This is a genomic window from Antarcticimicrobium sediminis (genome assembly GCF_004348975.1).
GTDB classification, from domain to species: Bacteria; Pseudomonadota; Alphaproteobacteria; order Rhodobacterales; family Rhodobacteraceae; genus Antarcticimicrobium; species Antarcticimicrobium sediminis.
In genome coordinates this window covers 1-57671 of record NZ_SMFP01000010.1, presented here as the reverse complement: position 1 = coordinate 57671, position 57671 = coordinate 1, and the positions used below count along the sequence as shown (strand labels likewise).

49 protein-coding genes, 1 tRNA gene and 1 pseudogene (1 of these 51 running past the window's edge) are annotated in these 57671 nt (G+C 63.2%); 20 read left to right on the top strand and 31 right to left on the bottom strand.

Annotation, left to right across the window (positions count from 1 at the left end; genetic code table 11):
- The 3 genes from E1B25_RS14980 to E1B25_RS14970 form a co-directional block, all read right to left on the bottom strand.
- Window positions 1–1225, bottom strand: partial view of a lytic murein transglycosylase gene (locus E1B25_RS14980; protein WP_132830329.1) — the 5' portion only. Its footprint begins 8 nt before the window's first position; 1225 of the gene's 1233 nt are visible here — the first part of the coding sequence; the start codon lies at window positions 1223–1225; the stop codon falls past the left edge of the window.
- A 198-nt stretch (window positions 1226–1423) separates the two neighbouring features.
- On the bottom strand, window positions 1424–2077 hold the full coding sequence (locus E1B25_RS14975) for a GntR family transcriptional regulator (RefSeq protein WP_425358938.1): 654 nt from the start codon (window positions 2075–2077) through the stop codon (window positions 1424–1426).
- Window positions 2078–2125: 48 nt separating this feature from the next.
- On the bottom strand, window positions 2126–2812 hold the full coding sequence (locus tag E1B25_RS14970) for a M48 family metallopeptidase (protein ID WP_132830327.1): 687 nt from the start codon (window positions 2810–2812) through the stop codon (window positions 2126–2128).
- A gap of 109 nt (window positions 2813–2921) precedes the next feature.
- Between E1B25_RS14970 and E1B25_RS14965 the strand changes: the two genes are divergently transcribed.
- Window positions 2922–3251: a TIGR02300 family protein gene (locus tag E1B25_RS14965; protein ID WP_132830326.1), complete on the top strand. Its 330-nt coding sequence runs from the start codon at window positions 2922–2924 to the stop codon at window positions 3249–3251.
- 146 nt (window positions 3252–3397) lie between these two features.
- A tRNA-Ala gene (locus E1B25_RS14960) sits at window positions 3398–3473 on the top strand.
- A gap of 305 nt (window positions 3474–3778) precedes the next feature.
- Here the strand turns inward: E1B25_RS14960 and E1B25_RS14955 are convergent.
- On the bottom strand, window positions 3779–5992 hold the full coding sequence (locus tag E1B25_RS14955; RefSeq protein ID WP_132830325.1) for an NADP-dependent isocitrate dehydrogenase: 2214 nt from the start codon (window positions 5990–5992) through the stop codon (window positions 3779–3781).
- 348 nt (window positions 5993–6340) lie between these two features.
- Between E1B25_RS14955 and E1B25_RS14950 the strand changes: the two genes are divergently transcribed.
- The gene (locus tag E1B25_RS14950; RefSeq protein ID WP_206338557.1) at window positions 6341–8704 is read left to right on the top strand and encodes a Tex family protein; all 2364 of its coding nucleotides are present in this window, start codon (window positions 6341–6343) and stop codon (window positions 8702–8704) included.
- Window positions 8705–8886: 182 nt separating this feature from the next.
- Here E1B25_RS14950 and cueR read toward each other — a convergent pair whose 3' ends face one another.
- Together cueR and E1B25_RS14940 are read right to left on the bottom strand one after the other, a co-directional pair.
- Window positions 8887–9273: a Cu(I)-responsive transcriptional regulator gene (cueR, locus tag E1B25_RS14945; RefSeq protein ID WP_132830324.1), complete on the bottom strand. Its 387-nt coding sequence runs from the start codon at window positions 9271–9273 to the stop codon at window positions 8887–8889.
- Window positions 9274–9287: 14 nt separating this feature from the next.
- Window positions 9288–11798, bottom strand: coding sequence for a heavy metal translocating P-type ATPase (locus E1B25_RS14940; RefSeq protein WP_132830323.1), 2511 nt, complete (start codon window positions 11796–11798; stop codon window positions 9288–9290).
- 164 nt (window positions 11799–11962) lie between these two features.
- Between E1B25_RS14940 and E1B25_RS14935 the strand changes: the two genes are divergently transcribed.
- From E1B25_RS14935 to E1B25_RS14905, 7 genes are all read left to right on the top strand, one after another.
- A complete protein-coding gene (locus tag E1B25_RS14935; protein ID WP_132830322.1) occupies window positions 11963–12151 on the top strand; it encodes a cation transporter in 189 nt (62 codons plus the stop codon).
- Between the two features lie 379 nt (window positions 12152–12530).
- A complete protein-coding gene (locus tag E1B25_RS14930; protein ID WP_132830321.1) occupies window positions 12531–13601 on the top strand; it encodes an extracellular solute-binding protein in 1071 nt (356 codons plus the stop codon).
- A 72-nt stretch (window positions 13602–13673) separates the two neighbouring features.
- Entirely contained in the window at window positions 13674–14774 is a 1101-nt protein-coding gene (locus E1B25_RS14925) for an ABC transporter ATP-binding protein (protein ID WP_132830320.1), read from the top strand.
- A complete protein-coding gene (locus E1B25_RS14920; protein WP_132830319.1) occupies window positions 14775–15632 on the top strand; it encodes an ABC transporter permease in 858 nt (285 codons plus the stop codon).
- Between the two features lie 13 nt (window positions 15633–15645).
- Window positions 15646–16497, top strand: a complete 852-nt coding sequence (locus E1B25_RS14915; protein WP_132830318.1) for an ABC transporter permease — start codon at window positions 15646–15648, stop codon at window positions 16495–16497.
- 233 nt (window positions 16498–16730) lie between these two features.
- The gene (locus tag E1B25_RS14910) at window positions 16731–17618 is read left to right on the top strand and encodes a fumarylacetoacetate hydrolase family protein (RefSeq protein WP_132830317.1); all 888 of its coding nucleotides are present in this window, start codon (window positions 16731–16733) and stop codon (window positions 17616–17618) included.
- A 10-nt stretch (window positions 17619–17628) separates the two neighbouring features.
- Window positions 17629–18258, top strand: a complete 630-nt coding sequence (locus E1B25_RS14905; RefSeq protein ID WP_132830316.1) for a flavin reductase family protein — start codon at window positions 17629–17631, stop codon at window positions 18256–18258.
- 106 nt (window positions 18259–18364) lie between these two features.
- Here E1B25_RS14905 and dctP read toward each other — a convergent pair whose 3' ends face one another.
- From dctP to E1B25_RS22570, 23 genes are all read right to left on the bottom strand, one after another.
- Window positions 18365–19456 (bottom strand): TRAP transporter substrate-binding protein DctP, encoded by a 1092-nt coding sequence (gene dctP, locus E1B25_RS14900; protein ID WP_132830315.1) that lies wholly within the window; start codon window positions 19454–19456, stop codon window positions 18365–18367.
- Between the two features lie 17 nt (window positions 19457–19473).
- The gene (locus E1B25_RS14895; RefSeq protein ID WP_132830445.1) at window positions 19474–20769 is read right to left on the bottom strand and encodes a TRAP transporter large permease; all 1296 of its coding nucleotides are present in this window, start codon (window positions 20767–20769) and stop codon (window positions 19474–19476) included.
- A gap of 16 nt (window positions 20770–20785) precedes the next feature.
- Complete coding sequence (locus tag E1B25_RS14890) at window positions 20786–21286, bottom strand: TRAP transporter small permease subunit (protein ID WP_132830314.1); 501 nt, start codon at window positions 21284–21286, stop codon at window positions 20786–20788.
- 352 nt (window positions 21287–21638) lie between these two features.
- A complete protein-coding gene (locus E1B25_RS14885; protein ID WP_132830313.1) occupies window positions 21639–22616 on the bottom strand; it encodes an ABC transporter ATP-binding protein in 978 nt (325 codons plus the stop codon).
- A gap of 91 nt (window positions 22617–22707) precedes the next feature.
- Window positions 22708–23757, bottom strand: coding sequence for an ABC transporter ATP-binding protein (locus tag E1B25_RS14880; RefSeq protein WP_132830312.1), 1050 nt, complete (start codon window positions 23755–23757; stop codon window positions 22708–22710).
- Window positions 23744–24646 carry an ABC transporter permease gene (locus E1B25_RS14875; protein WP_280960251.1) on the bottom strand — a complete coding sequence of 301 codons (903 nt, stop codon included), beginning with the start codon at window positions 24644–24646 and terminating at the stop codon, window positions 23744–23746. Before E1B25_RS14875 ends, E1B25_RS14880 begins: the two co-directional genes overlap by 14 nt.
- A gap of 3 nt (window positions 24647–24649) precedes the next feature.
- On the bottom strand, window positions 24650–25603 hold the full coding sequence (locus tag E1B25_RS14870) for an ABC transporter permease (RefSeq protein WP_132830311.1): 954 nt from the start codon (window positions 25601–25603) through the stop codon (window positions 24650–24652).
- Between the two features lie 58 nt (window positions 25604–25661).
- A complete protein-coding gene (locus tag E1B25_RS14865; RefSeq protein WP_132830310.1) occupies window positions 25662–27263 on the bottom strand; it encodes an ABC transporter substrate-binding protein in 1602 nt (533 codons plus the stop codon).
- 279 nt (window positions 27264–27542) lie between these two features.
- Window positions 27543–28205, bottom strand: coding sequence for an aspartate/glutamate racemase family protein (locus E1B25_RS14860; protein ID WP_132830309.1), 663 nt, complete (start codon window positions 28203–28205; stop codon window positions 27543–27545).
- A 110-nt stretch (window positions 28206–28315) separates the two neighbouring features.
- A complete protein-coding gene (locus E1B25_RS14855) occupies window positions 28316–29041 on the bottom strand; it encodes a hydratase (protein ID WP_132830308.1) in 726 nt (241 codons plus the stop codon).
- Window positions 29042–29438: 397 nt separating this feature from the next.
- Entirely contained in the window at window positions 29439–30122 is a 684-nt protein-coding gene (locus E1B25_RS14850) for a GntR family transcriptional regulator (protein ID WP_132830307.1), read from the bottom strand.
- 66 nt (window positions 30123–30188) lie between these two features.
- Entirely contained in the window at window positions 30189–31628 is a 1440-nt protein-coding gene (locus E1B25_RS14845; protein WP_132830306.1) for an amidase family protein, read from the bottom strand.
- 16 nt (window positions 31629–31644) lie between these two features.
- On the bottom strand, window positions 31645–33192 hold the full coding sequence (locus E1B25_RS14840; RefSeq protein ID WP_165937629.1) for a gamma-glutamyltransferase: 1548 nt from the start codon (window positions 33190–33192) through the stop codon (window positions 31645–31647).
- A 79-nt stretch (window positions 33193–33271) separates the two neighbouring features.
- The gene (locus E1B25_RS14835) at window positions 33272–34669 is read right to left on the bottom strand and encodes an amidase family protein (protein ID WP_132830304.1); all 1398 of its coding nucleotides are present in this window, start codon (window positions 34667–34669) and stop codon (window positions 33272–33274) included.
- A 24-nt stretch (window positions 34670–34693) separates the two neighbouring features.
- Window positions 34694–36220, bottom strand: coding sequence for a M81 family metallopeptidase (locus E1B25_RS14830; RefSeq protein WP_132830303.1), 1527 nt, complete (start codon window positions 36218–36220; stop codon window positions 34694–34696).
- 17 nt (window positions 36221–36237) lie between these two features.
- The gene (locus tag E1B25_RS14825) at window positions 36238–37878 is read right to left on the bottom strand and encodes a dipeptide ABC transporter ATP-binding protein (RefSeq protein WP_132830302.1); all 1641 of its coding nucleotides are present in this window, start codon (window positions 37876–37878) and stop codon (window positions 36238–36240) included.
- Between the two features lie 38 nt (window positions 37879–37916).
- A complete protein-coding gene (locus E1B25_RS14820; RefSeq protein WP_132830301.1) occupies window positions 37917–38831 on the bottom strand; it encodes an ABC transporter permease in 915 nt (304 codons plus the stop codon).
- A gap of 115 nt (window positions 38832–38946) precedes the next feature.
- The gene (locus E1B25_RS14815; RefSeq protein ID WP_132830300.1) at window positions 38947–39888 is read right to left on the bottom strand and encodes an ABC transporter permease; all 942 of its coding nucleotides are present in this window, start codon (window positions 39886–39888) and stop codon (window positions 38947–38949) included.
- 7 nt (window positions 39889–39895) lie between these two features.
- Entirely contained in the window at window positions 39896–41482 is a 1587-nt protein-coding gene (locus tag E1B25_RS14810) for an ABC transporter substrate-binding protein (RefSeq protein ID WP_165937628.1), read from the bottom strand.
- Between the two features lie 361 nt (window positions 41483–41843).
- Window positions 41844–43181 carry an aspartate aminotransferase family protein gene (locus E1B25_RS14805; RefSeq protein WP_245510727.1) on the bottom strand — a complete coding sequence of 446 codons (1338 nt, stop codon included), beginning with the start codon at window positions 43179–43181 and terminating at the stop codon, window positions 41844–41846.
- A 24-nt stretch (window positions 43182–43205) separates the two neighbouring features.
- Window positions 43206–44264 (bottom strand): phosphotransferase, encoded by a 1059-nt coding sequence (locus E1B25_RS14800; protein ID WP_206338555.1) that lies wholly within the window; start codon window positions 44262–44264, stop codon window positions 43206–43208.
- Between the two features lie 384 nt (window positions 44265–44648).
- A complete protein-coding gene (locus E1B25_RS14795; RefSeq protein WP_132830298.1) occupies window positions 44649–46022 on the bottom strand; it encodes a tetratricopeptide repeat protein in 1374 nt (457 codons plus the stop codon).
- Between the two features lie 39 nt (window positions 46023–46061).
- Window positions 46062–46394, bottom strand: coding sequence for a GMC oxidoreductase (locus E1B25_RS22570; protein WP_245510732.1), 333 nt, complete (start codon window positions 46392–46394; stop codon window positions 46062–46064).
- Here E1B25_RS22570 and E1B25_RS22565 point away from each other — a divergent pair.
- Window positions 46371–46730 carry a type 2 periplasmic-binding domain-containing protein gene (locus E1B25_RS22565; RefSeq protein WP_245510726.1) on the top strand — a complete coding sequence of 120 codons (360 nt, stop codon included), beginning with the start codon at window positions 46371–46373 and terminating at the stop codon, window positions 46728–46730. The genes E1B25_RS22570 and E1B25_RS22565 overlap by 24 nt on opposite strands.
- A 457-nt stretch (window positions 46731–47187) precedes the next feature.
- Here E1B25_RS22565 and E1B25_RS14785 read toward each other — a convergent pair.
- Window positions 47188–47565 (bottom strand): annotated as a pseudogene (locus tag E1B25_RS14785) (DDE-type integrase/transposase/recombinase); the annotation flags it as partial.
- 444 nt (window positions 47566–48009) lie between these two features.
- A complete protein-coding gene (locus tag E1B25_RS14780; RefSeq protein ID WP_132830296.1) occupies window positions 48010–48705 on the bottom strand; it encodes a GntR family transcriptional regulator in 696 nt (231 codons plus the stop codon).
- 156 nt (window positions 48706–48861) lie between these two features.
- Here E1B25_RS14780 and E1B25_RS14775 point away from each other — a divergent pair, with 156 nt between their 5' ends.
- The 9 genes from E1B25_RS14775 (at window position 48862) to E1B25_RS14730 (ending at window position 57135) form a co-directional block, all read left to right on the top strand.
- On the top strand, window positions 48862–50010 hold the full coding sequence (locus tag E1B25_RS14775; protein ID WP_132830295.1) for a cupin domain-containing protein: 1149 nt from the start codon (window positions 48862–48864) through the stop codon (window positions 50008–50010).
- Window positions 50007–50933 carry a fumarylacetoacetate hydrolase family protein gene (locus E1B25_RS14770; RefSeq protein ID WP_132830294.1) on the top strand — a complete coding sequence of 309 codons (927 nt, stop codon included), beginning with the start codon at window positions 50007–50009 and terminating at the stop codon, window positions 50931–50933. Before E1B25_RS14775 ends, E1B25_RS14770 begins: the two co-directional genes overlap by 4 nt.
- Before the next feature lies 1 nt (window position 50934).
- Window positions 50935–51804 (top strand): alpha/beta hydrolase, encoded by an 870-nt coding sequence (locus tag E1B25_RS14765; RefSeq protein WP_132830293.1) that lies wholly within the window; start codon window positions 50935–50937, stop codon window positions 51802–51804.
- Window positions 51801–52769, top strand: a complete 969-nt coding sequence (locus tag E1B25_RS14760) for a carbon-nitrogen hydrolase family protein (protein WP_132830292.1) — start codon at window positions 51801–51803, stop codon at window positions 52767–52769. The genes E1B25_RS14765 and E1B25_RS14760 overlap by 4 nt, the downstream gene beginning before the upstream one ends.
- A complete protein-coding gene (locus tag E1B25_RS14755) occupies window positions 52759–53385 on the top strand; it encodes a flavin reductase family protein (RefSeq protein ID WP_132830291.1) in 627 nt (208 codons plus the stop codon). The genes E1B25_RS14760 and E1B25_RS14755 overlap by 11 nt, the downstream gene beginning before the upstream one ends.
- A 25-nt stretch (window positions 53386–53410) precedes the next feature.
- On the top strand, window positions 53411–54391 hold the full coding sequence (locus E1B25_RS14750) for a TRAP transporter substrate-binding protein (protein ID WP_132830290.1): 981 nt from the start codon (window positions 53411–53413) through the stop codon (window positions 54389–54391).
- Window positions 54392–54462: 71 nt separating this feature from the next.
- Window positions 54463–55002: a TRAP transporter small permease gene (locus E1B25_RS14745; protein ID WP_132830289.1), complete on the top strand. Its 540-nt coding sequence runs from the start codon at window positions 54463–54465 to the stop codon at window positions 55000–55002.
- Window positions 55002–56288 carry a TRAP transporter large permease gene (locus tag E1B25_RS14740; RefSeq protein WP_132830288.1) on the top strand — a complete coding sequence of 429 codons (1287 nt, stop codon included), beginning with the start codon at window positions 55002–55004 and terminating at the stop codon, window positions 56286–56288. Before E1B25_RS14745 ends, E1B25_RS14740 begins: the two co-directional genes overlap by 1 nt.
- 427 nt (window positions 56289–56715) lie before the next feature.
- On the top strand, window positions 56716–57135 hold the full coding sequence (locus tag E1B25_RS14730; protein WP_206338554.1) for an MOSC domain-containing protein: 420 nt from the start codon (window positions 56716–56718) through the stop codon (window positions 57133–57135).
- The last annotated feature ends 536 nt before the right edge of the window (window positions 57136–57671 follow it).

The window sequence follows — 57671 nt, the reverse complement described above, 5'->3', positions numbered from 1 at the left end:
CAAGATGGCGCAGCAGCGCCTTTGATGGCTGTCCGGTGACCGCCAGCCCCTTGGCGCGCTGATAGACGGTGATCGCGCTAGTGGTATTGTCGCCGATCACCCCGTCCGCCCCCTTGGTATCATAGCCCGCGCGGGTCAGCCGCGCCTGCAACGCCTTGCGGTCGGCCAGCGTCATCCCCTGCGCATCGGGCGGGAAGCTGCCGCGCAGCGGCGCCCCGCCAGCGATCCGGTCAGAAAGATGGCCGATGCCGATGCCGTATTTCTCGGAGTTGTTATAGCGCAGGATCACCGAAAAGTTGCGGAACACCAGAAACGCCGGTGCCCCCACCCCGGCCGGGGCCAGCACCGAGGCGGGCCCGTGATCGGGCAGCGCGCCGCCCGATGCCGACCGCACGCCCAGCGCCGCCCACTGCCCGGCGCTGCGACTGGTGCCGCGCCCGGTCTGGCCAATATCAAAGCCCGCAGGCAGCGCCACCTCCAGCCCCCAGGGCTGCCCCTTGCGCCAGCCTGAGCGCGACAGGTAAGCCGCCGCCGAGGCCAGCGCGTCGGCGGGATCGTCGGACCAGATGTCGCGCCGCCCGTCGCCGGTGAAATCCACCGCATAGGCTTGATATGAGGTCGGGATGAACTGGGTATGGCCCATGGCACCGGCCCAGCTGCCGGTCATGCGGTCCGGGGTGATATCGCCCCGTTGAAGGATGCGCAGGGCGGCGATCAGCTGCTTTTCAAAGAACGCGCCCCGGCGGCCATCATAGGCCAGCGTCGCCAGCGCCGAAATTACCGGCACGTCGCCGCGCCGCGCGCCATAGCGGCTTTCCAACCCCCAGATCGCCAGCACGACGCGCGATTCGACGCCATATTGCGCCTCGATCCGGGACAGCAGCGCGCCGTGGCGGCGCAGCATGGCGCGCCCGGTCTCGACCCGCTCGTCCGAGGCGGCGATGGCGATGTAATCCTCAAGGCTGCGGGTAAATTCGGTCTGGTTGCGGTCGCGCTCGATCACGTCGGGCAGATAGCCCGCGCCGCGAAACGCCCGGCTCAGCCCCTGCGGATCAAGGCCCTGCGCCGCCGCCCGACCGCGAAAGCCTTCGACCCAGGCGTCAAAGCCCGGATTGGGCACTGCCCGCATCCGCGCCGGGGCCGCCGGTTGCGAGCCGCCCCCGGTGCAGGCGGTCAAGATCGTTGCCGCCAGCCCGAAGCCTGCCACACGTCGCGAAATATGCATCTGCTCTGCCTCCTCGTCTCGTTTTGCCGCAAGCTAGCGCAAAACGCTGGCCCGCCCAACCGGGCGCGCGCCCCTGCGGTTCTTCTTTGTTGAATTACTCAAAATTTCGCCGATGCCCCCTACCCCGCCGCCAGCCCTGTCGAAAGCTCTGCCGCAAGCCCGGCAAGACCCGCGGTACGCAGGCGATAGGACGCGGTGCTAGCGCGTCAGCAGCTTCAGCCCCTGGGTCACGTCCGAGCGCACCGCCAGACGCAGCCCCGGCTCGTCTCCGGCCTTGAGCGCGGCGAGGATCAGCCGGTGATACTGCGGCGCCTCGGTCCGGCGCAGCCGCCCGTAGAGCGCGCGCATGGTCGGCCCAAGCTGCAACCAGACGGTTTCGGCCATGGCCAGCATCGCAGGGGCCTGTGCGCGCAGGTACAGCGCGCGGTGAAATTCCAGATTGGTGCGGATATAGCCGACCGCATCGCGTTTCTGCACCTGCTCGGCGATCACCATGTTGATACTGTGCATCCGTTCGATCAGCGCCATATGGGCGCGTGGCAAGGCACGGCTGGCCAGTTCGACCTCGAGCAGCGCGCGCAACGCCGCCAGTTCCTCGATCCGGTCCTGACTGAGATCGGGGGTCGAGGCGCGGCCCGAGTTCGACAGTTGCAGCGCCCCCTCGGCCACCAGCCGCCGCATCGCCTCGCGAGCGGGGGTCATCGACACCCCGAACTCGCGCCCGATACCCCGCAGGGTCAACGATGCGCCGGGGCCGATCTCGCCATGCATGATGCGCGTGCGCAGGGTGCGGTAAACACGATCATGGGCGGCAGAGGCCGCATCGACGGGGGGGCGTTGCTGGATCATCATCCCCTCATGTGATCACAAAACACCGGACGGTCAAGCCGTCAGCGCAGCTCAGCCGGAAAAGCGAAACCGATGCAGACCTGCCCCCTGCTCCCGCAGCCAGTGGCGCGGGGCCTCATAGGGCCCATGCAGCCGCTCGACCACGGTCCAGAACGCGGCGGAATGGTTCATCTCGGCCAGATGCGCCACCTCATGCGCGGCGACATAGCGCAGCACCTCTGGCGGCGCCAAGACCAGCCGCCACGAGAACATCAGCGCGCCTTGGGACGAACACGACCCCCAGCGCGAGCGGGTGTCGCGCAGAGTGATGCGGGTATAGTCGCGCCCAAGCGCGCGGGCATAGCTGTCGGCGGCCCCGACCAGCCGGTCGCGCGCCAGTTCGCGCAGCCAGGATTGCAACCGCCGCGCCGCCTGCCCTTCCGGCACCGCGATGGCATCCGCAGCAAGGCGCACCCCCCGGCCCGGCCCGGCAATGATGCGACGAGTCACCCCCTCGACCGGCAACTCTGCGCCGGGGGCCACCATGACATCACCTTGTCGCGCTGCCAGATGGCTGCGAATCCAACTTTCTTTGGTCTGCGCAAAGTCCAGCGCCTCGGCCTCGGGCACGCCGCGCGGCAGGGTCAGCGTGACCCGCCCATCAAGCTGGGAAATCCGCAAACTGATGCGCCGCGCCTGCGTCGAACGGCGCAGGGTCAGGGGCACCACGGGCGGGCCGGGCAGGAAATGGTCGGCCATGGGCGCTGTGATCCGTTCGCAAAGGCTTTGACAGTCTCTATCTCATATGGCACGTGCACTGAATCGTCGACACGACTCATCAGATTTCAGAATATCGAGGGGATTTCACATGCCCAAGGCAGAATGGGGTGTAAAGCGCGTTTGCCCGACCACCGGCAAACGGTTTTACGACCTGAACAAAGATCCGATCATCAGCCCCTACACGGGCGAGGTCGTACAAGTTGACACCGGCAAGAGCCGGATGATCGCCGCCGACGCCGAGGACGCAGTAACGGCCAAGGCAAAAAGCAAGGCCACCGATGACGAAGACGTGGTGCTGGACGATGACGACACGACGGATGTCGATCTGGGCGATGACGTGCTGGAAGACGAAGACGATGACGACACCGTCTCGCTTGACGAAATCGCCGACGTCCCTGCGGACGACGACGACAGCTGATTACGACACCTGAATGCGGGCGGGCGGGCATGCGATGCTCGCCCCCCGCGACGCCTGACGGAAAATCCTGCGCAGCCGTAGGTTTTTTCGCTTGAACATCGCAGCGGCGTTCCGTAAATGACGCGCACACCGCCGGAAACGGCGACGGGGCCTTAGCTCAGCTGGGAGAGCGCTTGCATGGCATGCAAGAGGTCAGGGGTTCGATCCCCCTAGGCTCCACCAAATCCTATCCAATCCAGCAATTCCAATTCGCCCCCCGATCCAGCAAACGGCTGAATCGAAACGCGTTTGCGCGTCTGGGTTTGCCTGCCCCCCACTTTGATTGCCCTCCTTGCGGGAAGACCCTGTTGCGGCCCGTTGCCGTTCAACCGGGTCCTCGCCCCAATTGACGTCGCCTCGCCCTACAGACGCGTGTTGTCCGGGGCGACAGCAGGGCGAGGCAGGTCAACAAACGGAAAACGCCCGGAGAGTTTCCTCTCCGGGCGCATCCTGTCGCGATTTAGGGGCCGTCTTGGCCGATGATGGCCTTAACCGATGATGGCGTTCAGCGCGGCGCTGGGGCGCATCACCTCAGCGGTCCGGGCCCGGTCGGCGTGGTAGTAGCCGCCCAGATCCACCGGTTTCCCCTGCACTGCGGCCAGTTGGTCGAGGATTTCGGTCTCCTTGGCGGCCAGCGCCTCGGCGATCGGTTTGAAGTGTGCGGCCAGATCGGCGTCGTCTTGCTGCGCTGCCAGTGCCTCGGCCCAGTAGCGGGCGAACCAGTAGTGGCTGGCGCGGTTGTCCGGCTCTCCGACCTTGCGCGAGGGCGAGCGGCCCTGATCCAGAATACCCTGAGTCGCAACCTCGGCGGCGGCGCCCAGCACGGCGGCCTTGGCGTTGCCTCGAACATCGGCAAGGAAGTTCAGCGATTCGCTCAGCGCGCAGAATTCACCGGTGGAATCCCAACGCAGGTGGTTTTCTTCCAGCAGCTGCTGCACGTGTTTCGGAGCCGAGCCGCCGGCGCCGGTTTCAAACATGCCGCCGCCGTTCATCAGTTTGACGATCGACAGCATCTTGGCCGAGGTGCCCAGTTCCAGAATCGGGAACAGGTCGGTCAGGTAATCGCGCAGCACGTTGCCGGTGATGGCGATGCTGTCCTTGCCCGCCGTGATGGTCTCCAGCGAGGCACGGGTGGCTTCGCGCGGGGCCATGATCGCGAACTTGTCGGCGACACCGGCCGCGTCCAGCGCCGCTTTCACGTATTTGATCACCTCGGCGTCATGGCCGCGGTTCTCGTCCAGCCAGAAGATCGCCTGAACGCCGGTCAGACGCTGGCGGTCGATGGCGAGCTGGATCCAGTTCTCGATCGGGGCCTTTTTCGCGGTGCTGGCGCGCCAGATGTCGCCGGCCTCGACGTCAAGCGCATGCAGCACATCGCCATTGGCCAGAACGATGCGGATGGTGCCATCGGCGGGCACTTCAAAGGTGGTGGGGTGCGAGCCGTATTCCTCGGCCTTCTGGGCCATCAGGCCGACGTTCTGCACGGTGCCGACTGTGGTCGGGTTCAGTGCGCCATTGGCTTTGAAAAAGTTGATCGCCTCGTCATAGATCGGCGCATAGCAATCGTCGGGGATGACGCAGTTGCTGTCGCCCTCTTTGCCATCCGGGCCCCAGCCCTTGCCGCCCGCGCGGATCAGCGCCGGCATCGAGGCGTCGATGATCACGTCCGAGGGCACATGCAGGTTGGTGATGCCTTTGTCCGAGTTCACCATGAACATGGCGGGACGTTCGGCAGTGCAGGCCTCGATCGCGGCCATGATCTCGGCGTTGCCCTTGACCCGCTCCAGCACGTCGCCAAGACCCGAGTTCGGGTTGACGCCCAGCGCCGCCATCTCGTCGCCGAATTTCTCGAACACCGGGGCCAGCCAGGCTTTGACCGCATGGCCGAAGATGATCGGGTCAGAGACCTTCATCATCGTCGCCTTGAGGTGGATCGAGAACAGAATGCCGTCCTTCTTGGTGGCTTCGATCTGGTCCGTCAGGAAGGCGTCCAGCGCCTTGGCCGACATGAAGGTGGCGTCAACGACCTCGCCCTCGATCAGGGGCCAGTTGTCCTTGAGCACGGTGGTGGTGCCATCCTTGCCGACGAATTCGATCTTGGCCGGACCGGCCTGATCGGCGGTCAGGGTTGCAGCCACCTCGTTGGAGTAGAAGTCATTGCCCGACATCGAGGAGACATGCGTCTTGCTGTCGGATGCCCACGCGCCCATGCGGTGCGGGTTGTTCTGGGCATAGGATTTGACCGCCTTGGCGGCGCGGCGATCAGAGTTGCCTTCGCGCAGGACCGGGTTCACGGCCGAGCCCTTGATCGCGTCGAACCGGGCACGGACAGCTTTTTCCGCGTCGGTAGTCGGCGTTTCGGGATAGTCGGGGATGTCATAGCCTTGCGCCTGCAGTTCTTTGACTGCGGCGGTGAGCTGCGGCACCGAGGCCGAGATGTTGGGCAGCTTGATCACGTTGGCGTCGGGCGATTTCACCAGTTCGCCCAGTTCGGCCAGATCGTTGGACTGGCGCTGTGCCTCGGTCAGCTTCTCGGGGAAGGTGGCGAGGATGCGCGCGGCAAGCGAGATGTCCTTGGTGCCAACGTTGATTCCCGCCGCCCCGGCAAAGGTCCGGATGATCGGCAGCAGCGAGGCGCTGGCCAGTTCGGGCGCTTCGTCTACGATGGTATACAGAATGTCGGGCTTGGAACTGTCTGCCATGTGTGTGGTACCTTTTTTTGCCAGTCAGGTGGCGTGGGAACTGAAATGTATGGGCGCGCGGGCGCGCGCGCCGGGGCGGAAATGCTGCGGGCGATGCGCGGCGCGACGTGCTGCGGCGGCCCGGCTTTGCCGCCCCCTCTAGCCCACCGCGCGCGGGTAATCAATCGACTGCGCCTGCGCAATTTGCCCCAGTTGGCGCAAACATGTGTCCCGCGCCCCCCCCAAGCCCCGGCGCGCGGTGGCGACAGGCCGCCGATCCCGGGCCAGATCGGCCCTTGGCGGGGACCTCGGAACCGGGCAAAAGGATCGTCCCAAACGGATCGCCCGAACAGAAAACAGGAGTCGCCCTTGGACATTGCCCCGCAGACCGCCGCCCGCATCGCCCGCACCATCGCAACCGAGATCGCCGCCCGCCCGGAACAGGTGGGGGCAGCGGTCAAGCTGCTGGACGAAGGCTCGACCGTGCCGTTTGTCGCGCGCTATCGCAAAGAGGCGACCGGAGGGCTGGACGACACCCAGTTGCGCACGCTGTCGGACCGGCTGGCCTATCTGCGTGAACTGGAAGCGCGGCGCGAAACGATTCTGGGGTCGATCAAGGATCAGGGCAAGCTGACCGCGGATCTGGCGAAATCCATTACCGGCGCCGAGACCAAGGCGCAGCTTGAAGACATCTATCTGCCCTACAAGCCCAAGCGGCGCACCAAGGCGATGATCGCGCGCGAAAACGGGCTGGAGCCGCTGGCCGATGCGATCCGGGCCGACCGCGCATCCGAGCCCGAGACGCTCGCGGCAGGCTATATCAGCGAGGCGGTACCGACAGTCAAAGATGCACTGAACGGGGCGCGCGACATCATCGCCGAAGGGCTGGCCGAGAACGCGGCGCTGCTGGGCGATCTGCGCGCCTTCATGCAGGCCGAGGCGCGGCTGACCTCGAAACTGGTCGCCGGGCAGGAGCAGGCGGGGGCCAAGTTCTCGGACTATTTCGATCATGTGGAGCCGTGGTCCAAGGTGCCGTCACACCGGGCGCTGGCAATGCTGCGGGCGCAGAAAGAAGGCGTCGTGACGCTGGACATCGCGCCCGATCCCGAAACCGGCGCGGCGCGGGCCGAGGCGATTGTCGCATCTTACCTCGGGACCCGGACCGAACAACCGGGCGATCAATGGCTGCGCAAGATCGCCGGCTGGACATGGCGGGTGAAGCTGAGCCTGACGATGATGGTCGACCTGATGGGCGATCTGCGGGCGCGGGCACAGGAAGAGGCCATCGCGGTGTTTGCCCGCAACCTCAAGGATCTGCTGTTCGCCGCCCCCGCCGGGGCGCGGACCACGCTGGGTCTTGATCCCGGCATCCGCACCGGCGTCAAGGCGGCGGTGGTCGATGCCACCGGCAAGCTGATCGCGACCGATACGCTGTATCCGTTCCAGCCCAAGAACGATCTGCGCGGCGCGCAGGTGAGCATCCTCAAGATGATCACCCAGCATGGGGTCGATCTGATCGCGATCGGCAACGGCACCGCCAGCCGCGAGACCGAGCGCATGGTAGCCGAGGTGATCCAGAACCTGCCCGCCTCGGTCAAAGCCCCGACCAAGGTGGTGGTGAGCGAGGCCGGCGCCTCGGTCTATTCGGCCTCGGAACTGGCGGCGCGGGAATTTCCCGATCTCGACGTCAGCCTGCGCGGTGCGGTGTCGATTGCGCGGCGGCTGCAGGATCCGCTGGCCGAACTGGTCAAGATCGAGCCGAAAAGCATCGGCGTCGGCCAGTATCAGCACGATGTCGATCAGCACAAGCTGGGCAAATCGCTGGAGGCGGTGATCGAGGATGTGGTGAACGCGGTGGGGGTCGACCTGAACACCGCCTCGGCGCCGCTGCTGTCGCATGTCTCTGGTCTTGGGCCGGGGCTGGCCGACTCCGTGGTCACCCACCGCGATCTCAACGGTGCGTTCAAATCCCGCAAGGAGCTGCTCAAGGTCGCCCGTCTGGGGCCGCGCGCGTTCGAGCAATGCGCCGGGTTCCTGCGCATCCGCGACGGGAAGGAGCCGCTTGATGCCTCCTCGGTCCACCCGGAGGCCTATGCGGTGGCGCGCCGCATCGTCTCGGCCTGTGGCCGCGACATCCGCCAGATCATGGGCCATGAGGGCGCGCTGAAGGGCATCCGCGCCGAGCAGTTCGTCGATGACACCTTTGGCCTGCCCACGGTGCGCGATATCCTGACCGAGCTGGAGAAACCGGGCCGCGACCCGCGCCCCAGCTTCAAGACCGCCAATTTCGCTGACGGGGTCGAGGCAATCACCGATCTGAAACCGGGCATGGTGCTGGAAGGCACGGTAACCAACGTGGCCGCCTTTGGGGCCTTCGTCGATATCGGCGTGCATCAGGACGGGCTGGTGCATGTCAGCCAGCTTGCCGACCGTTTCGTCAAGGACCCGCACGAGGTGGTCAAGGCCGGTCAGGTGGTCAAGGTCACGGTGGTCGAGGTCGACGTGCCGCGCAAGCGGATCGCCCTGACCATGCGCAAGGATGGCGGCGCCAGCGCCAAGGCCGAGCGCACAGAGCGTGGGTCGGATACCGCCAATCGTGGCGGAGGCGCAAAGGGCAAGCCGCGCGGGCCGATGTCGGCCGGCCCCAAGGGGGGCGCCAAGGGTGGGGCCCAAAGCGGCGGACAGACCGGTGCGCTGGGGGCGGCCTTGCAGGACGCGATGCGGCGAAAGTAAGGGATAGGCGGAGCCCCCCGGACCAACCGTTGCTCCTATGCGAGAAGGGTTTCGCCTGCCTGGGCTGGCGCGAATGCGCCCGCCGAGGGGCAGGCAGGCGCAGCCCGTCCTGCGGCCGGGCGGAACCTGTGGGCGGCGCTTTGGTCTATTCCAATACCCTATCCCGCCTCGCCGCTCTCCGCTTAGAGCGCGCCCAGATCGTCCAAAATCGGGCAATCGGGCCGATCGTCTCCGGCGCAGCAGGACACCAGATGCGCCAGCGTGGCGCGCATCGACTGCAGCTGTGCGATCTTCTCATCAATCCGGCGCAGATGGTCCTGCGCGATCTGCTTGACCTGCCCACTTTCACGGCTGTCATCGGCGTAAAGCGCCAACAGAGAGCGGCAATCCTCGATCGCAAAGCCAAGCGCCCGCGCCCGGCCCAGAAACGACAACCGGTGCAGGTCGCTCTCGCTGAAGCTGCGATAACCGTTCGGGCTGCGGTCAGGCTGGATCAACCCGATCTCTTCGTAATAACGGATGGTCTTGGCCGGCAGGCCGGACCGGCGGGACACGTCACCGATATTCATCGCGGGGCTCCTTTCTATTCAGCCGGGACCGCCGCAGGCGCGGCCCCCACGCCGGATTTGGCGGTACCCTCGACCATTGCCGGGCGAACCCGGCGCAATCGCAACGCGTTGCTCAGGACAAAGACCGAGGACAGCGCCATCGCCCCCGCCGCCAGAACCGGCGACAGCAGTAGCCCGAAGGCGGGGTACAGCACCCCCGCCGCCACCGGAATCAACGCGGTGTTATAGCCAAAGGCCCAGAACAGGTTCTGGCGGATATTGCGCATCGTCGCGCGCGAGATTTCAACCGCGTTCACCACGCCGCGCAGATCGCCCGACATCAGCACCACATCGGCCGATTCGATGGCTACGTCGGTTCCGGTGCCGATGGCGATGCCGACATCCGCATCGGCCAGCGCCGGGGCGTCGTTGATGCCGTCACCGACAAAGGCCAACCGTGCGCCGCCCGCGCGCAGATCCTGCAGCGCCGCGACCTTGCCCTCGGGCAACACGCCCGCGATCACGGTGTCGATGCCGGTCTCGCGCGCGATGGCCTGTGCCGTGGCCTGCTTGTCGCCGGTGATCATCGCCACCTTGAGCCCCATCCTGTGCAGGGCCGCGACCGCTGCCGCACTGCTTGATTTGACCGGATCGGCCACCGCGATCACCGCCGCGATTCTCCCATCGACGGCAGCGAACAGCGCGCTGCGCCCGCGCGCCGCCAGCCGCGCCTCGTGATCCGCAAGCGGGCCGGTCTCGACCCCCTCGCGCACCATCAACCGGTCGGCCCCCACCAGCACCTCGTGCCCGGCGACCCGCGCGCGCACACCATAGCCGGTGATCGAGGTGAACTGATCCGCCTCAAGCGTCGGCACCCCCTCGGCACGGGCGGCGCGCAGGATCGCCTCGGCAATCGGATGTTCCGAGCGCGCCTCGACCGCCGCGACCAATGCCAGCAGATCGGCGCGCTCAAACCCTTCGGCCAGCACCAGATCGGTCAGCTCTGGCCGCCCCTCGGTCACGGTGCCGGTCTTGTCCAGCGCCACGATGGTCACGCCAGACAGCTGTTGCAGCGCATCGCCCTTGCGAAACAGCACCCCCATCTCGGCGGCGCGTCCGGTGCCCACCATGATCGAGGTCGGCGTTGCCAGCCCCATGGCGCAGGGGCAGGCGATGATCAGCACCGACACCCCCGCCACCAGCGCCAGTGTCAGCGCCGGGTCAGGACCGAAGACCAGCCAGATCAACACGGTGAGCAGGGCCGCCGACATGACGGCAGGCACGAACCACAGCGTGATCTTGTCGACCAGCCCCTGAATCGGCAGCTTGGCCCCCTGCGCCTGTTCGACCATACGGATGATCTGCGCCAGCGTAGTATCGGCCCCAACCCGGGTGGCGCGAAACTGAAAACTGCCGCTGCCGTTCACGGTGCCGCCGGTCACGCTGTCGCCCGCCGCTTTGGCCACCGGCTGCGGCTCGCCCGTGATCATGCTTTCATCCAGATAGGATGTGCCCTCGCTCACTTCGCCATCCACCGCGATGCGCTCGCCGGGGCGCACCAGCAGGATGTCACCGGGACGGATCGCCTCGACCGCGACATCGACCGCGCCGCCCTCGCGCAGCACCCGCGCGGTGCGCACTTGCAGACCCAGAAGCGCCTGTATCGCCGCGCCCGTGCGGCCCTTGGCCCGCGCCTCAAGAAAGCGGCCCAATAGGATCAGCACGACGATCACCGCCGCCGCCTCGAAATAGACCGCGCGCACCGCCTCGGGCAAAACGCCGGGCAGGAATGTGGCCGTGACGGAATAGAGATAGGCCGCCCCGGTGCCGACCGCGACAAGGCTATTCATGTCGGGCGCCCCGCGTAGCAGCGCCGGGATACCCTTGGCGTAAAACAGCCGCCCCGGCCCGACCAGCACGAGGGTGGTCAGGATGAATTGCACGATCCAGCTTACCTGCTGTCCGATTGTGCCAGCGATCAGGTGATGGAACGCCGGGATCATATGCCCGCCCATTTCCATCACGAACACCGGCAGGGCGAGAGCGGCGGCGATCAACGCCTTTTTCGCACTCTCGCGCGCCTCTGCATTTTTGCGCGCGCTGCGATCCTCGGCGGCGTCCTGCTGTGCGATGGTGGCGGGATAGCCCATATCGGTCGCAGCCGCGATCAGCTCGGCCGGCCCGATCGCCCCTTCCAGATAGGTCACGGTGGCGGTCTCGGAGGCGAGGTTCACATTGACCTCCAGCACCCCCGGCAGCCCTGCCAGCGCCCGATCCACCCGCCCGACGCAGGAGGCGCAGGACATCGACGCGACGTTCAGCGTCACCGTCGCGCGCCGCGCCGGATAGCCAAGCGTATCGAGCGCCACCGCCACCTCGCCCACGCGGGCAGGGGTATCGACGTTCATCTGCGCGGTTTCGGCGGCGAGATTCACCGCCACATCAGAAACCCCCGGCAACGCGGCCAGCGCCCGGTCAACCCGGCCCGAGCACGAGGCGCAGGACATGCCCTGAAGCGACAGGGTGATATGGTGTGTGCTGGTCATTGGAGCCTCCGTTCGGTCGATCTGCGCCTGACATAGCCCTTCCAGTAACTGGAGGGTCAAGGGTAAACACTAAAGTTTCCCCGCGTGCGATCCTGCGCTTGACCTTCCCCCGCTGGATCCCGGCAAGGTGTGCCGCAGAAGAGTCGAAGCAGGAAACGAATGACATGACCTTTACCATCCCGGATATGAGCTGCGGCCATTGCACCGCGGCCATCGAAGCCGCGATCAAGGCGGCAGATCCCGCCGCAACGATCACCTGTGACCTTGCGGCCCACACTGTAACTGTGCGCAGCGCCTTGTCGGACGCAGCCATCGCCGCCACGCTGGCCGGGGCGGGATATCCGGCGACCTGACCCAACCATGGTGCAAAGGGGCGGGCCAGTCTGTGGACCCCGCCCCCGACGCTCGCCCTCTGACTGCCGCCCTCTGACTGCCGCCCACGACCGCCGAACCAGACCCGAAACTGAAAAGATTTATTCAGCGCGAATCGTATCTGTCACTATCTTGACATAGAAGCGATATATCGGGACACTCAGCTTGCTATGCCCCGATTTTCCGCGCCAATCCCGACCACTGACCGCGCACCGGGGCCCCGCACCGTTCCAGCCCACTGGCACGGGCCTGAACCGCTCGCCGCGCAATGTGAACTTTTTATTATCCCATTGACACAAAAGGATTTTTCCACAATCCTTCCGGCACAGTTCATCCGAAACGTTTTACTGGGAAAAACCGATGAAACATGTTGCCTCGGCGGTTTGCTCCGCCCTAACGATTGCCTTTGTCTGCGGCACCACACCGGCCTCCGCTGACACCCTGCGCCTGCTGACCTGGGGCGGCTACGCCCCCGAAAACGTGGTGGCCAAATTCGAGGCCGAAACCGGCCACACCGTCGAAGTCACCAAATCCAACAACGAAGAAATGATCGCCAAGCTGCGCGCCACCGGCGGCGGCGGCTTTGATCTGGCCCAGCCCAGCCAGGACCGCATCGCTGGCCCGCAGGCCGAGTTCGGCATCTACAAGCCGATCGACCTGAGCAAGATCGACAGCGCGCAGTTCATCACCTCGATGCTGGAGGCCACCAAGGCCAACACCACCGTCGGCGGCGAAATCTATGGCGTGCCGCATGTCTGGGGCACCTCGGGCCTTGTGGTCGACACCAAGAAGGCGCCTTCGGTCAAGGATTACACCGACCTGTGCAACGCCGAGGTGGCGGGCAAGGTCTCCTATCGTCTGAAACGTCCGACGCTGATCGGCTTTGCCTTTGCAATGGGGCTGGACCCGTTCGCCGCATATGGCGACGAGGCCGCCTATAAGGCGGTCATGGACAAGGTCGAGGCCAAGCTGGTCGACTGCAAACCCAACGTCAAAACCTATTGGGGTGGCGGTGACGAGCTGATGGGCCTGCTGCGCTCGGGCGAGATCGTGGCCTCGATGGCCTGGGACACCGGCGGCTGGAAGCTGAACGCCGACATGCCCGACATCACCTTTGTCGCACCGGCTTCGGGCGCGTTGGGTTGGGTCGACACCTTTGTGCTGCCTGCCAAGGGCCGCGCCGATGACGCCGCCTATGCCTGGATCAACTTCGTGATGCAGCCCGAGATCGCCGCCATGATCACCGAGGCCGCTGGCAACTTTACCGCTTCCAAGGGGGCCGACGCCTTTGCCGACGAGGCGCTGAAGGTGCGCTATCAGGCCAGCTTCCCGGCCGAAGCGCTGGACAACATCAAGTGGTATCCGCCGGTTCCGGCCGGGCTGGAGGCCATCGAGGGTGGCGTTCTGGACCGTGTCAAAGCCGCCAAGTAAATCACAGCACACCCAAATCAGCGGCACCCGGGCAAGACCCCGGGTGCCGTATATTCAATTCCGGAAGACCCCATGACTCCAGATCTCGAATGCCTGAACCTGGTCAAGAAATTCGGCGCCACGACCGCGGTGGACAATGTTTCGTTCGATGTGCCGCCGGGCTCGTTCTTTTCCATCCTCGGGCCCTCGGGCTGTGGCAAGACCACGATCATGCGCATGATCGCGGGCTTTCTTGATCCCAGTTCCGGCGACATAAAGATCCGGGATCGCTCGGTCCTGAACACGCCGCCGAACAAGCGCCCGGTGAACATGGTATTCCAACATCTGGCGCTGTTCCCGATGATGACCATCGCCGAGAATATCGGCTATGGGCTGCGTCGCAACGGGCTGCCCAAACCCGAGATCGCCCGCAAGGTCGACGAAGCGCTGGAGCGCATCGGCCTGCCGGGCATCGGAAATCGCAAGGTTGATGAGCTGTCGGGCGGGCAGAAACAGCGCGTGGCGATCGCCCGCTGCATGGTGCTGGAACCCGACGTGCTGCTGCTGGACGAACCCTTGGGCGCGCTGGACCTCAAGCTGCGCGAGCGGATGAAGGTCGAGCTCAAGGCGCTGCAAGCGGCATTTGACACCACATTCGTCTATATCACCCACGACCAGTCCGAGGCGCTGGTCATGTCAGATCAGATCGCGGTGATGAACCATGGACGGTTCGAGCAGATCGGCACCGGGCGCGAGCTGTACTATCGCCCCGACAGCGCCTTTGTCGCGGGCTTTGTCGGCGACAGCAACCGCTGGGCCGGAGAGATCACGCGGGTCGATGGCGACGGCCTTGAAATCCGCACCGACAGCGGGCTGCTGCTGCGCGGCGCTAGCCATGGACGGGTGCTGAGTGTCGGTGAGAAGGCCCAGATCTTTGTCCGCCCCGAAGCGATCCGGATCGCTCATGACGCCGGAGAACTGGACCATTTCGACAACCGGATGACCGGGCGTGTCACCTCGCTTTTGTTCAATGGCGCGGCCAGCCGGATCATCGTGCAAGACCCCGAAGGGCGCGAAGAGATCGAGGTGAACCTGCCGCAATCGGGCGAATTCGCCGGGCTCGCCCGGGGTGCCGAGGTGCAGATCGGCTGGTCCGGTGCGCAGGGCAATTGTTTCGCCGCCGGAGGGCACTGAATGCGCACGCAAGCGAAACTGGGGCTGTTCCTGCTGCTGTCGCCGCTGCTGCTGTGGCTGACGCTGCTGATCTTGATCCCGCATGTGGACATGCTGCTGGTGTCGCTGCGCGAACGTATCGGCGTCGGGCAATATCAGACCAGCCTTGCCAACTATTTTACCTTTTTCAGCGAACCGCTGTATCTGCGCACCTTTGTGCGCACGGCGGTGATGTCGATCATGGCCACCGCGATCACCCTGCTGATCGCCTTTCCGGTCTCCTACTACATCGCCAAGATGGCGCGCGGGCGGGTACGCTCGGCGTTGTTCCTGCTGTGTCTGGTGCCGTTCTGGGTGTCGGAACTTGTGCGCACCTTCGGCTGGATGATCCTGCTGCGCGAAACCGGCGTCATCTCCAAGCTGCTGCAATACCTGAACCTGACCGATGGCCCGGTCGAGCTGCTGTACAACGACGCCGCGATCATGGTCGGGCTGGTCTATACCTCGATGCTGTTCATGGTGGTGCCGCTGGTCACGACGTTGGAAAGCCTGCCGGACGAGGTGATCGAGGCGGGCTATGATCTGGGCGGCAACGGGCTGAGCGTGCTGCGCGAGATCGTGATCCCGCACGCCATGCCGGGCATCGTGTCGGGCTGCATCGTGGTGTTCATGCTGAGCCTTGGAAATTATCTGACGCCGACCATGCTGGGCGGCAAGGACAGCCTGTGGTTCACAGAGCTGATCTATTCCCAGTTCATCGTCCGCTTCAACTGGGAGTTGGGCGCGGCGTTTGGCTTTATGCTGCTGATCCTGTCCTCGACCATCGTCTGGGGCATGCTCAAGCTGACCGGCCAGTCGCTAGAAAAGACAATGGGCTGAGGAACCTGTACAAATGATCCCCTCGATTCCCCAATCCCGCTTTCTCACGGCCAGTTACACGGCCTATATCGCGCTGTTCTTCATCTTTCTTGCGCTGCCGCTGGTGGTGGTCGCGGTGTTCGCCTTCAACGACAGCCAGTTCCCGTCGCTGCCGTGGGAGGGGTTCACCTGGAACTGGTTCTTTGGCGCAGAGCGGCCGATGATCGGCGTGTTTAACGAACGCCCCATCCTGCGCTCGATCGGCACCTCGGCGTTCGTTGCCGTTTTCGTGTCGATCCTGTCGGTCGGCGTCGGGCTGTCCAACGCCTTCCTGTTCAACCGCTACCGCTTCCCCGGGCAGGGGGTGCTTTATGTTCTCATGTTGCTGCCGCTGGTGATCCCGGGGATCGTTCTGGGCATTTCGATCCTTGTCGCTTCCAGCCGCGCGGCCGAAGGGCTGTGGGATCTGGCGCAATGGGATGTGGACGCGCTGCGCCCCGGTCTGACACTGGTGATCCTTGGGCAATTCTCGTTTGTCGCCACCATCTCGACGCTGGTGATCGCGGCGCGGTTGCAGAAGTTCGACCAGACGCTGGAAGAAGCCGCGCTGAACCTCGGAGCGAACCGGCTGACCGCCGTGCGCACGGTCACCCTGCCCTATCTGATGCCGGCGATGATCGGGGCCTTTGTGGTGGCCTTCCTGATGAGTTTTGAGAATTTCAACACCACGCTGATGCTGGTGGGCTCGGACGCGCCGCTGACGATTGCCATGTTCGACCGGCTGAAAGAGGGGTCCACCCCCTTGCTCAACGCGGTGTCGCTGTTGCTGATGCTGGTGTCCAGTGGGCTGGCGCTGATCATGATCTTTGCCCAGCGCCGCACCTGACGCGAAGCCCCCTGCCCCGGTGCATTCGGGGCGGGGACACATCCGGGCTGCAGGTCAGGACGTGGCGATCTCCGCGTCGTGCAAAACCTGTTCTAGAAATCGCCCGGTTTCGCGGTAATGCGCCGCCAGCAGATCCGCCGCCCGATCCGCGTCCCGCTGCGCGGCATCCATGATCGCCTTGTGCTGGGCTCTGACATCGCGCCGCCGCCGATGACGCGGGTCGCCTTGGTGTCGTGCTGGACGATATCGTGGTGGATGTTGCGGCGCTTGGCGCGGCTATTGGCCAGCCCCTGCCCGCCACAATGCTGGCGTTGATCGATCTTGGCCGCCCCGGCCTCGAGGCGCTGCAGGCGATGCTGTATGATCAAAGCAACCTCTGGCCGATGGGCACGGCGCGGCCGCTGGCCAATGTCACCCTGCTGGCGCCGATCCCGCGCCCGCGCAAGAACATCTTTGGCATCGGGTTGAACTATGCCGAGCATGTGGAGGAATCGAGCCGCGCGCTGGATACCGCCAAGGAAATGCCGAGCGAGCCGGTGATTTTCTCCAAGCCGCCAACCGCCGTGACCGGCCCCGGCGCACCGGTGCAGCACGACATCACCATGACCCGGCAACTCGATTGGGAGGTGGAACTGGCGGTGATCATCGGCAACCGCGCCACCAAGGTCAGCGAAGGCGCGGCGATGGATCATGTCTGGGGCTATTCGGTGATGATCGACATCTCGGCCCGCGACAACCGCCGGGCGGGCCAGTGGATCTATTCCAAGGGGATGGACAGCTATGCGCCGTTCGGCCCGATGATCGTGACGGCGGATGAGATCGACAACCCGCACGGGCTTGACCTGTGGCTGACCGTCAACGGGGTGGAAAAGCAACGTTCGAACACCCGGCATATGTATTTCAAGATCCCCGCCCTGATCGCGGACCTGAGCCACGGCATCACGCTTGAGCCCGGCGATATCATCGCGACCGGCACGCCCGAAGGAGTCGGCGCGGGGCGTGATCCGCAGGAATGGCTGTGGCCCGGCGATGTGATCGAGGCGGGCATTGAGGGGATCGGCACCTTGCGCAACCCGGTGATCGCCGCCGGCCCCGCCGAGACCGGCGGCTTACGCGGCTGAGCGGCGCGCCATGTTTTACGACTGCGCCGCGCACCCCGAGGCTTTCGTCTACAAGCTGCTGACAGCGACGGTCACGCCGCGCCCGATCGCATGGGTCACCACGCGGTCGGTGGCAGGCGTGGACAATGCCGCGCCCTACAGCTTTTTCAACGTCATGGGGCATGAGCCGCCCACCGTGGCGCTGGGCCTGTTGCGCGATCCCGTGAAGGGGCTGAAGGACACCGCCGAGAATATCTCGGCCAGTGGCGAATTCGTGGTCAATCTGGTGGCGCGCGACATGGCCGAGCAGATGAACACGACCGCGATAGATGCCCCGCGCGACGTCAGCGAGGTGACGCTTGCCGGGCTGGACACCATGCCGTCGTCCCTTGTCGCGCCACCGCGACTGGCGCAAGCGCCGGTGTCGTTTGAATGCCGATTGCTCAGCGCCGTGATGACCGGGCCAAAACAGATGGTCGTGATCGGTCGGGTGGTCGCGATCCATATCGCCGACCGCTTTCTGCTGGATGCCGAGCGGGGCCATGTGGACACCCCGGCGCTGGATCTGATTGCGCGGATGCATGGCAGCGGCTGGTACAAGGCGGGCGGTGAGATGTTCCAGATGACCCGCCTGACCTATCCGCCAGAGCAGGGCAGCTAACGCGGGGCAGCGATAGGGCCAAGGCCGCATCAGACATCACCCATCAGATAAAGAAAAGGCCCGCTGAACCAGCGGGCCTTTCCGTGTTTGGATCAAAAAGTCTGGATCAGTTCGCGCAGGCGCGGATCTTTTCGATATCCGGGCCGTTCGGCGTCCGGCCCAGGTTGAACGGGGCCGAGGCGTCACGCCATTTGGCGTAATCCGCCAGATACTCGAGCTGGCTCAGATAGACCTTTGCGGAATCGGGGTTTTCGCAAGCGGTCTCCTCGATCACGACGTTGGCCATTTCCTGCACCTTGGCGAGGGTCGCGTCATCATAGCGCGTGATCTCGATCCCGGCGTCAATGAACTGCTGGTAAGCTTCGGTGGCCCGTTTTTCGGTAAAGGACAGCGACCAGATCAGGTTGGCTTGTGCCGCGACCTTCAGATCGTCCTGCGTTTCCGGCGACAGGGCATCCCAGGACGCCTTGTTGATCATCACGCCAAAGATCGACGCGGACTGGTGCCAGCCCGGTGTCGCCCAATACTTGGTGACCTGCTGGAAGCCGCCGGAGAAGTCGACGTTGGGGGTCGAGAATTCGGCCCCGTCGATCACACCACGTTCCAGCGACTGATAGATTTCGCCACCGGCCATGGACACTTGGCTGCCGCCCAGTTTTTCCAACAGACGGCCTTGCTCCAGACCGGAAAGGCGCAAGCGTTTGCCTTTGAGGTCGTCCAGCGTGACGATCTTTTCGTTGGTGCGGAAGCCGGATTCGTTGTTGGTCACGCCATAGGGCAGGTAAACCATGCCGAACTTGCCATAGATCTCGTTATAAAGATCCGCACCACCCCACTGTTCGATCCAGTTGACGTAGTCGACCGCGTTGAACAGGCTCGCCGTGGTTGCCAGCGGCGAGAATGCGGAGTTGCGGCCAGCCCAGTAACCCGGCCAGTCTGCCCCGGCCTGAATGGTGCCGGATTCAACCGCCCCAAAGACTTCACCAGCGGGAACAAGCGCGCCGCCTTCAAAGAATTCGATGGTCAGATCATCCCCGGTCAGCTTGTTGGCCAGCTCGACGAAATGCTTGTCCATCTCGATCAGCTCGAGCGAGGTCGGCCAAGTGGTGGTCATGGTCCAGCTGTCCTGGGCCGCAGACTGCGTTGCAATCCCGGCAGCCAGTGCGAGGCCCGCCATTACATTTGTCTTAATCGTCATTACACATCCTCCTCAGGTTACTTGGAATAAAGCGTTTCGGGCAGCCAGGTGACCAGCTGCGGGAACAGGGCGATCGCCACGCACATCATCAGGATCAGCCCGATGAAGGGCAGAACACCGATGATGATCTGAGACGTTTTCACCGATCTGGGCGCGATGGCGCGCAGATAGAACAGCGCATATCCGAACGGTGGCGTCAGGAACGAGGTCTGCAGCACGACCGACATCAAGACGACGAACCACAGCAAGCTGACGTCCATCTCTTGCACGATGGGCAGGAAGATCGGGAACGACAACAGGACGATCCCGGTCCAGTCCAGAAAGGCGCCCAGAATGAAGACGATGAACATCATCATCGCGATCAGCAGCCAAGGCGCCATATCGAGGTTCCGGATGATCTCTTGCGTGGCGCGCAACCCGCCGGTGATATTGAACACCCCGGTAAAGGCGGTCGCACCGACCACGATGAACAGGATCATCGCCGAGGTCCGCCCGGTTTCCAGCATCGCACCGTAGAAGTTGGACCAGCTGAACTTGCGCCGCATGATCACGATGACCAGCGCCAGCGCCGCCCCGATGGCCGAGGCTTCGGTCGCGGTCGCGATCCCGGCCAGCAGCGAACCGAGAATGCCGAGGATCAGCACCAGCGGCGGCACTGCTTCGATAGCCAGCATCCGCATCAGCGCCGGTTTGCTGATTTTCTCGTCCGGCTCTACCGCCGGGGCCATGTCAGGGCGCACCACCGCGACAATGAACACCCAGACCGCATAGAGCAGGCCCAGCACCACCCCGGGAACCATGGCACCGGCAAACAGCTCGCCCACGGACAGGGGGGAATAGCTGGCCATCAGGATCAGCATGATCGACGGCGGAATGAGAATGCCAAGGCAGCCTGAGGCCGCGATCACCCCGGTCGTCAGGGTCGGGCTATAGCCGTATTGCAGCATCGGGCGCAGCGCCATCACCCCCATCACGGTGATCGAGGCCCCGATGATCCCGGTGGTGGCGGCCAGCAGGATCGAAATGAACACCACGGCCAGCGCCAGCCCACCGCGCACGTTCGACAACAGCAGCCGCAACGACTCGAACATCTTGTCGGTCACGCCAGAGTCGGACAGGAATCGCGCCATTAGAATAAAGAGCGGAATAGCGATCAGCGTAAAGTTATTCAGCACATCGCCGAAAATCCGGTTGATCACGATCCCCAGCACCATCGGCTTGCCAGCGATCAGCGCCCCCAGAACGGCGGTGCCGCCAAGCACAAAGGACAGCGGATGCCCCATGAACAGACCCAGCAGCAGCAGGCCGAACATGCACAATGCGATGATTTCAGGCGTCACTGGGCGTCTCCTGACGGTTAAGAACGAGTTTGAGGAATTCCGAGATCCCTTGCAAAAGCAGCAGGGCCGCCGCCAAGGCCATGGCCATCTTCAACGGATAGACCGGCAGCTGCACCGAGCCATAGGTGGTCTCGCCCTGCGCATAGGATCGCATCCCGAATTCATAGGACCGGGTCATGAAAACCCAAGCGAAGGGGAAGAAGAAGATCACATATCCGGCTGCTTCCACCCAGCGCCGTGGCGTCGCCGCGAGCATCTCTGTGATCAGATCGACCCGCACATGCGCCTGATGACGAAGCGCATATCCCCCGAGCATGACGAAATAAAAGCCATAAAGCTGTCTGGTAACGTCGAAGGCCCAGCGGGTCGGATCGTTCAGCGCATAGCGCATGAAAACGTCATAGATGATGATCGCCCCGAATATGATCGCCACAATCGAGACGATCCTACCGACGACCTCATTTATTCGGTCGATGAATTGAAACAACATCGCAACCCTCCCTCTTCGCCGCGACAATATCGCCGATTCTGGCAGAAACAAGTAGCTTGGTTCACCAAACCACGGGCTTTACGTAGTACTACGGACTTGATTTCCCTGAATTTCCCCTTGCGTTTCCCGTTCTGGTGAGGCGCGCCGAAACAGGCAATGCGAAAGCCTCGGATCGGTCAGTCTCTTTTACCAGATGGACCGTTTCAGCCTGTCCAACGGATTCTGTTGGCCTATTGATTCGCGCGTCGTAGAGAAGGGCGCGGTGCCATTCGGGCACCGCTTCGACCTCGACCAGCGACAACGCCAGCCGGATCAGCGGCAGGTCGGCGCCGCGCGGCCCGATCGGCACAGGTTACTCCGCTGCGATGGGCTCGGCGGCGCGCAGGCAGGCGACGCGGCGGCGATCGGAGGGGTGAAAGACCGGCGGCAGCGCGGCGCGGCATTCGGCCATGGCGACCGGGCAGCGCGGCGCAAAGGGGCAGCTTTCGGGCCGCACCTCCAGCGCTGGCGGCGCCCCCGGGATGGCGTTCAGCCTCTCGCCCCGGGCGACATCATGCAGGTTCGCCGCCAGCAGCCCCCGGGTATAGGGATGGCGGGCATCGCGGATGATCTCGCGCGTGGTGCCCTCCTCGATGATCTGACCGGCGTACATCACCGCGATCCGCTCGGAAATTTCCACCGCGACGCCGATGTCGTGGGTGACAAAAATCACCCCCATGCCGAACTCTTTCTGCAACTCGCGCAGCAGCAGCAGGATCTGGATCTGCACCGTTGCGTCCAGCGCGGTGGTCGGCTCATCCGCCAGCAGCAGGCGCGGACGACAGGCCAGCGCCAGCGCGATCATCACCCGCTGCCGCATGCCGCCGGACAGCTCGTGCGGATAGGTATGCAGACGCCGGTTGGCGGAGGGGATGCGCACCCGGTCCAGCATGTCGAGCGCCGTGGACATCGCCTCGGCCTTGTTCACGCCCTTGTGGCGCATCACAGCCTCGGCAATCTGGTGGCCGACGGTATAGACCGGGTCCAGCGCCAGCGCCGGTTCCTGAAACACCATCGAGACCTCGCCGCCGCGATAGCGTTGCAGCGCCTTTCCGCGCAACGACATGACATCAATGCCGTTGACCGCGATCTTGCCGTCGATCTGCGTGCGTTTCGGCGGCAGCAGCCCGAGCAGCGTCTTCAGCGTCACCGACTTGCCAGAGCCGCTTTCGCCCAGAAGCGCCAGCGTCTCGCCCTGCTCCATCGCCAGCGAGACGTCGTTCAACGCGTGCACCGTGCGCTTGCCCTTGAAGCACACGTTGAGGTTCTGGATATCGACCAGCTTGGTCATTGGTCCTCCTCCTACTTCGGGGTGGCTTGGGGGACGGTTTGCGGGGTGGTCCGGCAGACCTTTTTCATCGCGCGGCGCGCTGTCGACTGGATCATTTCGGCACCCCCTGCCCGGCCTTGGGATGGCCGGACCCGGCGTCATACAGGTGGCAGGCGACCAGGTGATCACCGCGCCGCGTCAGCCCGGCCAGATTTGGCGCGCGTTCCTTGCAGACCGCGCTGGCAAAGCGGCAGCGGGTGTGGAACCGGCAGCCCGAGGGCGGGTTGATCGGGTTCGGTGGGTCGCCCGCCAGCGGCGGCTCCTCGGTGCGCTCGTCCGGGTCCATCGCCGGCATCGCCGAGAACAGCGAGCGGGTGTAGGGATGCGCCTGCTCGCTCCATATGCTGTCCACCGGCGCGACCTCGACCACCTCGCCCAGATACATCACCAGAATACGGTCCGAGATATAGCGCACCACGTTCAAGTCGTGGCTGATGAAGACATAGGTCAGCCCGAATTCTTCGCGCAGGTCGCTGAGCAGGTTCAACACCTGCGCCTCGACCGATTTGTCCAGCGCCGAGACCGCCTCGTCCAGCACCACCAGACGCGGAGACATTGCCAAGGCGCGGGCGATATTGACCCTTTGACGCTGACCGCCGGACAGCTCGTGTGGGTAGCGATGGGCAAAGCGGTTCGGGTCGAGCCCGACCCGGTCCATCATCTTGCGCGCCAGATCGTCGGGATCGTCCAACCCCTGCACCCGCGCGCCAAATGCCACCGAGTCAAGGATCGTCAGCCGCGGATTCAGCGTCGCGTAGCTATCTTGAAAGACCATCTGCACACCGCGGCGCAGATCCTTCAGCGACAGCCGTTCGCCAAGCGCGTGACCGTCAAAGATGATCTCGCCCTTGTCCTTTTCGATCAGGCCGATCAGCAGCTTGGCGGTGGTGGACTTGCCGCAGCCGGATTCTCCGACGATGCCCAGGGTCTCGCCCTTCTTGACCTCGAAGGAGACGCCATCGACCGCCTGCACCTTGCCCTGCATCCGGCCCAGGATGCCGCCCTTGATGGGAAAGTGCTTTTGCAACCCGCGCACCGAGATCAGCGGCTGCGCCGGGCCGCCGGTGTCGGGAACGGGGGTATAGGTGTCAGTCACGGACATTCATCGCACTCCTCAGACCATCGCTCAGCAGGTTCAGGCACAGCGAGGTGACAAAGATCATCACGCCGGGCAGCGCCGACAACCACGGGTTGACGTAGATCGCAGAGCGCAGCGTGTTCAGCATCAGGCCCCACTCGGGTTCGGGTGGGCGCACACCGATGCCAAGGAACGACAGGCCAGCAGCAAGGATCATGCAGACGCTGGTCAGCGAGCTTGCATAGACAAAAATCGGCGACAGCACATTGCCGATCACATGCACCCGGATCACCGTCCAGGCGCTGGCCCCTGTGGCGCGGGCGGCGTCGATATAATCGAGCTTGCGCACCCCCGAGGTGACGGCCTCGGCAACGCGGGTGATCGGCGGCACGAAGACGATCGTCAGCGAGACCAGGGAATTCGTGATCCCCGCCCCCAGCGCGCCGGAAATGGCGATTGCCAGCAGCACCGAGGGGAAGGCAAAGAACACGTCCACCGTGCGCATGATCAGCGTGTTGGTCAGCCCGCCGACATAGCCCGCGGTGATCCCCAGCGCCGAGCCGATGAAGAAGGCCAGCACCACCGGCACCAACCCGATGAACAGCGTCAGCCGCCCGCCATAAATCAGCCGGACCAGCATGTCGCGGCCCTGCTCGTCGGTGCCAAGGATATGGCCCGCTGTGCCCAACGGCTTAAGCCGGGCGATCATCGAGCCCTTGTAGGGATCGCCCAACCCGAGGAAGGGCGCAAAGATCGCCGCCAGGATCAGCGCCAGCACGACGCCGGCACAAAGCATCGTCACCGGATCTCGGACCAGCCGCGACATCACGCCGGACCAGTAGCCCTGCGGCTTAGCCACGGCCATGTCGGGGGCGGCACGGGGATCGGTGGGATCGGTTTCAACCACAGCCATGGGTCAGGTCCTCTGGATGCGGGGGTCGATGGCGGCCTGGACCACATCGACGATCAGGTTCATCGCCACGAAGAACAGCGCCAGCACCAGAATGGTGCCCTGCAACAGCGGCAGGTCGCGCTGGAAGATGGCATTCGACAGCAGGAACCCCGAGCCGGGCCAGTTGAACACGGTCTCGATCAGGATCGAACCGCCCAACAGATAGCCCAGTTGCAGCCCCATCACCGACAGCGCGGTCGCGGCGGCGTTGCGGGCCACGTGGCGCAGCACGTCAAAGCGGCTCATGCCCTTGGCGTAGAGGGCATCGACGAAATCCTGGTTCAGGATGTCTCCGGCGAGGGCGCGCACGGTGCGCGCGACGATGCCGATCGGCACCACCGCCAGCGTCACTGCGGGCAGGACCAGGTGGCGCATGTGCAACCAGTCCCACGACCAGTCCTGAGAGCCGCCCGGCCCGGCGCCCATCGAGGGCAGCCAGCTGAGGTTGACCGAAAAGATGATGACCAGCACGATGCCCAGCCAGTAGTTCGGCACCGAGACGCCGGCGATCGACACCGCCGTCACCGCGCGATCAACCCAGGTGTCACGGAAATAACCGGCCAAAAAGCCAAGGGCGGTGCCTATCGGAAAGGCGATGACCGCGGCGCTGACGGCCAGCAGCAGCGAGTTCTTGACCGCGCCGAAGACCTCGCCGGCGACCGGGCGCCCGGTGGCAATCGAGCGGCCCATGTCGCCCTGAATCAGGTTGCCGATCCAGATCGCGTATTGCACCGGCAGCGGCTTATCCAGGCCATAGGCGGCGCGCATGGCGTCCTGTTCCTCGGCCGTGGCATCCACCGGCATGATGGCGGTCAGCGGATCGCCGGGGGCGATCTGGACCAGCAGAAAACAGATGATCGACACGCCCAAAGCCACCGGCAGGACAAGGATCAGACGTCGGATGAGATAGGTCAGCAAGTCGGGCGCCCCTCGGAAAAAGCTGCCCCCGCCCGATATCCGGGCGAGGGCGATTTCATCACTCGTCGATCGTGATGGACGAGAAGTTCTGGTACCAGTTCTGCGCCTGGACAAAGCCTTTGACCTTGGGCGACATGGCGCGCGGCGCAACGTCGTGGGTCACGAACAGGAACAGCGCGTCGTTGACGTATTTCTCATGCGTCTTCTGCAACACGGCGGTCTGTTCGGCGGGGTCGAAGGTGGTCTTGATCTGCTCCAACAGTGCCTGCATCTCTGGGTCTTGGTAGTGGCCCCAGTTGGTGCCGTTCGGCGCGATCAGGTTTTGGTCGAGGTGACGGATCAACCCGGTGAACGGGTCCTGGATGAAGTAGGTGAAGTTGATCGACTGCGCGCCATCTACGGCCTCGTCAGCCGCGCCTGCACGCCACAGGTTGATCATCTGGTTCCATTCGACAACCATGAACTCGACGTCGATATAGACCTCGGCCAGGCTTTGCTGGACGAACTCGTTCATCGGCAGCGGCAGCATCTGGCCCGACCCCGATGGCGAGATCAGCGCCTTGACCATCAGGTGGTTGTCGGGGCCATAGCCCGCCTCTGCCATCAGCGCCTTGGCGGCGTCGAGGTCGTAGGACGGATCAAACGTCGGGTGACCGAACCACTGCGACGATGGCGGCAGGAAGCCTTTGGCCGGGACCATCAGCCCCCCCAGCAGCGGCATCATGCTTTCGCGGTCGATCGCCATGTTGGCGGCCTTGCGCACGCGGATGTCATTCCAGGGCGAGCCTTCGAGCCGCGACAGGTGCCAGGTCCAGTTGTGCGGATAGGCATTGGACGAAATGGCAAAGCCGTTGCCCTGCATCGCCGGGATGGTGTCGGGCGCGGGGGCCTCGATCCAATCGACCTGACCGGACATCAGCGCGGCGGCGCGCGCGTTCGGTTCGGGCAGCGGGATCAGGATCATCTCATCCAGCTGGGGGATGCGGGTTGCGTCCCAATAGGCATCGTTCGGCACCAGCACGGCGCGTTCGCGCGGGACAAAGTCCTGCAGTTTCCAGGGGCCGGTGCCCGAGGGTGTCATCGCGACCTTTTCCCAGTCCTTGTCCAGGGCTTCCCAATTGGCCTTGGACGACATCAGGATCCACGCCAGTTGGTAGGGCAGCGTCGCGTCGGGTTCCTTGGTGGTGATGGTCAGGGTCAGATCATCGATCGCCTCATAGGAGGCGACGGCAGGAATGCGCGACTTGCCCTGCGCGGATTGGCGCGAATCGTATTGCTCGGAGGCATCATCCAGCAGCTTGTCGAAGTTCCAGACCACGTTTTCGGCGGTGAAAGCCGAGCCATCGTGAAAGGTCACGCCGTCGCGCAGCTTGAAGGTCCAGGTCAGGTGATCCTCGCCCACCGACCACTCGGTCGCCAGACCGGGGATCAGCCCAGAAGGCTTGTCCGCGCTGGTCAGGTCCCATTCGATCAACGAGTCATAGACCGTATAGCCCATGAACCGCATGCCTTCGCCGCCCTGGTCGGTCTGGCCGGTGGTCAGGGGAATATCCGACGCGGTCATGCCGACGCGCAGCACCCCCTGCGCCTGTGCCAGCGAACCGCAGACCATCGCTGCGGCTGTGACAAGGGCGCCCAGTCCCTTTCCGAGTTTCGACATCAATTACTCTCCGTGTTGGGCCGCCTTCGAGGGCGGTTGTTGTGCTGTTCGAGCCATTGCTGGCGCGCTCCCTGCACGGAGGTTGGCAAGTGATCTTCACGAGAGGCCAGAACCGAAACCGGTCAAGACCCCCAAAAGTTCAAGGGTCCCGCGGCTTGTGCCCAAACTTGTCGCGCAATTTTGTCAAACTGCCGAAAAACGCGCCACCCTCTGGACCAGATCTGCGCGTCCGAAAGCCAGTTTGCGCGTCCTCAGATCGTCTGCGCGCCCTCGCGGATGTCAGCGCGCCAGCAAAGCCGCCATCTCGGTCGCCGCGGCCCGGATCGGCGAGATCAGCGGCACCGGGGCGCACTCGGCCAGCCGCTCTGCGGCTTCTCCCAGCGGTCCGCCACCGATGATCACCGCCGCAGCCCCGGCGCGCGCCGCCCGTTCGCTGGCCTCCAACAGGGCGGCGTCCAGCGCGGCGGCGTCCAGCATCAGCGCCTCGGGCTCTCCCTGCGTCAAGTAGCAGCCGAGATAGGCCGCGCCCCCCTGCCCAGCCATCATCCGGTCGATCCGGGGCGCCAGATCCGGGGTGGTGGTGACCACCGCAAAGCCGCCGCCTGAAGAACCGCCTGAGGAGTCGCCCGACGCACTGGCCAGCGCGCTGGCCTGCCGGGCCGCCGCCGCGCCGATGCCCAGCACCGGGCAAGACAGCCGCGCCGCCAACCGCGCCCGTCCCGGATCGCCAAAGGCCGAGACGATGACACCGTCGCACGCCGGCAGCACCGCCGCGCCGACCAGCTCTGCCGCCGCGTCCAGCGTCGCCTCGGTGACGATCATCTGCGGGCCCTCTGGCGCGGTCCAGCCCGAGACCCCGGGCAAAATCTTCGAGGCGATCGCAACCATGGCCCGCGTGGTCGCGGAATTGGCGTTGGGGTTCATCAGCAGGATCTGGGGCACGCGGGGATCTCCAAGGCGCACCGGACGATCACCGCCCGGCCACGGCGCCGCCCGCATACAGCCACAGGCCGCAACCGGCGGCAACACCCGCCCCCCTCAGCGCCCCGGGCTTAACTCGCGCGCGGGACAAGAACGGCCCGGATCGCTCCAAAGCCCTCCACCGTGGCCTCGACGGTGCTGCCGACCGGGAACCAGGGCAGCCCGCAAAGCGAACCGGTGATGACATGCTGGCCGGGCTGCAACCCGCCGCAATGATCGCCAAGGTGATCGAGGCACATGCGCAGGTTCGCGAGCGCCGAGCCACCGGGCACCGTGGCCGACCCGTCCAGCAAGACCCGCCCTGCCCCGGTCATACGCGCCTGCACCGTATCGAAATCGTGGCCGTCCCACCCCTGCAACACCGGCCCCAGCACCAGCCCGTCATTGAGTATCATGTCGGCGGTCTTCTGCAGCGGCTCCAGATCATCGCCACCAAAGCGCGTATCGACCAGTTCCATCACCAGACGCGGACGAAACAGCTGGTGCAGCGGCGCATCCCCTGGCGCCTGCATCACCTCAAAACCGATTTCCAGCTCGACCCCGGTGCTGTCCGGCGACGGGATTTCGGCACCGCTGGCAAAGACCCGCGCGGCGGGCAGCGGCGCCAACAGCGGGGGGCCTTCGGGCCGTGGCCCGACCTTGAAACCGGCCACCGGCCCCAGCGTGGCTTGCACCCGGGTCTGGATGGCCAGCGCCTCGTCATAATCTGGGAGGATCTGCGGCGGCGTCACCGGCAGGCCAGTACGCCGCGCGGTCGTCAGGCTGCGGACATAGGTTTCAATCAGATCAGGGCGCATGGCGGTTTCCTTATGAGGGGACAAGGGCACTCGGAAAAGAAAGGTACTGTCGGGACAGGCGGTCAGGATGTCAAAACCGGGACGAAGGGGCGTGTTGCGGGGATCGGGGGCACCACAAGCTCGACGGCGGCTCTGGCAAAAGTCGAAGATCAGGAAACCGCACCGAGGGCGTCACGGTCTGGCGACGCAAATCTGCGGGGGGCTGGCATATCCAGACCCTTTCTTGTTTCATATCGAGGCTGTTGGAGCTGTTTTGGCGCGTGTGAAAGGAACCTGTTGCTGCTGGCAAAGTGTTTCAAATCGTGCCGCACCTTTTCATATGACGCCGAACACGACCGTGGCGGGCTTTTGCTCTGCCGTTCTCAGTAGGCAACGTCGGTGACAAATTCGACTGTGACTATGTCGCTGCGGCTTGCCCCGCGAGCCAATCCATCAGCCGCCGACCTTCCTTTTCATCGTGCAGCCAAGCTTCCTGCGAGGCGCGTTCGGCATCGCCGTCCAGCAGCGCGCTCATCAGGGGTTCATGCTGCGCGATAATATCATCAGGGCCGGTGGCAATATGGGTATTCGACGTGGCGATGAACAATCGCACCTGAAATTCCACCACGCGATATTGCGCGGTCAGCAGATGATGCCCGCTGGCGGCGAGGATCCGGCGATGAAACTCGAAATCAGCCTCGATAATCGCGGGCAGGTCATTGGCGTGGCAGGCCGTGATCAATCGATCATGCGCTGCCACCAAATCGGCTCTGATTTCCGGCTCCTTGCGCCCTGCAGCCAAGCGCGCAGCCAAGCTTTCCAGCGCCCCGCGCAAAGTCCAAAGTTCCCAGACGTCTTTTGCCGTGAGCGATGCGACCTCCCATCCGGTATAGGGGATCTGTCGAACGATCCCTTCGGAATTGAGCCGATGCAGTGCCGTGCGCACGGTCGATCGCGCCACCCCCAGCCGATCGGCCAACGAAATTTCCGTCAGCCGCTCGCCTGGAGAGATTTCTCCTGACAGCAGGTAATCGCGCAATGTCTCGGTCACGATCGTCTCGGTGGACTGCCGCGTGACGGGCGGAAGATTTTCTAAGGCCATGGGCGTCTCCTCCCCGCTTGCCAGCGCAGGACCATAGAGCCATCCGGTCTCGCGTACAAGTTTCGTTCAGGGCAGCATGGCGATGGGGCACGGAGGCATCCGCGCCTCGATCGCCTCGGCTGCGTCAAGGCACACATCCTCGCGGAACTTGCCCGACACGATTTGCACCCCCACCGGTGTGCCATTCGGTGTGAACCCGGTGTTGAGCGTCAGCGACGGCAGACCGGTGACAGGCAGACCCAGCATAGGGGCCTGGGCCCGCCAGACACGGGCGTAGTCCTCGGGGCTTTTCAGATCCAGATCATCCTCGAACGGCAGCTCGCCGCAGGGTGGCAGCAAAACGACGGGGTAGCGCGCAATGAATTGCATCCAGGCCCGCACGATACCCAAGCGGGTGATAAACGCCTCAGGCAGATCCTGCACGCCAAGCGCCTCGACAAACTCGCGTTGACCGGCCAACGCTGCGATCGCGCCCGGGTCACCTTCGGCTTGTGCCGCAGCAACCTGGCCATCGTAATTGTCGCCCATCCACAGAATGATCTGCACCTTCACCGCCTCGTTGATCGGCGGCAGATCGTCCAGTTCCTCGACGATCCAGCCAGCCTCCACCAGGCGCGCGGCCGCCTCGCGCAGCGCGACCTCGATTTCGGGCGCGGTGTCCATCCCGTCGGGACGAATGCACAATGCGGCACGTTTCGGCACATCCGGGCCATTGAACGGCATCGCCACATGCAAGGGGTCGCGCACATCCGGGCGCATCATCGCCTGCAATGCAAGACGAAGATCCCCAACATGGCGCGCCAGCGGCCCAGACACCGCCATCATCTGCGGCCCGATCGAGCGATCCTTGCCGCTGGCGTTCCAGGCTGCCACGCGCCCGATAGTCGGACGCAAACCATGCACGCCGCAGGCATAGGCCGGGTAACGCACCGAACCGGCAATATCGGTGCCATGTGCGATGGCCCCGATCCCCGCCGCCACGGACGCCGCCGCACCACCGGACGACCCCCCCGGCGTGAGCCCCTTGCCGCGCGGATTGATCGTGCGCCCGTGCAAGAGGTTCGAAGTGAACCACCGATAGCTGAAAGCGGGCGTGTTGGTGCGCCCCAGTGGCACGGCACCGGCATCGATAAGGTTCTGCACAACCGGGTTGTTCGTCTTGGCAACCAGATCCTTCAGTGCGTTCAACCCGTTGGTGGTGGGAAACCCGGCCTGATCGACATTGACCTTGGTCGTGACGGGCACCCCCGCGAGCGGCCCCATATCACGGCCTGCGGCGAGGCCATCGTCCACGGCCTGCGCTGCGGCAATCACGGTTTCGGGACGGAAATCGACCACCGCGTTCAGCGCCGGGTTCACCGCGCTCAGACGATCCATTGCCGCGCGGGCGACGTCGAGCGCCGAAATCTCGCCTCCCGAGACGAGTGCCGCGATACGGGTCGCGCTCAGGCTCCAGAGCGCATCGCTCTCGGTGGGGGAAACAGAAGGAAGGGAGGCTTTGGTCATTGTGTATCTCGCTTGATCACTCATTGGGAAACAGGCTCTCGCCTTCGGCAACGGCATCGGCCCAAGGGTGCCAAGGCTCTGCCGCACCATAATTCACCCCCTGCTTGCGACGCACGCCGCACAAGGTGGTGTAGTGGTTGGGGTGATCGATCCGATCGGCCAAGACGACCGGATAGCGTTCCGCCAACCGCTTCAGCAGGTCCGCGCCAAAACGCGGATCCGCAACCAAGACGGGCGGCGCCGACAGATCGAAGCGCGGGGCCGCGATGGCACACTCGAGATCGGCATCAAAATCGACGATCCGGGCCAAGGCCTGGAAAACGGCGGGCAGGATCTTGCGTCCGCCCGACCCGCCAAAGGCGACGACATCCTCCTCGCCGGTCAGCATGACGGGCGAATAATTCGCCAACGCCTTGCGGGCCGGCGCAATGGCGTTGATCTTGCCGGGGCGCGGATCGAACCAGTTCACCCCGTTGTTGAGCAAGATCCCCGTCGAAGGCGACACAACACCCGATCCGAACAGCGACAGCAGCGTCTGGGTCAGGGTCAGGGAAACTGTCATGCCCTCAGAGTCGACCACGCTGAAATGCGTCGTGCAACTTGGCAGCGTACGTTCGGCGCCATCGCCCAATTCCGCAAAGCGGTGCTCCCAAGACGCGGCCATTGCAGCGGCATAGGCCATGATATCATCCGGGGCGGCCACCGTCCCGGCGGGGACGTGATCGCGATTGCACAGCCGCATGGCAAGCGCGACGCTGACCCCGCCATTGAGGTCTGGCACGTAATGCAGCGCGTGTCCGCGATAGGGTTCGCTGCGCGCCGGGGCCTCGACAGCCTCGAACCCGGCCATGTCTTCGGCGCTCAGATAGCCGCCCAGATCCTGCACGTCGCGGGTCAAATCCTGTGCCAGATCTGACAGATAAAGCGCATCAGGTCCTTCATGCGCAATCCGGGCTAGTGTTGCTGACAGTTTCGGAGAGCACAGCCGGGCGACCTTGCCGGTCACGGCCGCAGGCGGAACAGGCGGGTAACCGTCCGGTAGAAACCAAGCCGCACAAGCCTCGTTGCGCTGCAACCGCGCCATTTCCTGAGCGACCCACAGTGTCACGTGATGATCCACCACCAGCCCGTCTGCGGCCAAGGCTACAGCAGGTGCGACCAGTTCGGCCCAAGGCATCCGCCCGAAGCGGGCATGGGCCGAGCCCAGACCGCGCACCAGACCCGGAATGCAGATGGATCGCGCGCCCACCACGTTGCGGTCTTCCAGCACGTTCGGCCAGCCGAACAGATCGCCATCCTTGCCTTCGACCAACGGAAAATCTGCAGGATTCAAATCGGCAGGTGATCGTGCGCCTGCGTCGATCGACGACACCGGCCCGTCCTGCGGACGGACCAGCATCGCACCAACCCCGCCGATCCCGTTCATCCAGGGTTCCAGCACCCCCAGCGCGAAGGAGGTCGCCACAGCGGCATCCACCGCGTTGCCGCCCGCACGCAGCACCTCCGCCCCGACATGCGCGGCTTGGCGGTTCTGGGCGGCAACGAGTCCCCCGCGGCCCTTCACCGCGGGTTTTTCCAGAGTCCTCCCGCGTGAAACATTGGGAGAGCGAATATCGGTGAGGGTCATGGTGTGCACTTTCGGTTCAAGCAATAATCGGATCGATCGGCATCGCGGGCGCCCCGCGCGCCTCGATCGCCTCCCCCGCCGCCAGACATAGATCCTCGCGCATTCGGGTCGCCACAATCTGAACCCCCACGGGAGATGCGCCCACCATGCCGGTGGATACGGTCATCGACGGCACCCCGATCGCGGGCAGACCGGCCATGAAATGCTGATTGTCATAGATGAATTCGTAGCCTTCGGTCAGATCGGCATCCGCCGCCAGCGGCAGTTTCGAACTGACCGGCAACAAGAGAACCGGAAAGCGTTCCAGGAAGGTGAGCCATTCGCGCACCAGATTTGCCCGCCGCGTCAGCGTGTCGGAATAGCGCGCCAGATCGACCGGGCCAACCTTGGCCACGGCCCCCCGCATCGCCGCTATGGCCCCCGGATCGCCCTCGGCCACGGCTTCGGCAATCTTCTGTTCCGGGGCATCCGCCACCCACAGGACGTGCATGATCATGCTCGCTTCCATGAGCGGTGGGATCTGGTCCAGCTCGATCACGGTCCAACCCGCATCGCGTAGGCGCTCGGCACTGTCCAGCATCGCCGCCTCGACCTCGGGCGCGATCTCGATCCCTTCTGGGCGCAGGCACATCGCCGCCAGTTTCGGGTTGTAGCCTGTGGCAACGGGGGCCTCGAAATACCAAGGATCCCGCATGTCGCGGCCAGCCATCGCGTGGAACCCCAAGCGCACGTCGTTGACGGTGCGCGCAAGCGGTCCCTGGACCGACATGATCTGGAACCCGATGGTGCGATCCGGGCCACTCTCGTTGCAGGTGGGCACGCGTCCCAGACCGGGGCGCAGACCATGAATGCCGCAGGCATAGGCGGGATAGCGCACCGACCCCCCGATATCGTTGCCATGTCCGATGCAACCGATCCCAGAAACCGTGGCCGCCGCGGCCCCGCCCGACGAGCCCCCCGGCCCCAGCGCCGGATCACGCGGGTTCTTCGTCGGTCCGAACAGCTGGTTGTCGGTAAAATAGCGGCAGCTGAAGGCAGGCGTGTTGGTGCGGCCCAGCAACGTGGCACCCGCCCGCAGAAACCCGTCCACCACCGGATTGTTTTCCGAAGCGATCAGGTTTGCCTTGGACTTCAGCCCGTTGCTGGTGGCGAAACCGGCCTGGTCGATATTAATCTTGATCGTCACCGGCACCCCGGCGAGCGGGCCCATCGGCTTGCCCGCCGCGATGGCGGCATCGGTTGCTTTGGCTTGGGCGATTACCTCATCAGGGTGGAAATCGACCACCGCGTTGATCGACGGATTCACCGCATCCAGACGCGCCAGCGCATCCTTCGCCACCTCGGTGGCCGACACCTGTTTCAGGCGGACAAGATTGGCGATGGTCGTGGCGGAATGGCGCCAGAGATTTGACATGATCGTTTCCTCGGATGATGAAAATCAGCAGACCGGTTCGGACGTCTTGCCCGACACCTCGGCAAAGGTCGGGCCGCAGGGGCGCATCCGCATCGCATCAGGCAGGTTCGTCCAAGTCCAGTCAGTGGCGAGCATCGCCATCGGCCCGGGCGCGACGGCGGTCAGGATCTTCGCGACGATTGGCCGGAAATCCGCGCGGAAGTGGATCGCGCTTTTCACCACCAGGATCTTCGTCCGGGTCGGTTCGATCCCGACATAGCGGAACATCTCCTGATCGGCGAGTTGCGCCTTGTGCGAGGCGATGACGATCCGCACACCGCCCACGCGCAGGCAGGCGCTGGGGCCGAGATCCATGGAATTTTCGCCGTAATAGGGCCCTTTCGTGCGCAGTTTTCCGTCCGACAGACGCTCCACCACAGCCTCCAGATCCAGCGGCGCGTCGCCGGGCTGGGTCCGCCCGCCCAGCGCAACATGGACGGTCGCGCCCTCGCCTGCCGCATGGGCGGCGGCAACCGCGGCGGGGTCAACGATCAACCCGATAGCGGCATCCGGCACGTCTGCCGCGATCAACGCCCGCAACAGTCCCGTCGTGTCGGAATTGCCACCCGCGCCGGGATTGTCCTGCGCATCGGCAATGACGATGGGGGCCAGCCCCCGCGCGTTCAGCGCCAAGGCCTCGGCCACGGCCCCTTCGGCATCGAAAAGCGGTCCTTCAAAGGCAGCTTCTGCGGCCAGCACATCGGCTTCCATCATTTCAGCAGCCGCGATGGCCTCGCCCTCTGTCGCGCCATAGGCCCAGACGACCGGGCTGCATTCGGCAAAATCGGCGGCGGCAAAACCCATAGTGAAGTTCAGCGCGGGCACGCCGGTTTCGGCCTCGATCAATTCCACCCGCTCATAAAGCCCCTTCGCGGGCTGATCATCGGTTGATTGCCAGCAGATCGGCAACAGGAACGGCAAGCGCCGCGCGGCCATCGCGAAGGGTTTTCCAGCGGCCACGCGGGCCTCAAGCACGGCAAGCGCACGGGCCCCCGTCGCGGCCATGTCGACATGCGGATAGGTGCGGAAGGCGACCAGCGCATCCGCCGCCTCAAGCATCCGCGCGGTGACATTGGCATGCAGATCAAGGCTCACCACGATCGGCAGGTCTCCCACCTTCGCCCGCAGACGGCTCAACAACTCACCTTCCCCGTCATCGACATGGTCCGCGACCATCGCGCCATGCAGATCCAAGTAGATCGCGTCGGCGGGCAACGCCGCCATGATGCCATCGATGATCTCGGTCGTTATCCTTTCATAAGTCTCTTGCGCCACAGGGCCCGAAGGACAGGCCGCACACCACAGAATCGGCACGATTTCATGCCCGGCCGCGCGCGCGGCTTTGACAAAGCCCGCTGCCGGCACATTGGCCGTGGGCACCAGCGCGTCAAACATGTCGGCGCCCCGGCACAGGCCGGGGAACCCGCCGCCATGGGCGAAGGCCGCATCATCGGCCTTGTCGGGGGCAAAGGTGTTTGTCTCGTGCTGGAAACCTGCAAAGACGATACGCATGATCTTTCCTTTTTTGATCAGACGGCCCTGGAGGGTCGGAAATTCTGAAAATCCCAGCCTGGCGCGGGGGCTGCCGCGATCAAGGTCTGGGTATAGGGGTGCTGCGGGGCGGAAAGGACATCGGCGGCAGTTCCCGCCTCCACGACCTGACCGCGTTGCATCACCACGATTGAATTACAGATCTGCGCCGCCACGCGCAGATCATGGGTGATAAAGAGAACAGCAATGCCGGTGCGTTTGCGGATCGTCTCGAACAGGTCCAGAACCTGCGCCTGAACGGACACGTCGAGCGCCGAGACCGCCTCATCCGCAATCAGCAAATCAGGCTTCATCACCAAGGCGCGCGCAATCGCGATCCGCTGTCGCTGGCCACCGGAAAACTGGTGCGGGTAGCGGCCCATCACACCTGCGGGCAGCCCGACCAGTTCCAGCGTTTCTGCCGCCTTCGCATAGGCCTCGGCGTCGGCCATGCCATAGTTGACCAGCCCCTCCATCAGCGACTGCGCAATCGTGCGGCGCGGATTGAGGGAGCGATAGGGATCCTGGAAAATGTACTGGACCTTCTTGCGCACGGCTTTCAGGTTGTTGGTGCTCGCGATGTCATTCCCATTGACCAGAACGGCACCTTCCGACGGATCGGTCAGGCGGATCACGCAGCGCGCCACGGTGGATTTTCCAGACCCGGATTCCCCAATGATGCCGGTGATTTCGCCCTTGCGGACGGTGAAGTTCACCCCATTCGCCGCGTGAACCAGATTGCCGCTCTTGCCGAACCCCTTCTTGCCGTAGGTCTTCGACAGCCCCACGACATCCAGCACCTTCGGCGTTTTCTCGATCGGGCCACAGCGCGGGATCAGGCTGGGCACGGACGAGACCAGCATCCGCGTGTAATCGTCCGCCGGATCTGACAATATCTTGTCACAACTGCCGGTTTCCACCAACTCGCCCCGGTTCATCACCACGATGCGATCCGCGATTTCCGACACCACGCCGAAATCATGGGTAACGAAGACGACGGCAGTGCGTTCCTCGTCCTGCAGTTCACGGATTAAACGCAGGATCTGTTTTTGCGTCGTCACGTCGAGCGCGGTGGTGGGCTCATCAGCCAGCAACAGACGCGGGCGCAGGATCAGCGCCATGGCGATCACGATGCGCTGGCGCTGGCCGCCAGACAACTGGTGCGGATAAGAGCGATAGATCCGCTGCACATCAGGCAGATGCACCCGTTCGAGCATGTCGAGCACGCTTTTCTTGCGCTCTGCTGACGACCACTTCCTGTGCAGGCGCAGGACCTCGTCAATCTGCTCGCCGACCCGTTGCACGGGATTGAGCGCGGTCATCGGTTCCTGGAATACCATTGCCACACCTGCGGCGCGCAATTCGCGCATTCGGGTGGCGCTGACGCGGGTGATATCCTCGCCATCCAGCAGGATACGCCCGCCGGTGACGGCCAAGCTGCCCTTTGGCAGCAGGCCCATCACCGCCATCGAGGTCACCGATTTACCCGAACCGGATTCGCCCACGATGCAGACGGTTTCCCCCTCCATCACCTGGAAATTGATGTTGCGCACGATCGGCTTTTCGCCTGCGGGCACCAGATCGACGCGTAGTTCCTCGACCGAGAGCACGACCTTGGGGGCGGAAGCGATATCAGTCATGTCTGACTTTCCTTCAGAATCTGTTGAATGGGGCATATTCAAAGCCGTTTCGCCATGCGCGGATCGAGTTGGTCACGCAGCACATCGCCCAGCATGTTCACGCTCAGAACGGTCAACGACACCATCACGCCGGGATAGAGGATCAGTTCAGGCTTAAGCAGGAAATAGACCCGCCCTTCGGCCATCATGTTGCCCCATGACGGCGTTTCGGGCGGGATGCCGGCGCCAAGAAAGCTCAGGATCGACTCCGTCATGATGGCGGACGCGAAGATATAGGTCCCCTGCACCAGCAACGGCGCCAATGTGCTGGGCAACAGGTGACGCCAGACCATCGCCCATATACCGGTGCCGAGACAGGTGGCCGCTTCCACATAGGGTTCGGTGCGCACCCCCAGAATGACGGCCCGCACCATGCGGGCGACGCGCGGGATTTCAGGCACGGCGATCGCGATCAGAACGGTGGTCAGCGTCGCGCCCGAAATCGCCACCAGCGCGATCGCCAGCAGGATACCGGGGATCGCCATCAACCCGTCCATGAAACGCATGACAATCAGGTCCGCCCAACGGAAATACCCCGTGAGCACACCGAAGAAGATGCCAAGCAGAACAGAAATGACAACCGTCCCGGCCCCCACGGCCAGCGAAATGCGCGCGCCGTAGGCAACACGGGAATAAACATCCCGCCCGTAGCTGTCGGTTCCCAAGAAATGCGCAAGCGAACTGCCTTGCAAACGCTCTCCCGGAGCAATCTGCACCGGATCTTGCGTCCCCAGCCAAGGCGCCAGAAGCGCCATCGCCACGATAAGCACCACGACAATCAGGGAAATACGTGCGGCCCAGGTCGAGAACACGGCCCGCAGCGTGGCTTTTACCGTACCGGTCTCGGGCACGGTTGTCATCTCGGGCAAATCCTGCGCGGGGACAGAGGGTTCGGTCAAGGTCGGTGTGGTCATGTCTTTTGTCACCCTGCCAGTCTTGTTCATTGTGTTTGCGCCGGGAAGCGCCCGGCAAATATCCAGTCGCGAAGTGAAGCCGCGCAGGTCGAACCCCCGCGCGGCCGAGGCACCGCTAGTAGCGGATGCGTGGATCGAACAGGCTGTAGAGCAGGTCGACCACAAGGTTGATGAAAACGTAGATCGTCGAGAACAGCAGGATCACCGACTGGATCACCGTGTAGTCCCGCGCCAATACCGCTTCCAGCACCAGCCGCCCGAGGCCGGGGATGTTGAACACCGATTCCGTCACCACCACACCGCCGATCAGCATCGCGATGCTGACACCGATGATGGTGATGATCGGCACCGCCGCATTGCCCAATGCATGGCCCATCAGAACGCCGCGTTCGGTCAGGCCCTTGGCCCGGGCGGTGCGGATGTAATCTTCGTTCATCACTTCGATCACATTGGTGCGCACGATGCGTGCGATCAGCGCGATATAGGGAAAGCTGAGCGACACGGCAGGCAACACCAGCCGGATCGCGAATTCACCAAACCCATCCGACAGCGGCTTATAGCCCTGAACCGGGAACCACCCCAGGATGCGCGCAAAGATCAGGATCATCGTGTAGCCGATGATGAAGACCGGAACCGAGAACCCCAGAACCGAGCCTGCCATCACCAGACGATCCAGCAACTTGCCCTGTTGCCAGGCGGCGACCACGCCCAGCGGGATCGCCACAACGACCGCGATGATCAGGGTAACGATGCTCAACGACAGGGTCGGACCAAAGCGGTCCATGATCAGGTGCGTCACCGGCTGGCCAGAGACCAGAGAAACGCCGAAATCGCCGCTGAGGATCTGACCCAGCCAGACAAACAGCTGGGTCAGAAGGGGCTCGTTCAGGCCCATGGCATCGCGTAGCGCCGCGAGCTGATCGGGGGTCGCATTGGGCCCCGCGATCATGACGGCGGGGTCACCCGGCGACAGGCGCAGCACAAGGAAGACGATGACCGCCACCATGAACAACACCGGCACCGCCGAGAGAAGCCGCTTGAGAATGAAGACCCCCATTGGTCGATCACTCGGACTTTGACAGGTTCCAGAACACCGGTGCTTCTGCATCGACGCCCAACGTGATCGCGCTGGACGCGACGGTGACCGAAGAGAACTCGCCCATCGGGATCATCACACCGTTATCCTTGACCAGCTTGTCGATTTTTAGCGCAATCGCCTTGGCTTCATCCGGGTCCGCCACGCTTGCAAAATCGGTGCGGGCCTGTTCGATTTCCGGCACGTCCGGCCAGCCGAACCATGCAGTATCGCCCCCTGCGGCCACACCGATGAAACCGATTGGATCATCCACGTCGGGCAGCACGTTGGTGGTGGAGAACATGTTCCACCCGCCATCAGAGATCGTCGCCTTCGACCCACGACGCGCCACGACGCTGGCCCAATCCATCGACACCATGTCGACAGTGAAGCCCGCATCGCGCAGCTGCTGGGCAATGACCGGGCCCTGCGGCGTCAGGTTGGCAAGGTCTGTCGCATGCATCAACAGGATCGGAGTGCCGTCATAGCCTTGTTCCGCAAGGATCTTCTTCGCCGCCTCGGGATGCGGATTGACAATTTCATCGGCCAGGTAGTCGCTGGCATAGGCGCTCCCGCAGCCCAGGACTGCCGGACAGGTATTGCCGTATTCCGAACCCGCCCCGACCTGAGCATCCAGCATCGGCTGCTGACCCAGCGCCAGCATCACGGCCTTACGCATTTCTGGATTGTCGAAAGGCGGCAGGGTGTGGTTCATCCGCGCCAGGTTCTGGCTGCCCTGCTTGGCAAAGATCTTCAACTGGAAGTCAGGGTTGCCCTCGACCAGCGGCAGCAAGTCATGGGGCAGCTGTTCGATGAAGTCGATCTCTCCAGTCATCAACGCGCTTGCGGCGGTCATAGGATCGGGCATCGTGGTCCAGACGACCTCGTCGACCAAAACCTCCTTGGCGCCCGCCAAACCGCTCGATGGCTCATCGCGCGGAATATAGCCGTCGAATTTCTCGAAGGTGGCGCTGACGCCCGGCTGATAGGCATCAGCCACGAACTTGAACGGACCCGACCCGATGCTGGAAGTAATCGGTTCGCTGACCGGGGTCGACGCCACTGCCTTCGGCATCATGAACGGTGCGATCCCGGACGGCTTGCTGAGCGCGGTCAGCACCACGGCGGTCGGCTCAGAAAAGGTCATGGTGAAGGTTTTGTCGTCGACCACGGACATGTCGTTCATCAGCGACGCCATGACCTGGCCGGTCTTGTCGACCTGATCCCAGCGCGCGATGCTGGCGACGCAATCTTCGGCGGTGACCGGGGTGCCATCGTGCCACATCAGGCCATCACGCAGGGTGAATGTATAGGTCAACCCGTCGTCCGAGACGGCCCAATCCGCCATTTGGGGCTTGATGTTGCCATCGGCATCCAGCGCCAGCAGCGTGTCATAAACCATATAGGCATAGTTGCGCAGGATGTAGGCAGAGGAGATCGCCGGATCGAGCGCGCGCAGGGGGGCGTGCATCACAGCGGTGACGGTGGTTTCGGCAAAAGCGGTGGTGCTGGTCGTCGCACCAATCGCGAACGAGAGCAGTGCCGCTTTCGTGAAGCGAGAACCAAGGGGGCTCATGAACATAGTAATTCTCCGGATGCTGGCTGTTTGCGGTCTTGCCGATTGTCAACAATCGTCCATCCAACCTAGCCAGCGATCTTTCCATCCGGCAACAGCTTTGATTGGGGGCCTTGAATGGAATAATTCAGAAAATAACCATCACTGAACTATAATTATATCATTCATTTACAATGTGTTACTGAACCCTCGGCAACACAAGATCATTTGGAATTGCGTTGAGCGAACGCCCCCTCCTGCGTAAAAAAATGTGTTGTCCGAAGCGGGGGGAAGCAGCCGTGCCGCAAAATCGTGCAAAAAAAAGCCGCCAGGCAAGCTGGCGGCTTTGAGTTCGAGCCTAAAGACTCAGGGGGAATCGATCTCACGCTGAGGCGAGGACGGCCTCCAGATCGTTTAGAAGCCAATCCACATCCGCCTCGGAAAAAACCAGCGGCGGGCGGATCTTGAGCACATTGGCATCCGGCCCGGTGGCCGAGATCAGCACACGGCGTTCCCGCAGCGCATTGACGATCCGCGTAGCCTCGTCGGCATCAGGCGTCTTTGCCTCCGGATCCGAGACCATCTCGACCCCGATATAGAGCCCGGCACCGCGCACATCACCGATCTTGTCAAAGCGCGACGCCAATTGTTGAATGGCACTGCGGATCTGTTCGCCACGCAGACGTGCATTTTCCTGCAACCCCTCGTCGCGCAAGACGTCGAAGGTGGCGTGTGCCGCCGCAATCGCCACGCCATTGCCGCCAAATGTGTTGAAATAGCGCGTATCACGACCAAATGCCGCAACAACGTCATGCTTCAACGCCACTGCAGCCACCGGGTATCCGTTGCCCATCGGTTTGCCCATGGTGACGATATCGGGATCCAGGCCGTGGCGTTGGAAACCCCACATCTTGTCGCCGGAACGCCCGAAACCGCTCTGCACCTCGTCGGCGATGAACAGGCCACCCGCTGCGCGTACGGCCTCGGCGACCGGCCCCAGAACCGCGGGATTGTCATAAACCCCATCTGACGAGAACAGCGAATCCGCTATGAACGCGGCCAGGCCGTCGCCCTGCCGGGCCAGTTCAGCCGCCGTCGCGGTGACTTCAGCCGCCATGCGCCGGCCCAGTTCGGCCGGATCGTGGCGATAGCTGTCGGGCGCATTCACCCGGCGCACCCAAGTCCCCAGCGGCGAAGACGTCCCCAGCGACGGCGAATAACCAGCCGTCAGATAGGAATTCCCATGATAGGCCTCGCGCGTCACGATGATGCCCCGCCTGCCCGTCTTGTGCATCGCGATCCGGGTCGCCAGATCGTTGGCCTCCGATCCCGTACACGTAAACATTATGTGTCCGCTCGCACCAATCGTGCCGCCCAATGTCGGAAGGATCTGTTCGGCGAAATCCAGAATGCCGTCCTGAATGTAGCGGGTATGGGTGCACAGCGTGGACATCTGCCTTTGCACGGCCTCGACCACGCGGGGATGGGCGTGGCCGACCGATACCACGTTGTTGTAGGCATCCAGATATTCCTGCCCCTGCCGATCAAAAAGCCGCGTACCCCGGCCCTCGCTGACCTGAACCGGGGTCTGATAAAACAGCCGATATGCCGGACCAAGCAACCGGATACGGCGTTCGATAGCGGCCTGTTCTTCCGGCGCGAGGGCGGCAAGGCTTGCCGGGTCGAAGGCATTGACCATCTTTCCGCGTTGCTGGGTCATCAGGGATACTCCAAAGATAAAATGTCAGAAAAGCAGATCGGAAACCTGCTCGGGACTGCGCGCGAGGAACCAGTCAAGCTGTGCCCAGCCCTGATCCGTGTTGCGCAGGATATAGGTCGCATTCTCGGGCAACAGCGCCGCACGCCAGATCGACAGCAGCGCCCGCCCGATCACCCGGCCCATGACCAGATGCGGGATCAGACGCAGCTCCTCCTCCGTCAGATCGGCATGGGCTAGATAGCCGCGCAGCAGATCGCGGCCCTCGGAAAAGAGATCTCCATCGCGCCCCCGCGCGGCTGCATCGCGCGGCAACTGATTGAGCAATGCAGTCGACACATCTACCGCAATCGCCGTATGCACCGCATCACCGAAGTCGATGATGCCGGTCACGAAATCGGGCCGCGCATGATCGACGATCAGATTGGAACGGCTAAAGTCATTGTGCAGAACTTGGCGGCGCAGCGCGTCGATCCGCGACATCAGCGGCAGGAACCGATCCAGCCCGGCCTGCAGCGCGGCGCGTTGAACGGGGTCGGCGACATGTTCCATCAGGTCCGTCAGCCCGGGCAGGTGGCGCACATCCCAAGCGACGACCCGATGGGCGCCGGGATGCGAAAAATTGGCCAACGCCAGACGCAGCCGCGCCAAGACCTCTCCGATCCGCTCCCGCTCTGCAGCGCTACTGTCGGTTGTGTCCAGCACCGTGCCGGGCAGATAGGTAATCAGGCGGGCAAGGCGCGTCTGGCCATCGGCGTCGATCATCTCACTGATCGGGGCCCCTGCCAGATCCGGAAACACGCTCGGCACCGGAAGATCCGCACAGTCAGCCAGATGCGCGATTAGCGCGACCTGCATATCCAGTTCGGTGCGGTCTTCATCGGCATTGGCGATCTTCAGCACATAGGCGGCGCCATCCGCAGTGGTGATCCGGAACGTATCGTCCTTTTCGGTCGCAAAGCGCCTGATTTCGCCCGACAGCCCATAGTGACGCACAGCCAGATCGGCGGCCACCTCTTCGCTCATCGGGATGAAACAAGTGGCGAGCGCCCCGAAATCCATCACATCGCTCGGCTCAACCTGCATGCCGTATCCTAGAGACATCAGTCGCCACGCCTAGACCGACCGTCATGGTATCTTCCCTTCGCAACAGTTCCATCCAGGTACGGTTAGGTCGATTGTCAACAATTGTCAATTTGCAGGAAGATAAAGTCGAACTGCCCTAGCATACCACACATGGGCGTTGATGATGGGCTGGGTAGCCCCTCCCTATGGCACTTGTGCCGTCATGTTCCGGATAGGACCGGGAGGATCTAACTATGGAGGAGGTATAGATCACCGGGAATGATCTGGCCAAGCTGGACCTGTCACGGCTTGATTCCGCCTTCGAGCCCGAGCTGAACAGGTTCAACTCGGGCTCAATGCCACGGCACAATGTGGAAACAGGTCCGTTTTCCCTTTATCGCAGGCTCAATGCCCCTCGCCCAGCACTCGTGTGACCCGCGCCTGCGCCCGCGCCGCTTCACGCGGCAGGCCGAGGTTTTGATAGACCTCGACCAGCTTGTCGTTGTTCGGCACCGAGCAGGGTTCATAGCCGCGACGCATCTCCAACATTTGTTGGGCGGTGGAATAGCGGCCCGTGCGGATCACGCTGTCGAGCAGCACCTGTTCGAAAAGATCCCGCTGGGCATGGCTGCCGCCGATCTCGAACAGACGCGATATGGCTGATCCGAGCTTGCGCACCACCTCTTCGTGATTGCCGCGGGCATGGGCGAGCAACCCCTCGCAGGCGGGCACGGCCACGTTGACCCAGGTATCCTGTACAAAATCGGGGGCATTTTCCACAAAACCCCTGAGGTTCGCCATCATCGCATCGGCTTCCGGTGCCTTCGCCCGGGCCAAACCGTAGAGATACTGCATGGTCAGGAAGGGCTGGACGAAATCCGCGGTCCGCCCTTTCATGTGCTCCGCCACGTCGTTCCAGCGGTCACCCACGTCGACGCCCACCAGCTCCAGCCGCAGCAACAGCGAGACGGCGCCGATCTGATCCTGTGAATAGGTCTTGTCGATCCCCCAGATGTGCCTGTCATAGGCTTTCAGGACGTCGTCGAACCGCCCCTTGCTGATGTAATTCAAGCAAAGATGCCACCAGTTGTGGGTCAGCATGAAGCTGTTGAGATCGGTCCATGTTTGCGACACGTCTTCGAGGAAGTCGACGCCTTCGTCGATCCGACCTTGGGTGATCAGAACATGGGCCAGCGCGTGATGCGCCCAAGGCTCCTTGCGTTTCAACTCGATCGCCCTGCGCGCCGCGGTCTCGGCATCGCCCAGAAGATGGCACTGTTCATAGGCAAAGGCCGAAAGCCCATACATGTGGCTGAGATCGCTGTTGGCCTCGGCCACCCTTTCGGCAACCCGCAACATCCCCGCCGCGTTACCGAGGTTGAATTCGTGATACTGCACGGTTTTGACCATCGGCAGATCATGCACGAACGCGTCGGCGATTTCATTGCCGATGCGGATCGCCTTGGGCACGTCACCGTCGGCCCAGGCGCGCACCGCGGCGATGTTCATCTGTTCGCGCCGGTTGGCGCCCGATGCAGCGGCCTCTGCCCGCTCCAGATAAGGCCGCGCGAGTTTACCCGCGTCGGGGTTTTCGACGAACAAGAAAGCCAGCGCGGCATAGGCATTCGCCATGGCCGAGCCGGGATCTGCATCTGCGGCGGCGATTACGTTGCCGGCCTTGGTCTCATAGGCCAGAAGCCCTTCGCTGAAATCGTTGATCGCTTGAACCGTCGCGCTGTCAGTGGTCGTCAGCTCGTTGCTTAGCCAGTCCTTTGCCATTTTTAATCCTACTCTTGGAATGTCACGGGTCTTCGTTGGTCATACGCATTTCGTTTCTGTGCACGCAGGGCTGTCCGCCCTGCGCTTTTTTTCGTGCCGCCTGTTGCGGCACTCGGGATCAACCGGCGGGCCGCACAGGACCAAGCCGGTCAGGATCGCTCTGGCACCACGCTCGGCAATTGTTACCACGGTGGTATTCAGGTTGTCTGAGACCATCTCGGGAATGGCCGAGGCATCGGCGACATAGAGCCCTTCAATACCGTTGAATTTCAAGGTGGCGCGACCAACAACGGCGTCAGAATCCGTGCCCATGCGGTAGGTTGAGGACGGAAGATAGAGCGTCATGCCGTGGCTGCGCATATATTCAGCGATATCTGCATCGCTCTGGCAATCTGTCGAGGGCTGTATCTCGGCTGTTTCGAGCCTTTTGGCCCGATCAAGATTTTCGATGTGCCGAGCAAGCTGCGTGAACGGATCTGTTTTTTCGTGATAACCTTGCTCGAACCGGATCAGATATCCCCGAAACGCGCTCTCGACCGAGGCGAAATCGACGTGGCGGGGATCTATGATCTGGGCTCCGATTTCGATTACTCAGTTGAATATATCGCGCACGCCGCCGCGAGCGAGGGTCCATATCGACCGCCCGCTGGCGCAGTTCAGATCGGCGTTGTTACGCACGGCATTGGCCCCGGAGCTATCAATGAATAGCATGCCCACCGGGTTCAGATTGCCATCCAGCGGTTCCAGATTCTATAAAAAGCTCGGCCCGAGCTCGATCAGAATCTGCGATGAAAGCCCATAGAGGCACAGAGTGGAAAACCGCGTTGACAATACCCCAGCAACGCTTGGTCGATGGTTCCGACACCCACATTCGCCGGCAGCGCGCGCCGCCGGCTGCCCGCCAGCCAAGGGGGGCTGGTTTCGCCAGCGTCATTTACTTCCGTTAAATATCAAGGCTGTTGGGGCTGGTTGTGGAGCGGGTAGATGGAGTTTGTTGCGAATAGCATAGTGTTGCAAATTGCGCGCCCAACCCTTTATCTATTGCGCAGCGCAACTCCCTTAGCGTTGCGAGATGTTGCAACGCTTTGCAACCCAAGTGGGGGGCTAAACGGGGGGCTGCCAGACCTATTCCAACTCGCCTCAGCAAGGGTAGGATGACTGCCCCTTATTCAGCACAAAGACCGCGCCACTCGGCAAGTGCTGCAGCGCGGTTCAACTTGAAATTTGATCGCGAGCAGAGGCTGCGCTCCGAATTGAACAAGTTGTAAATCGAGGCGTTGACGGCAGCGAATTCCTGAAGACTTCCCATCCTTCGGAAGCGCAACATCGCCCGCTCTCGTCGTCGGAAAGGCAAGTGCGAATTCTCCGCGCGATTATTTAACCACCGCTCGATTTCCTGGCGATGGCTTGCACCTATCAGCTTCAGCGCCGCACCGTAGGATCGGAGCTTATCCGTTACGATCACTTCGGGGCGGCCGTGCTTACGCATCCCTTCTCTTAAGAATTTCAGCGCGGCCTTCTTGCCCCGCACTTTCGTAATGTAACAGCCTGCGTCATGCTTCCGAGGAATGGTTTTGCCATTTCCCGGACCGCGTGACCGGCTTCTTTATCCATGTGCAGGGTACTCGCTCGAAAAAGTAACCTGCGGCAGGCCGCTGAAAAAGGCGCTTGAGAAGGAGAAGTTTCCCTGCATCAAGGTTTGGGGCTGTTTGCTGATGCACCGGCCCTGCGGCCCTTTCACAGTCAAGCTGCGAGGGGGTACGGCAACCTTGCGAGGTTGCAAGCCACCGTGGTCATCGTGAACTGCACGCGGCCTCTGTCGAGGGACCTTTATGCTGTAACCGCCCCCCAGATGGCATCAAGGTCATAGAGATGTCGCCCATTGCAGGTTAGCTGAGAAATATCGTCGTACAAAACTACGAACTTCATCCGCCCATCCCTGCCAACACACTTCAGAAACGTCTTGAGATACCACTGCGTAGCGTGGTCAGTCTGACACCGTATTTTCCGACTGAGGGACCGCTAGAACGCTTTCGAGGTAGCGGCCGGTTTCCAAGTAATGATGGGTCAACAGCTCGGTGGCACGGGCCGTGTCCCGGGCGGTGGCTGCATCGGCAAGCCGACGATGCTCGTCCTGCACATTGCGACCCACAGTGCCACGAATGGATCCGGCCAGAGCAGCAAAGCGGTAACGTTCAGAGTTGAAATATAACTTGGCCGCGAAGTCCAGTAGCCAGTTTGAGCCGCAAGCATCGATCAGCGCCCGATGAAACCGGCGATGGCGGTCCTCCATACAGCGAAAATCGTCTTCGGTTGGGCACTCCTGCTCCGCCAAACGGCGGGCCTGCAACAGCATTCCGTGCAACGAAGAGACGACCGCCGCTTCCCAATCGTCGTCGCCCTGCATGATCGAGATCTCTAGTGCTCGCGTCTCGATATGGATGCGGGTGCGGATCACATCCCACATCAATGCGGGCGACACCGGCGCAACTGCGAAACCGCGCTGAGGTACAGCAATCACCATATGTTCGGCCTGCAATCGATTTAACGCTTCCCGCAGGGGCGAAAAACCCATGCCGTAGCGTGTCTTGAGCGCATCCATGCGTAGCGGCTCTTCAGGAGCCAACGTGCCATTCACAATGTCCCGCCGGATCAAATCGTGAGCGTCATCGGAAAGGGTCATGCGAAAACTCCACCTTTTTTCGCCCCCTTTTTACGCTCTGGCATGCCCTGCCACAACACGTTTTTCGGAATGGGAATATATTTTCGAAAATTTGATTGCCTTCCGAAAACGCATGCGCTTAGCTTGAGACCACCGCAACGATTCGAGGGCGATCGCATGAGCAAGAAACCAGAGAACCACCGCGAAGACGTGGCCGGGCGGGCCAACGTAGAGGACACGCCAGAGCTGTTGGCTTACTACAACGAACTGGATGCCATGGACGCAGGCGCCCTCTGGACCGTCGCCAACAAGATTGAACCTTGGGAACCAAAATCGACTTCGATACCGGTCATATGGCGCTACGCTGGCCTTCGGGAGCATGTCCTACGTTCCGTCGACTTGGTGACGCCCGAAAAGGCCGGTAGGCGCGTGGTGTATTTCAACAACCCCGGTCGGACTGATGTCGCAGCAGCGGTCGGCTGGCTTTATTCCGGGCTGCAGGTCATGAACCCGGGAGAGACGGCCTCAGCCCACCGGCATTCGGCGACAGCGGTCCGTTTCATCATCGAAGGCAGCGGCGCCTATACCGTCGTGGATGGCCACAAGATGAACTTGGGCGCGAATGACTTCGTGCTGACTCCGAATGGCACTTGGCATGAGCATGGCGTTGCTGCGGATGGCACCCCCTGTATCTGGCAGGACGGCCTGGACATTCCACTGATGAACGCGCTTGAGGCGAACTTCTACGAGGTTCATCCAGAACTTCAGCAAGCCGTCGGCTACGAGGTCGATGACATGACCAAGACCTGGGGCAATCCCGGTCTTCTTCCTTCTGGCGACGAGTGGCAGAAACCTTATTCGCCGATGTACAAGTACGAATGGGCGCCGACGTACGAAGCGCTTTCACGCTATGCCAGCACGACTGATGGATCGCCCTTTGATGGCGTGATGATGGAGTACGTGAACCCCGTAGACGGTGGCAGCGTAACCAAGACATTGGGCGCGTCCATGCAAATGCTTCGCCCCGGTGAACACACCAAGGCGCACCGTCACACTGGTAGCTACTTGTACCACGTGACCAAGGGATCAGGTCATTCGATCATTAACGGGCAGCGGTTCGACTGGAAAGAACACGACATCTTCTGCGTTCCCTCCTGGGCCTGGCACGAACACGCCAACGCCTCGGACAGGGAAGACGCCTGCCTGTTCTGCCTCAATGATCTGCCGGTGATGCGCTCACTGGGCATCTATCGCGAACAGGCTTTTGGCGAGAATGGCGGCCATCAGCCGTCCTCTGACGCACTTACTTCAAGGAAAGACAAATGAAACTCGTAACATATCGTAACGGCGTCGAAGCCGCAGCGCGGCTGGGGCTGTGCCAAGGGGATCAGGTTATCGACGTGGCGGCGTTGGCGGCCTCGCAGGGGCAAAGCCTGCCCGACACGATGCTGGGCCTGATCGACGCCGGTCAGGCGGGCTTGAACGCGCTCCGCGCGCTGATGACAAGCGTGGGCGAGGCGCTACCCGCCGGCACCGCGACGGCACTGGCCAATGTCACGCTGCTGGCACCGATCCCGCGGCCGCGCAAGAACATCTTCGGTATCGGGCTGAACTATACCGAGCACGTGGCCGAGAGTGCAAAGACGCTCGACACCAACCCCGACCTGCCGCGAGAGCCGGTTGTGTTCTCCAAGCCCCCGACCAGCGTCATCGGGCCGAACGAGCCGATCCTGCACGACAGCAGCATGACCAAGCAGCTGGACTGGGAGGTCGAGCTAACTGCCATCATCGGCACTCGCGCGAAACGGGTGAGCCGGGCCGAGGCGCTGTCGCATGTCTTCGGCTATTCAGTGATGATCGACGTTTCAGCCCGCGACAACCGCCGCGCCGGGCAGTGGATCTTTTCCAAGGGCATGGACAGCTACGCGCCCTTTGGCCCTTGCATCGTCACCGCCGACGAGATCCCCGATCCCCATGCGCTGGACCTGTGGCTGACGGTGAACGGCGTGGAAAAGCAGCGTTCGAACACCGCGAAGATGCTGTTCAAGGTCGATGAGCTGATCGCGGACATCAGCCGGGGTATCACGCTGGAACCCGGCGACATCATCGCCACGGGCACGCCTGCAGGCGTGGGCGCGGGCCGCGATCCGCAGGAATGGATGTGGCCGGGCGACGTGATCGTGGCCTGTGTCGAGGGGGTGGGCACCCTGCGCCATCCGGTCGTCGACAGTACGCCGTCGGAGTCGTGAGATGAGCTCCGCAAGCGGACCCACATTCGACCCGGCGCTGGATCGCGCCTATGACGCGCGCGGCTCGGTCGCGTCGTTCGAGGCGGAATATGCAGCACTCGTCGCGTTGAGCGAAGCGGCGCGGCGCGACATCCCCGTCGAGCGCGATCTGGTTTACGACGACGCCTCGGGCATGACTCTTGATCTGTACGGGGCGGCGCCGGACCGACCGGTCATGCTGTGGATCCATGGCGGTTACTGGCGGGCGGGGAACAAGGCTGATAACGGCTTTGCCGCGCCGGGGCTGGTGGCGCACGGGGTCGCGGTGGCGGTGATGGATTATTCCCTGTCTCCTGACGCGCCTTTGTCCGAGATCGTGCGGCAGGTGCGACAAGCCGTCGTCTGGCTCGCCCGAAACGGCGCGTCCCATGGCCTCGATACCCGTCGGATCCATGTCAGCGGCTCGTCCGCGGGCGGACATCTGGCGGTGATGACGCTGCCGACAGGATGGCACGAAGACGCCGGTCTTGAAGCCGGTCGACTGGGGGCGGTGATGGCGCTGAGCGGGCTCTACGACCTCGCGCCGCTCTTGCGCACCAAGGTGAACGGATGGCTCGACCTCGACCCCGAAAACGCGCGGAACCTGTCGCCGATCCACGGGCTGCCGGCTCCGTCTGACGCACCGATCATGCTATCGGTCGGGGGTCAGGAGACCGACGCCTTCCGGGATCAGACCGCGCGGTTCGAAACCGTGCTCGCCGCGCGCGGGCATGGGGTGCGGCGCATCGAGATGCCTACTTTCAATCATTTCGACATCACCGGCACGCTCGCCGACCCCGACGGGGCGTTGACGCGAGCGATGGCCGAAGCGATCAAGGAGATCACACCATGAGCGTGACGGGACCAGCCCCCTTCAAGGTGGCCGTGGCGCAGATCGCCTCGGACCCCACGGATACCGGGGCGAGCATTCGCAAGGTGGCCGAGACGGTGCGCAAAGCCGCCGCCGAAGACGCGCGGCTCATCCTCTTCCCCGAGGCGGTGATCGGTGGCTATCCCAAGGGTGCCAGCTTTGGCGCGCCGATCGGCATGCGCAAGCCCGAGGGCCGTGATGCCTTCGCGCGGTACTACGCGGCCTCGGTGGATCTGACGGGCGACGCGCTCGACCCGCTGCTTGAGGCCTGCGCCGAGACGGGGGTGGTCGCGGTAGTGGGCATCATCGAACGTGGCGGCGCGACGCTGTACTGCACGGTGCTCTACATTGATGGGGCGAAGGGGATTGTCGGCAAGCATCGCAAGCTCATGCCGACTGCGGGCGAAAGGCTGATCTGGGGCTTCGGCGACGGCTCGACGCTTGAGGCCGTGACGACCGATCTGGGCGTCGTGGGCGCGGTGATCTGCTGGGAAAACTACATGCCCGCGCTGCGGATGCACATGTACGACCAGGGCGTCACGCTTTACTGCGCGCCTACGGCGGATGACCGTGACACGTGGCTGCCCACAATGCGGCACATCGCGCTCGAAGGGCGCTGCTACGTGCTGACTGCCTGCCAGCATATCACCCGTGCGGCCTATGGCGAGGCGCATGAAAGCGCGCTCGACGACGCGCCTGACACGGTGATGATGCGCGGCGGATCGGCCATCGTGTCGCCCTTGGGCGAGGTGGTGGCGGGCCCGGATTTCGACGGCGAAACCATTCTCTACGCCCAGGTCGACCCAGTCCAGGTGGCCCGGGGTAAATTCGATTTCGATGTGACCGGTCATTATGCCCGCCCCGATGTCTTCGCCTTGCGCGTGAATACCGCTGCGCAGAAAGCAGTGACGGCGACGTCCTGGGGGGAGCGCGACGATGCGCTATGATCTGACGCCCGAAACCCGAGCGCTGGGATACAAGCTGCTGACCGCGACTGTGACGCCGCGCCCCATCGGCTGGGTCACCAGCGTCTCGCCCGAGGGCATCATCAATGCCGCACCCTACAGCTTTTTCAACGTGATGGGCGATGCGCCCCCGGTCGTCGCGCTTGGAATCATGGACCGGCCCGACGGCAGCCTGAAGGACACCGCGCGCAACATCCTTTCGGCGCGGGACTTCGTGGTGAACCTGGTGAGCCGGGAGCTGGCCGAGGCGATGAACGTGACCTGCATCAACGCACCACCCGAGGTGAGCGAGATCGACGTTGCGAAACTCGAAACCCTGCCTGGCGTGCATGTCTCCGCCCCCCGGATCGCGCGCGCGCCTGTGTCGATCGAATGCGTGTTGCAACAGGTGGTGGAAACCGGCCCCGCGCAGCGTCTGCTGATCGGCGAGGTCAAGGCGATTCACATCGCCGATGCCTATCTTCTGAACCCCGAGCGGGGTCATGTCGATGCGCCCGCGCTGAACCTGATCGCGCGGATGCATGGCGCGGGCTGGTATGCCCACGCCCCCGACATGTTCGAGCTGGAGCGCCCGGTCTACGCGAATCCGAAAGACTGACACCCAACAGAGAAGGAAAAACGACATGACAATCTTGAGGCATATCAAGGCCGCCGCGGCGGCGGGTCTGCTGGCCCTCGGCGCGGCCCCTGCCCTTGCCCAGTCGCAGGAAATGCGGTTCGCGATGGTGACGCCACCGTCCCACGTCTGGACGCAATTCGCCAACCATTTCGCCGAAGGCGTGGCCGAGGCGACAGAGGGCGAGATCACCGTTTCGGTCTTCCCCGCAGGCCAGCTCGGCAACGAGGCCGAGATGCTCCAGCAGATCAGCGCCGGGGTTCTGGAAATGGGCATCATGACCGCCGGCACGATGAGCCTGCGTGCGCCCGATTTCGCGGCCTGGCAGGACCCCTTCGCCTTCGCCGATGTGTCAGAGGCAATCGCGGCCGCCGATACCGAGGCCGCGCAGGCGATGCTCGACAGCCTCGAGCCGCAAGGCATGCGCGGCATGGGCTATATCTTCGCGGGGATGCGCCACATCCTGATGTCCGACCGCGACGTGACCGCTTTGTCCGACCTTGCCAGCCAGAAGGTCCGCATTCTGCCCTTCCCTGCCGCCCTGACCTGGTGGCGCGCGGCGGGCGCAGTGCCGACCCCCGTTGCCTTGGGCGACGTCTATCAGGCGCTCAGCTCGGGCTTGCTTGATGGGGTGGATATCGATCTTGACGCGCTCGTCGGCTTCTCGATGCAACAAGCGGCCGAACACCTGATCCTGACCAATCACATCGCCTTTCCGGGTGTCGTGGTCATGTCGGACAACACGTGGAACGCGCTGACATCCGAGCAGCAGGCCGCCTTGAGCAAGGTCTTCGAGGAATCCTTCGCTTGGGGCAATGCGCTTCAGGTCGAGGCCGAGGCCGCGAACCTTGCGCGGCTCGAAGGCGAAATCGCCATCACCCGGCTCGACAATGCCCGCGAGATCTTCGCGCCAGCCAATGAAGCCTACGAGGCCCAGTTCGGCGAGTTGCCGCTTCTGCAGGCGCTGCGCGAGCAGACCGGGCGCTAAGCCAAGAACCAGGGCGGTGCGCTGAGTCGCGCCGCCCACCCGATGCCAGTGAAGGGAGATGAGCCTTGGTAATGATCGCGCAAATCGGACGGCAGGTGGACCGCGTGAACCGCGCGCTGGCCTGGCTTGAGCTTCTGGTATGCCAGATACTGGTGGCAAGCTTCGCGCTGCTTCTTCTGGTGAATGTCACGCTTCGATACGTCCTTTCCGCGCCGCTGTTCTATGCCGAGGAAACCGCGATCTACATGCTGATCTGGATGACCTACCTGGCCGCCGCCGCATCGATCGCGCGGGGCGATATGGTGGCGCTGACGATCCTGACCGACAAACTGCCCGCCCGGCTGCGACAGGGTTTGAAGGTTGTCGTGAACCTGCTGATGGCGGCGATGTGCATCGCGCTGCTCGACGCGACCATCGCCTGGCTGAACGCGCCCGGCACCGCCTTCGACCTTGCCCTGACGCTGGGCCTGCCCAAGCGGCCCTTCTACGCGATCATGGCGATCTTCTTCGCCCTCGTGACCTTTCACACGCTGGTCCACGCCTTGCTGGGAACCCTGAGGTTGGTTCGCGGCGAAGCAGAACCCACCGCGCCCACCACTGGAGTGTCCTGATGAAAACCGGGTTGAGTTTCGCGATCCTGATCGCCATGGCCATGCCGGTCGCCTTCGTGCTGATCGGCGCGACCTTCGCCTTCATGCTGTTCGAAAGCAATTTCCGCGTGCTGTCGGTGCTGCCGGGGGTAATGTTCTCGGGCCTTGAAGTCTTCGACTTGCTGGCGATCCCGCTTTTCATCCTGCTCGGTGAAATCATGAACGCAGGCAGCATCACCCGCAAGCTGATCGACGCCGCCCGCCTGTTGCTGGGCCGCGTTCCCAACGGACTGGCCTATGTCTGCCTGACAGCCAACCTGATGCTGGCCTCTATCGTCGGCTCGGCCACGGCGCAGATCGCGATCATGACCAAGACCATGGTCGGCGAGATGGAGCGCGACGGCTATCCCAAGGGTTTCTCGGCGGCGCTGACGGCCGCGGCGGGGATCCTGGGGCCGATCATCCCCCCCTCCATGCCCTTCATCCTATATGGCGTGATCGCGCAGGTCTCAGTCGCGGACATGTTCCTTGCGGGCATCCTGCCCGGCATCCTGCTTTTCGTGGGGCTCGCGCTGCTGATCACGATCCGCCAGCCCCGGCGAGACATCGACATCGAAGCCCTGCAGGCGGCGGCGGCGGCGCGGCCCGAGGTTTCGGCCCTGCGCGTGCTGCTCGAAGCCTCGGCTGCACTGAGCATTCCGGCGGTGATCGTGCTGGGCATCACCTTTGGCATCGTTACGCCCACCGAATCCGCCGTGCTGGCCGTGGCGATTGCCGTCGTCGTCGGAGGCCTCGTCTTCGGGGACCTGAAATGGCGGGACTTCCCGGAGATGCTGAGCCGCACGGCGCAGGGCTCAGCCCTGGTGCTGATCCTGATCGCGGCGGCGAAAGTCTTCGGTTGGGTTCTGACTTATTACCACGTCCCGCAGGCCATCGCCGGCGCTCTGCAGATGATGACCACGGACCCTACCCTGTTCATGCTGCTGGTCTTCGCCTTCTGCCTTCTGGTTGGCGCCTTTATCGACGGGATCGCGGCGATGATCATCCTGGTGCCGATCCTGCTGCCGGTGGCGACCGGGGTCTACGGCGTGAGCCCGATCCATTTCGGCGTCGTCGTCTGCATGACCTTCGCCATCGGGCTGTTGACCCCACCGGTGGGGTTGGGGCTCTATATTTCGGCGGCGATTTCGGGCCTTCCGATGACGAAGATTGTGCGCGACATCACACCCTTTGTCGCGCTTACCATTGTTGTGGTCGGGTTGATCGCGGTTTTCCCCGCGCTGACGTTGGCGCTATTCGGAGCCTGAGTGTCTGATAAGAAAAGGGTTGAATGAATTCAGCAGGTTGTGATTCTGTTTGGTTGCAAAAAATCGGAGATCACGATGCCCTGGACCAAACTCGCCCGTGCGCAGCATAGGCGCACGACAAAGCGCTTTCCAAGCGATTTGACTGATGCGGAATCCGGCGATACGCGTCAGCCCACTGGTCGGTGCAATCCGCACAGCATCTTGAATCGCCCCGGGTCTGTCGGAGACCTATAGCTTTATTTCACGCGACCATATCGAGCACGTCGCGCTGTGCATAGGAGTTCTCACACATGGGGGCCGGAACTCCGGAGACAGAAAGACAGGACATCCTGACCGTTCCGGGATCGAAAATAAATAATGTTGAGGCTTTCAAATGTGGCAAGGCAGACTTTTATATATTCATACAACACGCGCCATGCGGGAGCCCATGATCGCCCAACAATCTGCGCAACTACTTCAGGGCTTAGGTATCGAAGGGGATCGCTATGCTCTTGGTACAGGAAAATACTCTCCTTTCCCTGACATTCGAGAGGTGACTTTGATCGAAATAGAAACGCTTACAGCGTTAAAACGCGATCACGGCATAGACCTTGCTCCAGAAGAGCACCGCAGGAACCTTACCACAGAGAATGTACCGCTTAACCACCTTGTGGGTAAGAGGTTTTGGGTTGGCCACGTCTTGTTGGAAGGTGGTCGTCTGAACACGCCATGTCGATATTTAGATTTGGTTACACGGAAGTCAGTTAACGATATTCTTTTGCATCGCTCGGGTTTGAACTGCTCAATTATTCAAGGAGGAAAAATTAGCGTTGGCGACACCATTAGACCTGAGAGTATCGACATCTGATTGGTAATTAGGAGGTAACTTTGTCCGCCTTCCTGACCTTCGCCCCTGCTCGGATGCTGCAAGATGCACGAATGGCCGGTCTCGTGAAGCTGCGCTGCGGCGTCGGCACGACCGGTGAATGGCCGGTATGGGCCGGTCGCGACCGGCCGGTCGCCTAGGCGGGAAGCGGTCGTTCTCTGCGACGGTAATGAGCGGCAGCAGAGCGAAGGCAAGGGACCGTCGGCACGCCGCCCTTGACCGGTCAGGACGGCGCTGTCTCAGGATTAATCCCAGAATTGGCTCTGTAGGCCGGGTGCCGCAGACAAAAGTCGTAGACGGTACCGATCAGGCCAGTTTTTCCTATGAAGAGATTGAGTTGTTACATTTTCAAGCTCGAACGAGTTTCACCTGGTAGCAGAAAGGTGCAGTTTCAACGTGACCTGCCCCCCGCTGGTCCCTCGTTCATAACGAGAGTCTGCAGGTTGGATTTTGGTAGCGGGGTTCGTCGCCCTGGGCAAGCGCGCCGGGCGCGGAGCCTTCAAATTGCTCAAGCGCCC

Excerpts from the sequence above, each read along its gene's own strand:
- E1B25_RS14800 (WP_206338555.1), bottom strand. The coding sequence starts at position 44,264 with ATGCAGGTTGAGCCGAGCGATGTGATGGATTTCGGGGCGCTCGCCACT.
- E1B25_RS14830 (WP_132830303.1), bottom strand. The coding sequence starts at position 36,220 with ATGCGTATCGTCTTTGCAGGTTTCCAGCACGAGACAAACACCTTTGCC.
- E1B25_RS14970 (WP_132830327.1), bottom strand. The coding sequence starts at position 2,812 with ATGGCCGACCATTTCCTGCCCGGCCCGCCCGTGGTGCCCCTGACCCTG.
- E1B25_RS14820 (WP_132830301.1), bottom strand. The coding sequence starts at position 38,831 with ATGACCACACCGACCTTGACCGAACCCTCTGTCCCCGCGCAGGATTTG.
- E1B25_RS14750 (WP_132830290.1), top strand. The coding sequence starts at position 53,411 with ATGACAATCTTGAGGCATATCAAGGCCGCCGCGGCGGCGGGTCTGCTG.
- E1B25_RS14730 (WP_206338554.1), top strand. The coding sequence starts at position 56,716 with ATGATCGCCCAACAATCTGCGCAACTACTTCAGGGCTTAGGTATCGAA.
- E1B25_RS14930 (WP_132830321.1), top strand. The coding sequence starts at position 12,531 with ATGAAACATGTTGCCTCGGCGGTTTGCTCCGCCCTAACGATTGCCTTT.
- E1B25_RS14760 (WP_132830292.1), top strand. The coding sequence starts at position 51,801 with ATGAGCGTGACGGGACCAGCCCCCTTCAAGGTGGCCGTGGCGCAGATC.
- E1B25_RS14975 (WP_425358938.1), bottom strand. The coding sequence starts at position 2,077 with ATGATGATCCAGCAACGCCCCCCCGTCGATGCGGCCTCTGCCGCCCAT.
- E1B25_RS14920 (WP_132830319.1), top strand. The coding sequence starts at position 14,775 with ATGCGCACGCAAGCGAAACTGGGGCTGTTCCTGCTGCTGTCGCCGCTG.
- E1B25_RS14940 (WP_132830323.1), bottom strand. The coding sequence starts at position 11,798 with ATGACCAGCACACACCATATCACCCTGTCGCTTCAGGGCATGTCCTGC.
- E1B25_RS14905 (WP_132830316.1), top strand. The coding sequence starts at position 17,629 with ATGTTTTACGACTGCGCCGCGCACCCCGAGGCTTTCGTCTACAAGCTG.
- E1B25_RS14890 (WP_132830314.1), bottom strand. The coding sequence starts at position 21,286 with ATGTTGTTTCAATTCATCGACCGAATAAATGAGGTCGTCGGTAGGATC.
- E1B25_RS14845 (WP_132830306.1), bottom strand. The coding sequence starts at position 31,628 with ATGACCAAAGCCTCCCTTCCTTCTGTTTCCCCCACCGAGAGCGATGCG.
- cueR (WP_132830324.1), bottom strand. The coding sequence starts at position 9,273 with ATGAATATCGGTGACGTGTCCCGCCGGTCCGGCCTGCCGGCCAAGACC.
- E1B25_RS14925 (WP_132830320.1), top strand. The coding sequence starts at position 13,674 with ATGACTCCAGATCTCGAATGCCTGAACCTGGTCAAGAAATTCGGCGCC.
- E1B25_RS14825 (WP_132830302.1), bottom strand. The coding sequence starts at position 37,878 with ATGACTGATATCGCTTCCGCCCCCAAGGTCGTGCTCTCGGTCGAGGAA.
- E1B25_RS14865 (WP_132830310.1), bottom strand. The coding sequence starts at position 27,263 with ATGTCGAAACTCGGAAAGGGACTGGGCGCCCTTGTCACAGCCGCAGCG.
- E1B25_RS14805 (WP_245510727.1), bottom strand. The coding sequence starts at position 43,181 with ATGACCCAGCAACGCGGAAAGATGGTCAATGCCTTCGACCCGGCAAGC.
- E1B25_RS14885 (WP_132830313.1), bottom strand. The coding sequence starts at position 22,616 with ATGACCAAGCTGGTCGATATCCAGAACCTCAACGTGTGCTTCAAGGGC.
- E1B25_RS14745 (WP_132830289.1), top strand. The coding sequence starts at position 54,463 with ATGATCGCGCAAATCGGACGGCAGGTGGACCGCGTGAACCGCGCGCTG.
- dctP (WP_132830315.1), bottom strand. The coding sequence starts at position 19,456 with ATGACGATTAAGACAAATGTAATGGCGGGCCTCGCACTGGCTGCCGGG.
- E1B25_RS14795 (WP_132830298.1), bottom strand. The coding sequence starts at position 46,022 with ATGGCAAAGGACTGGCTAAGCAACGAGCTGACGACCACTGACAGCGCG.
- E1B25_RS14775 (WP_132830295.1), top strand. The coding sequence starts at position 48,862 with ATGAGCAAGAAACCAGAGAACCACCGCGAAGACGTGGCCGGGCGGGCC.
- E1B25_RS14915 (WP_132830318.1), top strand. The coding sequence starts at position 15,646 with ATGATCCCCTCGATTCCCCAATCCCGCTTTCTCACGGCCAGTTACACG.
- E1B25_RS14895 (WP_132830445.1), bottom strand. The coding sequence starts at position 20,769 with ATGTTCGGCCTGCTGCTGCTGGGTCTGTTCATGGGGCATCCGCTGTCC.
- E1B25_RS14810 (WP_165937628.1), bottom strand. The coding sequence starts at position 41,482 with ATGAGCCCCCTTGGTTCTCGCTTCACGAAAGCGGCACTGCTCTCGTTC.
- E1B25_RS14765 (WP_132830293.1), top strand. The coding sequence starts at position 50,935 with ATGAGCTCCGCAAGCGGACCCACATTCGACCCGGCGCTGGATCGCGCC.
- E1B25_RS14815 (WP_132830300.1), bottom strand. The coding sequence starts at position 39,888 with ATGGGGGTCTTCATTCTCAAGCGGCTTCTCTCGGCGGTGCCGGTGTTG.
- E1B25_RS14740 (WP_132830288.1), top strand. The coding sequence starts at position 55,002 with ATGAAAACCGGGTTGAGTTTCGCGATCCTGATCGCCATGGCCATGCCG.
- E1B25_RS14755 (WP_132830291.1), top strand. The coding sequence starts at position 52,759 with ATGCGCTATGATCTGACGCCCGAAACCCGAGCGCTGGGATACAAGCTG.
- E1B25_RS14780 (WP_132830296.1), bottom strand. The coding sequence starts at position 48,705 with ATGACCCTTTCCGATGACGCTCACGATTTGATCCGGCGGGACATTGTG.
- E1B25_RS14855 (WP_132830308.1), bottom strand. The coding sequence starts at position 29,041 with ATGCGCCCTGATCTGATTGAAACCTATGTCCGCAGCCTGACGACCGCG.
- E1B25_RS14880 (WP_132830312.1), bottom strand. The coding sequence starts at position 23,757 with ATGTCCGTGACTGACACCTATACCCCCGTTCCCGACACCGGCGGCCCG.
- E1B25_RS14965 (WP_132830326.1), top strand. The coding sequence starts at position 2,922 with ATGCCCAAGGCAGAATGGGGTGTAAAGCGCGTTTGCCCGACCACCGGC.
- E1B25_RS14770 (WP_132830294.1), top strand. The coding sequence starts at position 50,007 with ATGAAACTCGTAACATATCGTAACGGCGTCGAAGCCGCAGCGCGGCTG.
- E1B25_RS14935 (WP_132830322.1), top strand. The coding sequence starts at position 11,963 with ATGACCTTTACCATCCCGGATATGAGCTGCGGCCATTGCACCGCGGCC.
- E1B25_RS14835 (WP_132830304.1), bottom strand. The coding sequence starts at position 34,669 with ATGTCAAATCTCTGGCGCCATTCCGCCACGACCATCGCCAATCTTGTC.
- E1B25_RS14955 (WP_132830325.1), bottom strand. The coding sequence starts at position 5,992 with ATGGCAGACAGTTCCAAGCCCGACATTCTGTATACCATCGTAGACGAA.
- E1B25_RS14875 (WP_280960251.1), bottom strand. The coding sequence starts at position 24,646 with ATGGCTGTGGTTGAAACCGATCCCACCGATCCCCGTGCCGCCCCCGAC.
- E1B25_RS14850 (WP_132830307.1), bottom strand. The coding sequence starts at position 30,122 with ATGGCCTTAGAAAATCTTCCGCCCGTCACGCGGCAGTCCACCGAGACG.